At 69.0% G+C, this 57,671-nt stretch carries 51 protein-coding genes (2 of these 51 cut by a window edge); 7 read left to right on the top strand and 44 right to left on the bottom strand.

What is annotated here, in order from left to right:
- The 12 genes from FCG67_RS08965 to FCG67_RS08910 form a co-directional block, all read right to left on the bottom strand.
- Positions 1–425 carry the 5' portion of a FadR/GntR family transcriptional regulator gene (locus tag FCG67_RS08965; RefSeq protein WP_136908987.1) on the bottom strand. It extends 331 nt beyond the left edge of the window, so the window shows 425 of its 756 coding nt (coding positions 1–425); its start codon is at positions 423–425; its stop codon lies off the left edge, out of view.
- Between the two features lie 87 nt (positions 426–512).
- Positions 513–1,250, bottom strand: coding sequence for an ABC transporter ATP-binding protein (locus tag FCG67_RS08960; RefSeq protein ID WP_136908985.1), 738 nt, complete (start codon positions 1,248–1,250; stop codon positions 513–515).
- Positions 1,247–3,964: a branched-chain amino acid ABC transporter permease/ATP-binding protein gene (locus FCG67_RS08955; RefSeq protein WP_136908983.1), complete on the bottom strand. Its 2,718-nt coding sequence runs from the start codon at positions 3,962–3,964 to the stop codon at positions 1,247–1,249. The genes FCG67_RS08960 and FCG67_RS08955 overlap by 4 nt, the downstream gene beginning before the upstream one ends.
- Before the next feature lie 27 nt (positions 3,965–3,991).
- Positions 3,992–5,218 (bottom strand): ABC transporter substrate-binding protein, encoded by a 1,227-nt coding sequence (locus FCG67_RS08950; protein ID WP_169310472.1) that lies wholly within the window; start codon positions 5,216–5,218, stop codon positions 3,992–3,994.
- A 204-nt stretch (positions 5,219–5,422) separates the two neighbouring features.
- Positions 5,423–7,381, bottom strand: a complete 1,959-nt coding sequence (locus FCG67_RS08945) for an acetoacetate--CoA ligase (protein WP_136908979.1) — start codon at positions 7,379–7,381, stop codon at positions 5,423–5,425.
- Between the two features lie 15 nt (positions 7,382–7,396).
- A complete protein-coding gene (locus FCG67_RS08940) occupies positions 7,397–7,744 on the bottom strand; it encodes a carboxymuconolactone decarboxylase family protein (RefSeq protein WP_083742898.1) in 348 nt (115 codons plus the stop codon).
- Between the two features lie 59 nt (positions 7,745–7,803).
- Positions 7,804–9,000 (bottom strand): acetyl-CoA C-acetyltransferase, encoded by a 1,197-nt coding sequence (locus FCG67_RS08935; protein ID WP_136908977.1) that lies wholly within the window; start codon positions 8,998–9,000, stop codon positions 7,804–7,806.
- Between the two features lie 59 nt (positions 9,001–9,059).
- Positions 9,060–9,896, bottom strand: a complete 837-nt coding sequence (locus tag FCG67_RS08930) for an HpcH/HpaI aldolase/citrate lyase family protein (RefSeq protein ID WP_136908975.1) — start codon at positions 9,894–9,896, stop codon at positions 9,060–9,062.
- The gene (locus tag FCG67_RS08925; protein WP_246044946.1) at positions 9,893–10,378 is read right to left on the bottom strand and encodes a MaoC family dehydratase; all 486 of its coding nucleotides are present in this window, start codon (positions 10,376–10,378) and stop codon (positions 9,893–9,895) included. Before FCG67_RS08925 ends, FCG67_RS08930 begins: the two co-directional genes overlap by 4 nt.
- A 26-nt stretch (positions 10,379–10,404) precedes the next feature.
- A complete protein-coding gene (locus FCG67_RS08920) occupies positions 10,405–11,568 on the bottom strand; it encodes an acyl-CoA dehydrogenase family protein (RefSeq protein WP_097211033.1) in 1,164 nt (387 codons plus the stop codon).
- A complete protein-coding gene (locus tag FCG67_RS08915; RefSeq protein WP_136908971.1) occupies positions 11,565–13,610 on the bottom strand; it encodes an acetyl/propionyl/methylcrotonyl-CoA carboxylase subunit alpha in 2,046 nt (681 codons plus the stop codon). The genes FCG67_RS08920 and FCG67_RS08915 overlap by 4 nt, the downstream gene beginning before the upstream one ends.
- Positions 13,611–13,615: 5 nt before the next feature.
- A complete protein-coding gene (locus FCG67_RS08910; RefSeq protein ID WP_136908969.1) occupies positions 13,616–15,193 on the bottom strand; it encodes a carboxyl transferase domain-containing protein in 1,578 nt (525 codons plus the stop codon).
- A gap of 116 nt (positions 15,194–15,309) precedes the next feature.
- On the opposite strand from FCG67_RS08910, the gene FCG67_RS08905 reads away from it, so the two are divergent.
- Positions 15,310–15,909 carry an SACE_7040 family transcriptional regulator gene (locus tag FCG67_RS08905; protein WP_136908967.1) on the top strand — a complete coding sequence of 200 codons (600 nt, stop codon included), beginning with the start codon at positions 15,310–15,312 and terminating at the stop codon, positions 15,907–15,909.
- Between the two features lie 121 nt (positions 15,910–16,030).
- On the opposite strand, the gene FCG67_RS08900 is transcribed toward FCG67_RS08905, so the two are convergent.
- From FCG67_RS08900 to FCG67_RS08825, 16 genes are all read right to left on the bottom strand, one after another.
- The gene (locus tag FCG67_RS08900) at positions 16,031–16,702 is read right to left on the bottom strand and encodes a YoaK family protein (protein WP_136908965.1); all 672 of its coding nucleotides are present in this window, start codon (positions 16,700–16,702) and stop codon (positions 16,031–16,033) included.
- A 57-nt stretch (positions 16,703–16,759) separates the two neighbouring features.
- Entirely contained in the window at positions 16,760–17,023 is a 264-nt protein-coding gene (locus FCG67_RS08895; RefSeq protein WP_211243148.1) for a GlsB/YeaQ/YmgE family stress response membrane protein, read from the bottom strand.
- 186 nt (positions 17,024–17,209) lie between these two features.
- On the bottom strand, positions 17,210–18,319 hold the full coding sequence (locus tag FCG67_RS08890) for an NDMA-dependent alcohol dehydrogenase (RefSeq protein ID WP_136908963.1): 1,110 nt from the start codon (positions 18,317–18,319) through the stop codon (positions 17,210–17,212).
- A 22-nt stretch (positions 18,320–18,341) separates the two neighbouring features.
- Complete coding sequence (locus tag FCG67_RS08885) at positions 18,342–19,844, bottom strand: aldehyde dehydrogenase family protein (protein ID WP_136908961.1); 1,503 nt, start codon at positions 19,842–19,844, stop codon at positions 18,342–18,344.
- An 87-nt stretch (positions 19,845–19,931) separates the two neighbouring features.
- Complete coding sequence (locus FCG67_RS08880) at positions 19,932–21,599, bottom strand: sigma-54-dependent Fis family transcriptional regulator (protein ID WP_136908959.1); 1,668 nt, start codon at positions 21,597–21,599, stop codon at positions 19,932–19,934.
- A gap of 12 nt (positions 21,600–21,611) precedes the next feature.
- Entirely contained in the window at positions 21,612–23,249 is a 1,638-nt protein-coding gene (locus tag FCG67_RS08875) for an AMP-binding protein (protein WP_136908957.1), read from the bottom strand.
- Positions 23,250–23,408: 159 nt separating this feature from the next.
- Positions 23,409–24,743, bottom strand: coding sequence for an MFS transporter (locus FCG67_RS08870; RefSeq protein WP_136908955.1), 1,335 nt, complete (start codon positions 24,741–24,743; stop codon positions 23,409–23,411).
- A 128-nt stretch (positions 24,744–24,871) separates the two neighbouring features.
- Entirely contained in the window at positions 24,872–25,390 is a 519-nt protein-coding gene (locus FCG67_RS08865) for a hypothetical protein (RefSeq protein WP_136908954.1), read from the bottom strand.
- Between the two features lie 119 nt (positions 25,391–25,509).
- Complete coding sequence (locus FCG67_RS08860) at positions 25,510–26,364, bottom strand: alpha/beta fold hydrolase (protein WP_246044945.1); 855 nt, start codon at positions 26,362–26,364, stop codon at positions 25,510–25,512.
- A 62-nt stretch (positions 26,365–26,426) separates the two neighbouring features.
- Positions 26,427–28,022 carry a long-chain-fatty-acid--CoA ligase gene (locus FCG67_RS08855; RefSeq protein ID WP_136908952.1) on the bottom strand — a complete coding sequence of 532 codons (1,596 nt, stop codon included), beginning with the start codon at positions 28,020–28,022 and terminating at the stop codon, positions 26,427–26,429.
- Between the two features lie 43 nt (positions 28,023–28,065).
- A complete protein-coding gene (locus tag FCG67_RS08850) occupies positions 28,066–28,713 on the bottom strand; it encodes a 3-oxoacid CoA-transferase subunit B (RefSeq protein ID WP_136908950.1) in 648 nt (215 codons plus the stop codon).
- Positions 28,714–28,789: 76 nt separating this feature from the next.
- On the bottom strand, positions 28,790–29,554 hold the full coding sequence (locus FCG67_RS08845) for a CoA transferase subunit A (protein ID WP_136908948.1): 765 nt from the start codon (positions 29,552–29,554) through the stop codon (positions 28,790–28,792).
- Positions 29,551–30,132: an RBBP9/YdeN family alpha/beta hydrolase gene (locus FCG67_RS08840; protein WP_136908946.1), complete on the bottom strand. Its 582-nt coding sequence runs from the start codon at positions 30,130–30,132 to the stop codon at positions 29,551–29,553. The genes FCG67_RS08845 and FCG67_RS08840 overlap by 4 nt, the downstream gene beginning before the upstream one ends.
- Before the next feature lie 160 nt (positions 30,133–30,292).
- Positions 30,293–31,348: a beta-keto acid cleavage family enzyme gene (locus FCG67_RS08835; RefSeq protein WP_136908944.1), complete on the bottom strand. Its 1,056-nt coding sequence runs from the start codon at positions 31,346–31,348 to the stop codon at positions 30,293–30,295.
- Between the two features lie 58 nt (positions 31,349–31,406).
- Positions 31,407–32,255, bottom strand: a complete 849-nt coding sequence (locus FCG67_RS08830; protein ID WP_136909109.1) for a TauD/TfdA dioxygenase family protein — start codon at positions 32,253–32,255, stop codon at positions 31,407–31,409.
- Between the two features lie 80 nt (positions 32,256–32,335).
- Entirely contained in the window at positions 32,336–33,310 is a 975-nt protein-coding gene (locus tag FCG67_RS08825) for a quinone oxidoreductase family protein (protein WP_136908943.1), read from the bottom strand.
- A 245-nt stretch (positions 33,311–33,555) separates the two neighbouring features.
- Between FCG67_RS08825 and FCG67_RS08820 the strand changes: the two genes are divergently transcribed.
- The 3 genes from FCG67_RS08820 to FCG67_RS08810 all read left to right on the top strand — a co-directional run bounded on the left by FCG67_RS08820 (position 33,556) and on the right by FCG67_RS08810 (position 36,519).
- Positions 33,556–34,560: an AraC family transcriptional regulator gene (locus FCG67_RS08820; RefSeq protein ID WP_097211018.1), complete on the top strand. Its 1,005-nt coding sequence runs from the start codon at positions 33,556–33,558 to the stop codon at positions 34,558–34,560.
- A gap of 176 nt (positions 34,561–34,736) precedes the next feature.
- Positions 34,737–35,123 carry a carboxymuconolactone decarboxylase family protein gene (locus FCG67_RS08815; protein WP_077040783.1) on the top strand — a complete coding sequence of 129 codons (387 nt, stop codon included), beginning with the start codon at positions 34,737–34,739 and terminating at the stop codon, positions 35,121–35,123.
- Positions 35,124–35,172: 49 nt separating this feature from the next.
- The gene (locus FCG67_RS08810) at positions 35,173–36,519 is read left to right on the top strand and encodes an MFS transporter (protein WP_136908941.1); all 1,347 of its coding nucleotides are present in this window, start codon (positions 35,173–35,175) and stop codon (positions 36,517–36,519) included.
- A 52-nt stretch (positions 36,520–36,571) separates the two neighbouring features.
- Here FCG67_RS08810 and FCG67_RS08805 read toward each other — a convergent pair whose 3' ends face one another.
- The 10 genes from FCG67_RS08805 to mftE all read right to left on the bottom strand — a co-directional run bounded on the left by FCG67_RS08805 (position 36,572) and on the right by mftE (position 49,034).
- Positions 36,572–37,867 carry a haloacid dehalogenase-like hydrolase gene (locus FCG67_RS08805; RefSeq protein ID WP_425467811.1) on the bottom strand — a complete coding sequence of 432 codons (1,296 nt, stop codon included), beginning with the start codon at positions 37,865–37,867 and terminating at the stop codon, positions 36,572–36,574.
- A 111-nt stretch (positions 37,868–37,978) separates the two neighbouring features.
- Positions 37,979–38,776, bottom strand: coding sequence for an ethanolamine ammonia-lyase subunit EutC (gene eutC / locus FCG67_RS08800; RefSeq protein WP_136908939.1), 798 nt, complete (start codon positions 38,774–38,776; stop codon positions 37,979–37,981).
- Positions 38,773–40,185 (bottom strand): ethanolamine ammonia-lyase subunit EutB, encoded by a 1,413-nt coding sequence (locus FCG67_RS08795; RefSeq protein ID WP_136908937.1) that lies wholly within the window; start codon positions 40,183–40,185, stop codon positions 38,773–38,775. The genes eutC and FCG67_RS08795 overlap by 4 nt, the downstream gene beginning before the upstream one ends.
- Positions 40,182–41,615, bottom strand: a complete 1,434-nt coding sequence (eat, locus tag FCG67_RS08790) for an ethanolamine permease (protein ID WP_136908935.1) — start codon at positions 41,613–41,615, stop codon at positions 40,182–40,184. The genes FCG67_RS08795 and eat overlap by 4 nt, the downstream gene beginning before the upstream one ends.
- A gap of 110 nt (positions 41,616–41,725) precedes the next feature.
- Entirely contained in the window at positions 41,726–42,277 is a 552-nt protein-coding gene (locus FCG67_RS08785; protein WP_246044943.1) for a DUF779 domain-containing protein, read from the bottom strand.
- 154 nt (positions 42,278–42,431) lie between these two features.
- Positions 42,432–43,955 carry an aldehyde dehydrogenase gene (gene adh / locus FCG67_RS08780; RefSeq protein ID WP_027500587.1) on the bottom strand — a complete coding sequence of 508 codons (1,524 nt, stop codon included), beginning with the start codon at positions 43,953–43,955 and terminating at the stop codon, positions 42,432–42,434.
- Positions 43,956–44,071: 116 nt separating this feature from the next.
- Entirely contained in the window at positions 44,072–45,310 is a 1,239-nt protein-coding gene (locus tag FCG67_RS08775; RefSeq protein WP_246044958.1) for a sigma-54-dependent transcriptional regulator family protein, read from the bottom strand.
- Between the two features lie 114 nt (positions 45,311–45,424).
- Entirely contained in the window at positions 45,425–46,921 is a 1,497-nt protein-coding gene (gene mftG / locus FCG67_RS08770; RefSeq protein ID WP_136908932.1) for a mycofactocin dehydrogenase MftG, read from the bottom strand.
- Positions 46,922–46,924: 3 nt separating this feature from the next.
- Positions 46,925–48,322, bottom strand: a complete 1,398-nt coding sequence (gene mftF, locus FCG67_RS08765) for a mycofactocin biosynthesis glycosyltransferase MftF (protein WP_136908930.1) — start codon at positions 48,320–48,322, stop codon at positions 46,925–46,927.
- A gap of 25 nt (positions 48,323–48,347) precedes the next feature.
- Positions 48,348–49,034, bottom strand: a complete 687-nt coding sequence (mftE, locus tag FCG67_RS08760) for a mycofactocin biosynthesis peptidyl-dipeptidase MftE (RefSeq protein WP_425467806.1) — start codon at positions 49,032–49,034, stop codon at positions 48,348–48,350.
- Positions 49,035–49,118: 84 nt separating this feature from the next.
- Here mftE and FCG67_RS08755 point away from each other — a divergent pair, with 84 nt between their 5' ends.
- Positions 49,119–49,724: a hypothetical protein gene (locus FCG67_RS08755; protein WP_136908927.1), complete on the top strand. Its 606-nt coding sequence runs from the start codon at positions 49,119–49,121 to the stop codon at positions 49,722–49,724.
- 25 nt (positions 49,725–49,749) lie between these two features.
- Positions 49,750–50,313: a hypothetical protein gene (locus FCG67_RS08750; RefSeq protein WP_136908925.1), complete on the top strand. Its 564-nt coding sequence runs from the start codon at positions 49,750–49,752 to the stop codon at positions 50,311–50,313.
- Positions 50,314–50,319: 6 nt separating this feature from the next.
- On the opposite strand, the gene FCG67_RS08745 is transcribed toward FCG67_RS08750, so the two are convergent.
- Genes FCG67_RS08745 through mftA form a run of 6 tightly spaced genes read right to left on the bottom strand, consistent with a single transcriptional unit; the run spans position 50,320 to position 57,096 of the window.
- Entirely contained in the window at positions 50,320–52,272 is a 1,953-nt protein-coding gene (locus FCG67_RS08745) for a mycofactocin system FadH/OYE family oxidoreductase 2 (protein WP_136908923.1), read from the bottom strand.
- Positions 52,269–54,230, bottom strand: a complete 1,962-nt coding sequence (locus FCG67_RS08740) for a mycofactocin system FadH/OYE family oxidoreductase 1 (protein WP_136908921.1) — start codon at positions 54,228–54,230, stop codon at positions 52,269–52,271. Before FCG67_RS08740 ends, FCG67_RS08745 begins: the two co-directional genes overlap by 4 nt.
- A gap of 23 nt (positions 54,231–54,253) precedes the next feature.
- Positions 54,254–55,429: a pre-mycofactocin synthase MftD gene (mftD, locus tag FCG67_RS08735; RefSeq protein ID WP_077040772.1), complete on the bottom strand. Its 1,176-nt coding sequence runs from the start codon at positions 55,427–55,429 to the stop codon at positions 54,254–54,256.
- Between the two features lie 34 nt (positions 55,430–55,463).
- A complete protein-coding gene (gene mftC / locus FCG67_RS08730) occupies positions 55,464–56,681 on the bottom strand; it encodes a mycofactocin radical SAM maturase (RefSeq protein WP_097211004.1) in 1,218 nt (405 codons plus the stop codon).
- 41 nt (positions 56,682–56,722) lie between these two features.
- Positions 56,723–57,013, bottom strand: a complete 291-nt coding sequence (gene mftB / locus FCG67_RS08725; RefSeq protein ID WP_072750956.1) for a mycofactocin biosynthesis chaperone MftB — start codon at positions 57,011–57,013, stop codon at positions 56,723–56,725.
- The gene (mftA, locus tag FCG67_RS08720) at positions 56,998–57,096 is read right to left on the bottom strand and encodes a mycofactocin precursor MftA (protein WP_072750957.1); all 99 of its coding nucleotides are present in this window, start codon (positions 57,094–57,096) and stop codon (positions 56,998–57,000) included. Before mftA ends, mftB begins: the two co-directional genes overlap by 16 nt.
- A gap of 110 nt (positions 57,097–57,206) precedes the next feature.
- Here mftA and mftR point away from each other — a divergent pair, with 110 nt between their 5' ends.
- Positions 57,207–57,671: the 5' portion of a mycofactocin system transcriptional regulator gene (mftR, locus tag FCG67_RS08715; protein ID WP_246044942.1), read on the top strand. The gene runs 156 nt beyond the window's last position; 465 of the gene's 621 nt are visible here — the first part of the coding sequence; it begins with the start codon at positions 57,207–57,209; the stop codon falls past the right edge of the window.

Here is a 57,671-nt window from a genome sequence, read left to right as displayed (position 1 = left end):
TCGGCCCCGGCCTCGATCAGCTCCGCGAAGGTCGCGAGTGCCTCGCCGCGGTTGCCCTCGGCCAGCATTCCCACCGCGGACACCTCAAGCGATGCCCGCGCCCGGTACACGTCGATGAGCGGAGTGCCCTGGTACTGCAGCAGCAGGCCGGTGTACCGCGCGGCCACCGATGCATCGGGCGCCAAGACCCTCGCGCCACCGTGCGCGCCGCGCAGCACCGTGATGATCGATTCGGATTCGAGGATCCGGAATGCCTCGCGCAGGGTCGGCCGCGACACCCCGAACTGCTCCATGAGCACGGCCTCGTTTGGCAACGGGTCGCCCACGTTGAGTTCGCCGGTGATGATCCGTCGCCGCAGGTTGGCGGCAACCAACTCACCGGCCTTCGGCACCCGGACCACCGTCGACTTCGTTCCGGACGTCACTCGCACCCCTCGCTCCTGTTGGGTCACGCCCCGCGCTGACCAGGACGGATGACCGACCAAGGGTACAAGAGTTGACCGAATTGCTTGTTAACCGCTCTCCCCAGGCTCGCCGGACGAGAGGTAGGCCCGCTGAACCGCGTCGAGGTCCGCGCCGATCTCGGCGGCCGTCCCCTCCAGCATCACCTGACCGCGACGCATCACGTACACGCGATCAGCGACCCGCAGGACCTGGCGAACGTGCTGCTCGACCAGCAACACGCCGAGATTCTGGGTGTCCGCAGCCGCCCGCACCACATCGAGGAGCCGCGCCACGATCTGCGGCGCGAGGCCGAGGGACAGCTCGTCCGCCAGGAGCAGCTTCGGGTTCCTGGCCAGCGCCCTGGCCAGGGTGAGCATCTGCTGCTCGCCACCGGACAACAGGCCGGCCGGCCGCCCGAGCAGCGCGCGCAGTTCCGGGAAGATCGCGCACGCGGCATCGGCCTTGACGCCGGCCAGCCGCAGGTTGTCCGCGGCCGTGAGCCCCATGATCACCGACCGCTCCTCGGTGACATAGCTCAGGCCTCTCCTCGCCAGGGTGGCGAGCGATGCCTTCTTGTCGGAACCGAGAACGGACACGCGGCCCGAGATCGGCGCCAACTCGCCCGCCACCGTCAGCATCGTGGTGGACTTCCCGGCACCGTTGGCTCCGATCAGCGCCACCACCTCCCCCGAGCGCACGGTGATGTCGAGGCCGCGGCACACCACGGTCCCGCCGTAGCCAGCGGTCAGTCCCTGGCATTCGAGCACCGTCGTGGACGGCACCGCCTTCTCCTGGGTGATGGTCATCGCCCTGCCTCCGTCGTCTCGTCTTCTGTGCCCAGGTAAGCGTCGCGGACCGCCGAGCTGGCGGCGATCTCGTCCGGCGTGCCCGCCGCGATCACCTTGCCCGCCTCGAGTACCACGATCCGATCGCAGGTGGACATCACCAGGCCCATGTCGTGCTCGATGAGGAGCACCCCTGCCCCACGCTGCACGGCCAGGTGCCGGATGGCGACCGCGAGTTCTCGGCTCTCGGCGTCGTCCAGCCCGGCCGCGGGCTCGTCGAGCAGGATGACGGACGGAGCAGAGGCGACCGCCCTGGCAATGCCCACCAGTCGGCGCCTGCCGTAGGACAGCTCGCTCGGCAACACGTCGAGGTCCTTCTCCAGCTCGAAGTCCCGCACGACCGTGGACGCGCTTGGCGAGAGCGGGTGGCGGCCAGGGCTGACCAGGTCGGTGAGCCACGTGCGCCAAGTCGACTCGTCGGCGCCTGCGTGGATGTTCTCGCCGACCGTGACGTCCTCGAACAGTTCCAGCGACTGGAACGATCGACGGAGGCCGCCCTTGGAGCGCCGCGCGGTGGACCAGTCGGTGATGTCCTGGTCGCCGAGCGTGAGCTGTCCGGACGTGGGGCTGACGAATCCGGTGATCGCGTCGATCACGGTGGTCTTGCCTGCGCCGTTGGGTCCGATCAGACCCACCACCTGTCCGGGCGCGATGTCGAGATCGACGCCGTCAACGGCGGTCACGCCGCCGAACCTCACCGTCAGACCGCGCACCGCCAGCGGCGTCGGAGTGACCGAACCGGTCGGCGATTCCGCGGAGAGTTCCTGACCGCGGCCCTGGGTGCGGGTCACCAGCGCGCCCAGCCCGGGGACCTTCCGAATCCCGCGGGAGATCATGTCGGCGATGCCGTTCTGGTTGGTCAGCAGGGTGACGATGAGGATCACGCCGCCGAGGAGCGCGGCGATGGCCAAGCCGGACAGCAACCGACTGAAGAGGGCGCCGGGCGCCATCAGCGAGCCGATGAGGCTACCCGTGACGAACCCGAGGCCGCCGGTCACCGCCTGGACCACGGCGTTGATCGACGCGAACACATTGAACTCGAGGTAGGTGACGGCGGTGTTGCGCAGGCCGAGGAGGATGCCGGCCACCGCGGCCAGGCCGGACGCGAGCGCAAAGGCGTAGATCTTGACCCCGAACACGCTGATGCCGAGCGAGGCCGCGGCCCGCTCGTTGGTGCGCACGGCGATGAGCCGTCGCCCGGTGCGCGAGCGCCGCAGGTTCGCGACCATCAGACCGCACACGACCAACGCCACGAGGCACACCGTCGCCCATCGCTCAGGATGGACACTCGGCGTCACGTCGAGTCCGAACAGGCTCAGCTGGTGGATCTTCACCGAGCCCTCGAGCTTGTCGCCGGTGAAGGTCGGGTTGTTGAACACCATCTCCTGGATGGTGAACCCGAGCCCCAGGGTGACCACCGCGAGGTTCACACCCCGCGTGCGCAACGCCGGGAGCGCGAACACCACACCGATCGCGATCACGGCGAGCACGCTCACCAGTGCCGCGGGTATCAGCGACCAACCGGCCTCGCCGACGAGTCGCGCGGCGAACAGCGCGCCGAGGCCGCCGACGGTGTACTGGGCGAGCGAGAGTTGGCCGGCGTAACCGGTCAGCACCACGATCGAGAGCAGGAACACCGCTGCGGCCAGCGTCAAGGTCAGCGACCGCAGCCAATCGCCGCCGCTGAGGATGATGCCAACGGCCACCAGGATCCCGAGGACGACGAGTGGCCAACGGATCTCGCCGGAACCGAGCGTGGGCAGCCGCTCGGAGACATGGCTGCGCAACGGCAGCCCCTTCCCCCGCACCACCAGCACCACCAGGATCACCAAGAACGGCACCGCCCGGTTGATGCCGGTGAGGGTCTCCATCCCGAGCAGATCCCGCAGGTCCTCCTGGTAGAGGACGACCAGGCTCTCGCCGACGCCGAGCAGCAGACCGCCGAGCAGGGTGAGCGGGAAGGAGCGGAAGCCGCCGAGAAGGGCCGCGGCAAGCGCCGAGACCGTCACGATCACCACGAAGGCCGACGGGGTGAGCCCGGTCAAGGGCGCCACCAGGACTCCGGCGGCACCGGCGAGCGCGCCGCCGACCGTCCAGGTCAGCGCGGCAAGGCGCTGCGGGGACCAGCCGAGCGCGGCGGCGGCGCGCTCGTGCTCGGCTGCCGCGGTGATGGCCAGGCCCACCCGGGTGAACTTGGTCCACGCCCACAGCGCCGCCGTCGACGCCACCGCGATACCCAGCAGGATCATCCGATCCTGCTGCACCACAACACCTCCCCAGCGATACGCCTCGTCGGGCAGGAAGGTTCGCACCCGGATCGACGTACTGCCGTAGTACTGCTGCACCCCCGCCTGCAGGATCACCATCAGGCCGAGGGTGGCGGCCAGCCGGACGATCGGCGCGGCATTGGCGAGCCACCGCAACACCAGCAGCTGAAATGCCAGGCCGATCAGTCCGGCCACCACCACTGCCACCAGGAAAGCCGGCAGCAGACCCCAGTCGTGGTCACGCTTCAGGGTTTCCAGACATATGTAGGCCCCCACCATGGCGATCGCGCCCTGGGCGAAGTTCACCACCCCGGATCCGCGGTAAACCAGCACGATGCCCTGCGCCAGGAGCGCGTAGGCCGAGCCCGCTCCCAGGCCGAGAATCGCGAACTGCAAGAACTCAGTCATTCGTCAATCTCCATGGTGGGGCGTGAACTAGGCGGTGGGGGTGCGCAGGTCGTACTGCGTCGGATCGGTGACCAGCACGTCACCGTCGAACGACATCTTGTACATCATCGAGTTCGAGATCCGCGGGAAGATCCCGAACTGCTCCACCGCTCCCGGAGTCCAGGCCGGGATCAGGCCGGCCATGTCGATGTCCTTGGCGTTCTCGAATCCCTTCCAGATGTTCGCGGCGTCGATCTCGGTCCGGTTCTTTGCCACCTCGCCGAACGCGCGCACCGACAACCACGGGTTCACCGCATCGCCTGTGAGGTTCTGCAGCTCGAGCTCCTCCTTGCCGGACTTGTCCATGTCCGCCAGGAATTCCTTGAGACCGGGGAAGTCCTCGGTGCTCGACGAGGGCGCGGGGGTCGGGCTGGTGTACGTCGAGGTCGTGGCGAAGGTGCCGAGGTCCTGCAGGTCGGCCTGGGTGAAGCCCGCCGTCCCCAGCGCGAAGGTCAGCTTCGACCCGAGCTGCTCGAATGCCTGGGCGATCGGGTTGGCGTCGGACGCGCCGAGCGCCATGATCACGCCCTGTGCGTCATTGCGCTCGGCCGCGGCGATGAACTGGGTGTAGTCGGTCGCGCCTGCGCCAACCGCGACGTCGTTGACGATCTCGGCGCCCTTCGCCTGTACCGCCGGGGTCAGCAGCCCGACCAGCTGCGCGGTGACCGGGAGGTCGGGGCGCATCAGGGAGAGCTTGGTCTTACCCTGCGCGACCAGGATGTCGATCATCCCGTACAGGTTGAGCAGCGAGCCGGAGAACGGGGTGTAGATATTTGTGGCGATGAACTCCGACATGTTCACCGGGTTCAGCCCGACTCGGGCGATGCCGGCGTCGAACAGGATCTTCGACGTCGCCTCGGACGAGGCAGGCGTGAAGTCAGCGAGGGTCGCGACTGCCCCCTCGGAGACCATCTTGTTCGCGCAGTCGACCTCCTTGTTCGGATCGCCCATGGAGTCGCACTGCAGCAGCTCGAGCGGGCGTCCGTTCACGCCGCCACGCTCGTTGAATGCGTCGACCGACGCGACAGTGCTCGCGGCGTACGTGGCGGATCCGAGGCCAGGCGCCTCGATGGGCACGATCTGACCGACCTTGATCGGATCACCGGTCGCGGCGTTGTCGGCCGCGTCTGCGCCGCCGTCGCTGCTACAGCCCGCGGCGACCAGGCTGGCGGTCGCGAGAGCGGCGATCGCGGGGGCGATTCTCTTGAAGTTCACGGCGCGTCCTTTGCATGTGGGCAGCTTCCATCTCGGACGCCAGCGCCGGATCCACCCCGTTGAGCTGCGGTTACCCGCTCGCTCTCGGTCGCGAAACCCCGCTGCCGCCCGCCTTGGCTGCAGCGTATGGGAACGCGATGCAAAATATGGTGAACTTCACAAAAATTTAGTTACATGATGAGACGCAATTATCTCCCGCCCAGGTCAGCGCCTCTGCTGGAGATACCAGTCGATGAGCTCGGGGTCGTCGATCGCGCTCCGATCGAGGATTCGGTCCGCGTCGGCGCCCTGGAACATCCGCTTGATCGGCACCTCCAGCTTCTTTCCTGTGCGGGTGTGCGGGACACCGGGCGCCGCGATGATCTCGTCCGGCACATGCCGCGGGGATGCCTGCTCGCGGATCGTCGACTTGATCCGGTCCTCGAGCGCGCCGTCGAGCACCGCCCCGTCCGCGAGCACAACGAACAGCGGCATCCAATATCCGCCGTCCGGTTGCTCGGCCCCGATGACGAGCGCCTCGGCGATCTCCGGCAGGCGTTCGACGGCCTGGTAGATGTCCGCACTGCCCATCCGGATCCCGTTGCGGTTGAGCGTCGAGTCCGAGCGGCCGTGCATCAGCACGCTGCCCCGTTCGGTGATGGTGATCCAGTCGCCGTGCCGCCACACTCCGGGGAAGTCGTCGAAGTACGCGTCGTGGTAACGCTTTCCGTCGGGGTCGTTCCAGAATCGGATCGGCATGGACGGCATCGGCTTGGTGATGACCAGTTCCCCCACATCACCACGGATGGGCACGCCGCCCTCGTCGTAGGCCTCGAGTGCGACCCCGAGGAAGGGCGCAGACAGTTCGCCCGGCCAGACCGGGACGGTGCGCGCGCCACCGATGAAGGCGGAGACCACGTCCGTGCCACCGGTGATGGAAGCCACTGGCACACCGACGTTCTCGGCGATCCAGAGCGAGGAGGACGCCGGCAGTGTCGATCCGGTGATCCCCACCGTGCGCAGCGCACTCAGGTCGTGGTCGCGGCGCGGGACCACGCCCGCCTTCGCGCAGGCGAGCACGTAGCCCGGACTGGTGCCGAGCACGGTGGCCCGGTGCCGCGCGGTGAGCGCCCACAGCGAATCGACGTCCGGGTACCCGGGGTTGCCGTCGAAACAGACGATGGTGGCACCGACCAGCAGTCCGGCGATCTGGAAGTTCCACATCATCCAGCTCGGGCTGGTGTACCAGAAGAAGGTGTCCTCGGGCCCGATGTCCATCTGCAGGGCAACCGATTTCAGGTGTTCGAGGAGCACGCCGCCGTGCCCGTGCACGATCCCCTTCGGCAGGCCGGTGGTGCCCGAGGAGAACACCACCCAGAGCGGATGGTCGAAGTCGACGTCCACCGGTTCGAGCGGCGCCTCGCCCGCGGTCGCGGCCGCCCAGGACACGACGCCTTCGGGCTCACCGGACTCGGAGCCGGCGTCCGCACCGAGCCGACGCACCAGCACGGTCGTCGTCAGGCTCGGCATCCCGGCCCGCAGTTCCGCGATCGCGTCGCTACGGTCGTGCTGCTTGCCGCCGAAGCGGTAGCCGTCCGCGGTGATCAGCACCGACGGTTCGAGCTGGCCCAGCCGGTCCAAGGCGGCGGGGGCCGAGTAGTCCTGGCCGCAGGCCGCCCAGATCGCGCCGAGGCTCGCCGTCGCGAGGAAGGCCACGACGGTCTCCGGGATGTTCGGCAGGTAGCCGACCACCCGGTCGCCCGGGCCGACGCCGTTCGCCCGCAGGGTCGCGGCGAGCGCACCCGCCTGCCTGCGCAGCTCCGCCCAGGACATGGTGACGTCCTCGGAGGCCGTCTCACCGGAGTAGACGATGGCGGGCCGGTCCGAGCGCTCGTTGCGCAGCACCCGGTCCACGTAGTTGAGCCGGACCCCGGGGAACCACACCGCACCGGGCATCCGGTCCTTGGCGAGCACCTCGCCGACCGGCGTCGCGGACCTGAGCCCGAAGTAGTCCCAGACCGACCGCCAGAAATCGTCGAGATGCTCGACCGACCATCGCCACAGCGAGTGATAGTCGGGCACGGACACCGAGTACTCCCGCTCGACCCATGAGGCGAAATCGGTGATCCGGGCGTTCCGCACGTCATCGCGTGTCGGTTCCCACTGCGGCTGAAGCGATTCCATGCGGTTCGTCCTCTCTCAGTCAGTCTGTTTCGGCCCGAGGTCCTCGGTGAGGACCTCCTGCACCACGCGCATCGCGGCGAGCGCGGCCGGCGCGCCGCAGTACCCGCTGGTGTGGATGATCGCCTCGGTGATCTCCTCGCGGCTCAGGCCGTTCCGGAGTGCCCCGCGGACGTGCCCGCGCAGCTCCGATTCCGCGCGCAGCGCCGTCAGCATGCCCAGGTTCAGCAGGCTGCGGTCCCGCCGGCTCAGGCCGTCGCGGGTCCAGACCGAACCCCACACCGTCTCGGTGATGTGCCGCTGGATCGCCTCGCTGTCGGTGCCGAGGTCGCGGGTCAGCGCGCGGTCGACGAAGTCGTCGCCCATCACCTCACGCCGGACGGCGAGGCCGGCGTCGAACCGGCTGTCGCCTTCGTCCTGGCCTGTCACTTCTTGGGGACCCGGATGATCAGCGCATCACCCTGACCGCCGCCGCCGCACAGCGCGGCCGCGCCGACGCCACCGCCGCGGCGCTCCAGTTCCAGCGCCAGGTGCAGGGCGATCCGCGCGCCGGACATGCCGAGCGGATGTCCGACGGCGATCGCGCCGCCGTTCACGTTGACCTTGGCCGGGTCGAGGCCGAGCTCGCGCGTGGACGCGATGCCGACGGCCGCGAAGGCCTCGTTGATCTCGACGAGGTCGAGATCGGTCGGGGCGATGCCCTCCTTCGCGCAGGCCTTGGCGATCGCGCGCGCGGGCTGCGACTGCAGGGTGGAGTCGGGGCCTGCGACGACGCCGTGCGCGCCGATCTCGGCGATCCAACTCAGGCCCAGCTCCTGCGCCTTGGTCTTACTCATCACGACCACGGCGGCGGCGCCGTCGGAGATCGGCGAGGCCGAGCCCGCGGTGATGGTGCCGTCCTTGCTGAAGGCCGGGCGCAGCGTGCCCAGCGACTCGACGGTCGTGTCGGCGCGGATGCCCTCGTCCTCGGCGAAGACGATCGGATCGCCCTTGCGCTGCGGGATCTCCACCGGCACGACCTCGTTGTCGAACAGGCCGTTCTTCCAGGCGCGCGCGGCGTTCTGGTGCGAGGCCGCCGCGAACGCGTCCTGCTCCTCACGGGTGATGTGGGTGGCTTCCTGCTGGTTGACCTGCTCGGTCAGCAGCCCCATCGCCTGGTCGGTGAAGATGTCGTGCAGGCCGTCGTAGGCCATGTGGTCACGCATGGTCACGTCGCCGTACTTGAAGCCCTCACGGCTCTTCTCCAGCATGTGCGGTGCGCGGCTCATCGACTCCTGGCCACCGGCGACCACGATGTCGAACTCGCCCGCGCGGATCAGCTGGTCGGCCAGCGCGATCGCGTCGACGCCAGAGAGACACACCTTGTTGATCGACAGGGCGGGCACGTCCATCGGGATGCCCGCGGCCACGGCCGCCTGGCGCGCGGGCATCTGACCGGCGCCCGCGGTCAGCACCTGGCCCATGATCACGTACTCGACACTCTCGGGCGCGACGCCCGCCTTCTCCAGCGCGCCCTTGATGGCGATGCCACCGAGATCGGACCCGGAGAAGCCCTTTAGCGAACCGAGGAGCCGACCCATCGGGGTACGGGCTCCGGCGACGATGACAGTGGACTCGGACATCAGCTTGCTGTTCCCTTCACATTTCTCAGCACCTTCGGATTTCTCGGCGACTGAACTGTTCACAACGATTCACTCCGGCGGACGATCGCCTCCGCGTGCCGAAGCACCGGCGCGTCCACCATCTTCCCCTCGAAGGCGAAGACCCCGCGCTCCTCGGACACCGCGGCGAGCACCCTGCGCGCCCAGGCGAGATCCTCCGCGCTGGGTTCGTAGGCGGCCCGGATCACGGCGACCTGACTCGGATGGATGGCCACCTTGGCGTCGAACCCGACCGCGACCGCGTCCAGGGACTCCGTGCGCAGACCGTCCAGGTCCTTGATGTCGAGGTAGACCGAGTCCAGCGCGAACCGGCCGTGCGCCTTGGCAGCCAGCAGTGAGCCGGAGCGCACGTGCCTTGCCACATCGCGATAGGAGCCGTCGGTGTGGCGGCTGGCGTTCCCGCCGAGCGCCGCGACCAGGTCCTCCGCGCCCCACATCACCCCGATCGCGTTCGCGACCTGTGCGGACTCGGCAACCGTCAGGGCGCCGAGCGGGGACTCGATCAGGGCGATCACCTCGCGCGGGGCGAGTGAGCGCACCTGTTCCGCCGACTCGCACTTGGGCAGCATCACCCGCGGATAGCGGGTCTGCAGCAGCGCCTCCAGGTCGAGCGCCTGGTCCTCGGTGCCCGCCGCGTTGATCCGCACCACGGTGCGCTCGGGGTCGAGCGGGGTGTCGATCAGCGCGCGACGGGCGGCCGCCTTGTCCGCCGGGGCGACCCCGTCCTCGAGGTCGAGGATGACGACGTCCGCGGCGGCCGCGGCCTTCGCGTAGCGCTCCGGCCGATCCGCCGGGCAGAAGAGCCAGGCCGGGCCGGGCGGTGCCCACCCCGAGGAGTGACCGGAATTCGCCGTCATGACGGCCTCTTCCTGACCAGCGTCTTGCGCACCGCCGTCGCCACCACATCGCCGTGCTGATTCCGCGCGGTGTGCGCCAGGGTGATGATGCCCTCGCCCGGCCTGCTCTTCGACTCCCGCTTGTCGGTGATCACCGTCTCGGCGTACATGGTGTCGCCGTGGAAGAGCGGCTTGGGGAAGGAGATCTCGGAGAACCCGAGGTTCGCGACGATCGTCCCCTGGGTGAGCTGAGCAACCGACAGGCCGACCAGGGTGGACAGCGTGAACATCGAGTTCACCAGCCGCTGGTTGAACGGCGGCAACTGCTCGCTGAACGCGGCGTCCAGGTGCAGCGCCTGGGTGTTCATCGTCAGCGTGGTGAACAGGACGTTGTCCGCCTCGGTGACGGTGCGACCGGGGCGGTGCTCGTAGACGACGTCGGTCTCGAACTCCTCGAACCAGAGTCCGCGCTGGACGACCCTCTTGCGGTCCGGTGCTGTCACATCCCCCGTCGCTTCGCTCGCCCCGGTCACAGCCCGGCCTCGCGTGCGATCAGCATCAGCTGCACCTCGGTGGTGCCCTCACCGATCTCGAGGATCTTGCTGTCCCGGTAGTGCCGGGCGACCGGGTACTCGTTCATGAAGCCGTAGCCGCCGAAGATCTGGGTGGCGTCGCGGGCGTTGTCCATCGCGGCCTCGCTGGCGACCAGCTTGGCGATGGAGGCCTGCTTCTTGAAGGGCTTGCCCGCCAGCATGAGTGCGGCCGCGTCGTAGTACGCGGTGCGGGCGACGTGCGCGCGCACCTCCATCCGCGCGATCTTGAAGGCGATGGCCTGGTTGGCGCCGATCGGCTTGCCGAACGCCTCGCGCTCCTTGGCGTACTTGACCGACTCGTCCACGCAGCCCTGCGCCGCACCGACGCTCAGCGCCGCGATCGCGATCCGGCCCTCGTCGAGGATGCGCAGGAAGTTCGCGTAGCCACGCCCGCGCTCGCCCAGCAGGTTCTCTTGCGGCACCCGGACATCCTGGAAGGTCAGCGGGTGGGTGTCGGAGGCGTTCCAGCCGACCTTGTTGTACGCCGGCTCCGCGGTGAATCCGGGAGTGGAGGTCGGCACCAGGATGGTGGAGATCTCCTTCTTTCCGTTCTCCTTCTCACCGGTGACCGCGGTGACGGTGACCAGGCGGGTGATGTCGGTGCCGGAGTTGGTGATGAACTGCTTGTTGCCGTTGATGATCCAGTCGCCGCCGTCTTCCTTCGCGGTGGTCCTGGTGCCGCCCGCGTCGCTGCCCGCTCCCGGCTCGGTGAGGCCGAACGCGGCCAGCGCCTTGCCGCTCGTGAGCTGCGGCAGCCACTCCTGCTTCTGCGCCTCGTTTCCGAAGCGGTAGATCGGCATCGCGCCGAGCGAGACGCCCGCTTCCAGGGTGATGGCCACGGACTGGTCGACCTTGCCGAGCTCCTCGAGGGCGAGGCACAGCGCGAAGTAGTCGCCGCCCTGTCCGCCGTACTCCTCGGAGAACGGCAGGCCGAACAGGCCCAGCTCGGCCATTCCCGCGACGACCTCGTACGGGAAGGTGTGGTTCGCGTCGTGCTCGGCGGCGACCGGCGCGACGACGGTCTGTGCGAAGTCGCGGACCACCTTCGCGAGCTGCTGGTACTCGTCGGGCAGCGATCCGGAGGAGAGGTAATCGGTCATGACGCGGCGCCCTTCGTGGTCGTCTCTGCGAGTTCGGGTTGTCCTGAGTTATCTGATGTCTCGGGTGCGTGCGGGATCACGCGAGCGAGGATCTGGTCGACCTTCACCTGGTCGCCCGCCGCGACGAGCAGCTCGACGGTGCCGTCGATGGGAGAGGTCAGCGAGTGCTCCATCTTCATCGCCTCGACCACGACCACCGCGGTGCCCGCTGTGACGGTCGCGCCGTGCTCCACACCGACCGCGATGACAGCGCCCGGCATCGGGCTGGTGATCTCGGCCTCCCCCGCGTGCGCGTCACCCGTTCGGACGCTGACCTCCCGAACCTCGCGCAGGACCGCGGTCCCGTCGGTGCCCGAGAGCCAGATGTGACCGTCGTGGGCGGCCACCAGGTAGCTCGCCCGCAGTCCGTCCACCGCCACGGACAACGTGGAACCGTCCAATGATGCTGTCAGCCTTCGTGTTTCACCGTCCTCCATCGACACCAGCGCGTCGCCTGGCGTACCGACGATCCGCACGTGGTCGGTGCGGGCGGGCGAGGCGAGGCGGATGCTGGTCGGTGCCGGGGTACCGACGCGCCAGCCGGTCGGCCGCTCCCACAGGTCGGCCTCGGCGCCCTGCGGCCAGCGAGTCAGCCACCGGTACGCGCCTGCCGCGATGAACTGCGCGTCCGAGGCGTCGGCCGCGACGTAGTCCTCGAGCCTGCGGTCGAGCAGGCCGGTGTCGAGGCGGCCCGCGACGACGTCGGGGTCCGCGAGCAGGAACCGCGCGAAGTCGATGTTGGTGACCACGCCGAGCACCGCGGTGTCGGCGAGCGCCCGGTCGAGCTTGCGCAGCGCCCCGGCGCGGTCGGCGGCGTGCGCGATGACCTTCGAGAGCATCGGGTCGTAGTCGCTGCCGACCTCGGTGCCCGCCCGCAGGCCCGAATCGACCCGGATACCGGGACCGGACGGCTCCACGACGTCGAGGACAAGTCCGCCCGTTGGCAGGAAGCCGCGGGCGGGGTCCTCGGCGTAGACGCGGGCCTCGATGGCGTGGCCGGTCATGGTGATCTCGTCCTGGGAGATGCCGAGCTTCTCGCCTGCGGCCACCCGGACCTGCCACTCGACCAGGTCGAGCCCGGTGACCATCTCGGTGACCGGATGCTCCACCTGCAGGCGGGTGTTCATCTCCATGAAGAAGAACTCGTCGGGGCGGTCCGCGGAGACGATGAACTCCACGGTGCCTGCGCCGGTGTAGTCGACGCTCCGCGCGGTGTTGCAGGCCGCCTCGCCGATCCGGGCGCGGGTGGCCTCGTCGAGCAGCGGCGAGGGCGCCTCCTCGATGACCTTCTGGTGACGACGCTGCAGGCTGCACTCGCGCTCGCCGAGGTGCACTACGTTGCCGTGGGTGTCGGCGAGGATCTGCACCTCGATGTGCCGGGGGCGCAGTACGAACCGCTCCAGGAACAGGGTGTCGTCGCCGAAGGCGGATGCGGCCTCGCGGCGCGCGCTTGCCAGCGCGTCGGCGAGCTTGTCCGGCTCCTCGACCAGGCGCATGCCCTTGCCGCCGCCGCCGGCGGACGGCTTCACGAGCACCGGGTAGCCGATGTCCTCGGCCGCGGCGATCAGCTCGGCGTCGGTCAGTCCGGGCCGGGCGATGCCGGGCACCACCGGGACGTCGAACTCGGCCACCGCGTTCTTGGCGGTGATCTTGTCGCCCATCACCTCGATGGCCCGGACGGACGGCCCGAGGAAGGCGATGCCTGCGTCCTCGAGGGCGGCCGCGAAGGCCGCGTTCTCGGAGAGGAATCCGTAGCCGGGGTGCACCGCCTGGGCGCCCGTCCGCTTCGCCGCGTCGACCACCTTCGCGATGTCGAGGTAGCTCTCCCTCGCCGCCGCGGGGCCGAGCAGGACCGCGGTGTCGGCCTCGCGGACGTGTCGCGCGCCTGCGTCCGCCTCGCTGTACACGGCCACCGAGCGGATGCCCATGGCACGCAGGGTGCGGATGACGCGGACCGCGATCTCGCCGCGGTTGGCGACGAGAACGGTGGAAAATTCAGTCATCTCACTCACATCCTGAAGACGCCGTAGGAGACCGGCTCGAGCGGCGCCTGAGCGCACGACGAAAGTGCCAGTCCTAGAACAGTTCTGGTGTCCGCGGGGTCGATGATTCCATCGTCCCACAGTCGGGCGGTCGAATAGTAGGGGTTGCCCTGCGCCTCGTACTGCGCGCGGATCGGCGCCTTGAAGGACTCCTCATCCTCCGCCGACCAGGGCTTGCCCGAGGCGTCGAGCTGATCGCTGCGGACGGTGGCCAGCACCGAGGCCGCCTGCTCGCCGCCCATCACCGAGATCCGCGCGTTCGGCCACATCCAGAGGAACCGGGGCGAGTAGGCGCGGCCACACATCGAGTAGTTGCCTGCGCCGTAGGAGCCACCGATCACCACCGTGAGCTTGGGGACGCGCGCGCACGCAACCGCGGTCACCATCTTGGCGCCGTGCTTGGCGATGCCGCCCGCCTCGTAGTCGCGGCCGACCATGAACCCGGCGATGTTCTGCAGGAACAGCAGCGGCACGCTGCGCTTGTCGCACAGCTCGATGAAGTGGGCGCCCTTCATCGCGGACTCGGCGAAGAGCACGCCGTTGTTGGCGACGATGCCGACCGGGTGCCCGTGGATGTGGGCGAAGCCGGTGACCAGGGTCTTGCCGTACTCGGCCTTGAACTCCTGGAACTCGCCACCGTCCACGATCCGGGTGATCACCTCGTGCACGTCGTACGGGGTGCGCGGGTCCGTCGGGACGACGTCGTAGAGCTCCTCCTGCAGTGCGGTCGGCTCGACCGTCGGGATCACGTCCCACGGCCGGTCCGTGCGCGGGCCGAAGGTGGCGACGATCCGGCGCACGATGCGCAGCGCATCCTGATCGTCCTCGGCGAGGTGGTCGGTGACGCCGGAGACCTTCGAGTGCAGGTCACCGCCGCCCAGGTCCTCGGCCGTGACGACCTCACCGGTCGCGGCCTTCACCAGCGGCGGGCCGCCGAGGAAAATGGTGCCCTGGTTGCGCACGATGACGGCCTCGTCGCTCATCGCGGGAACATAGGCGCCGCCCGCGGTGCAGGAGCCCATCACCGCCGCGATCTGCGGGATGCCCTTGGCGCTCAGGTTGGCCTGGTTGAAGAAGATGCGCCCGAAGTGCTCGCGATCGGGGAAGACGTCGTCCTGACGGGGCAGGAAGGCACCGCCGGAGTCGACCAGGTAGAGGCACGGCAGATTGTTCTGCAGCGCGATCTCCTGCGCGCGCAGGTGCTTCTTCACGCTCATCGGGTAGTAGGTGCCGCCCTTGACGGTGGCGTCGTTCGCGACGATGACGCATTCGCGGCCGGAGACCCGGCCGATGCCTGCGATCACGCCTGCGCCGGGGCACTCGTCGTCGTACATGCCGTTCGCGGCCAGCGGCGAGAACTCGAGAAACGGGCTGCCCGGGTCCAGCAGGGTGTCCACCCGCTCGCGCGGCAACAGCTTTCCCCTGCTCACGTGGCGTTGTCGCGATTGCTCACTGCCGCCGAGCGCAGCGGTCGCGAGCCGCTCGCGCAGCTCGGTCACCAGGCGTACGTGCTCGCCCCGGTTGCGCTCCCCGTCGATGGTCATGTCGTCGCCCTGTCTGCTCAGATCGGTTCGCGGTCAGTTAATTGCCAATAACCGAATCTAAGATAACTATGATTAACTGAGTTGTCCAGACCCACAGGTTGAAGGGAGGTGCCGGCGTGACAATCGACGATTCGGCGCTGACCAAGCGCGGCCGCGCGAAAGCAGATCGCCGTCGGCAGCTCCTGCAGGCCGCCGCCCGCCTGATCGCCGAGCGAGGCTTCGCAGGGGTTCGCCTCGAGGACCTCGGATCCGCGGTCGGGATCAGCGGCCCCGCCGTCTACCGGCACTTCCCCAACAAGGAGGCGCTGCTGGTGGAGCTGCTGGTCGACATCAGCCGTCGCCTGCTCGAGGGCGGTACCGCCGTCGACGACGCGGCCTCGACCCCGGACGAGGCACTCGCCGGACTGATCGAGTTCCACCTCGACTTCGCGCTCGGCGAGCCCGACCTCATTCGCGTGCAGGACCGCGACCTGGAGTCGCTGCCCGCGGCCGAGCGCAGGCAGGTTCGGCAGTTCCAGCGCCGCTACGTCGAGGTGTGGGTCGAGGTCCTCCGGAAGGTGGACCCGGAGCTGGCGGAGTCGGATGCCCGGATCAAGGCGCACGCGACATTCGGTCTGATCAACTCCACCCCGCACAGCGTGAACCCGTCCGCGCCCGCCCACACCCGGGCGGTGCTGCGCGCGATGACAGCGGCGGCGCTCGCGCCTGGGGTCTAGGCCCGCACCCGCCCTCGACGCCCTCGCCGCAAGGACGCACACCCCTTCACAAGGTCGCACCCCCTTTGGGTCGCCAGACCCTGTGCGTTCTCGACAAGAGCTGTGCGCGGCCGGAGACGGCCTACGGCCCGATCGATGGGATGTCACGCGCCGCGCTGAGCCGATCCCGCGCGAACAGCACAGCGAGCAGCAGCGCCAACGCGACCGCGGCCCACAGGCCTGCCAGCCCTACCCCGCGGTGCACCGCCGCGCCCGCGGCCACCCCGAGCACCAGGCCGAGCCACAGCCCGGCGAACCGCACCCACTCCCACCGCGGCCCGCCGGTCAGCGCCGCGGCGATGCGTTGCCCCAGCTTGACCAGCGTGCCGGTCATGTAGGTGAGGCTGATCGACGACTCGCCGGTCCGCTCGAACACCGTGTTCTCGGCCCCCATCGCCAGCGCCAGCGCGGCGATCACGACCTGCCGCGGGCCGATGGCCGAGGCCGTCACCGCCGCGACCAGCAGGCCCGCGACGAGGCACATCACGACCGATCTGCGGCGCGCGTGGACAATCCGTCCCAACACCGAACCCAGCACCACACCGAGCACGAACAGCCCGATGACCGCGGCGCCGACCGCCGCGACGTGCCAGTGGCCGTCGACCGCGCCGACCGCCATGCGGGTGGAGTTCCCGCTCATGAACGAGACGAAGAACCCGCCAAGGGTGATGTACCCCATGGCATCGACGTACCCGGCAAGGGCCGCGAGCAGCACCGCGAAGACAAACGTCCGGCGACCGACATCGACTACCACCGGGTCTCTACCCGGATCGGACCGGCCGCCGACGCCACGGAGGCACGCCGGTCTCGGCTACTGCTTCCTCGTCAACGCGGTGTAACCGAGGGCCAGGACGGCCGCTGCCGCAATACTGATGATCCAGCGCCACCAATCGATGCCCGACGTGTCGCCGGTGTCGCTGATCATGTCCCAGATCCAGTACCCGATGAGTGCACCGGCGATGCCGAGCAGGACGGTGATGACCCATCCCATTGCCTGCTTGCCGGGGATCACCAGGCGTGCAAGCACGCCGATGACCGCGCCGAAGATGATGGTGCCGATGATGTCGCCGATCATTATGGGCTCCTCTCGTGCCACCTCAGTCGCGCGAGCGCGTGCTGGGTTGTCGATCTTGATAGTGACACGGTGACGTCGCGGGAGGAACCCTTACGGCCCCAGTCCGGCGGTGCCCCGCTCTCCTGTGGTCCGGAGAGCGGGGCAAATCGGAGACACGGCCGGTCGAGGGGAACCGGCGTCCACCGGTCACGCGTGCACGATCACCCCGCGGATGTTCTTGCCGTTGCGCAGGTCCTCGTAACCCTTGTTGACGTCCTCGAGGCGGTATTGCGTGGTGACCAGTTCGTCGAGCTTGAGCTGGCCCGCATCGTAGAGCCGCAGCAGCTTGACGATGTCGTACTGCGGGTTCATCGACCCGAACAGCGAGCCCTTGATGGTCTTCTGGTTCAGCGTCAGATCGCAGCCGGACACCTGCACGGTGAGCTTCGCCGGATCGGCCAGCCCGGTGATGACGACGGTGCCGCCCTTGCCGATCACCGCGGTCGCCGCGGACACGACCTCCTCGTCCACGGTGCCGACCAGGATCAGGGCGGCATCGGCGCCCTGGCCCCAGGTCAGCTCGTTCACCTTCTCGGCGGCGCTCGCCGCGTCGGCGAAGGCATGGGTGGCGCCGAACTTCAGCGCGGTCTCGCGCTTGAGGGCCACCGGATCCACGACGACCACGTACTTGCAGCCCGCGCTGACCGCGCCCTGCACGGCGTTGATGCCCAGGCCGCCGATGCCGTAGATGACGGCGGTGTCACCCGCATGCAGGTTGCCCGCATTGACCGCGGTTCCCCACCCCGAGGGGACCCCGCAGCCGACCAGCACCGCGGTCTCCAACGGCAGCCATTCGTCCACCCTGACCACCGAGTGCTGCGAGATGGTGGCCCGCTCGGCGAACGTGCCGAGCATGCACATGGCACCGAAATCTGTTCCCTTGGAATGGAACCGGAAGGTGCCGTCCGGCATCGAACCCTCCAGGATGGTGGCACCCATGTCGCAGAGGTTCTGCCTACCCGTCGAGCAGTAGCGGCAGGTGCCACAGTTCGGGATGAAGCTGCACACCACGTGGTCGCCGGGCTTGACCTTCGTGACGCCCGGCCCGACCTCCTCGATGATCCCCGATCCCTCGTGCCCACCGACGATCGGATAGCGCGGCGGCAGGTCACCGTCCGTCAGGTGCAGGTCCGAGTGGCACAGGCCCGCGGCGGTGTACTTGATCAACACCTCGCCGGGGCCGGGTCCGTCCAGATCGAGCTCCATCAACTCGAACGGCTTTCCTGGCTCCAGGAGCACGGCTGCGGTCGTCTTCATGGTTTCTCCTCGTAAGTTGTTGTCAGAGCGCGATGTTGACGGACTTGGTGATCGTGTAGGCGTCGAGTCCGGCCGCCCCCAGCTCGCGGCCCCAGCCGGACTGCTTGTATCCGCCGAAGGGCATCGCGGTGTCGAAGCCGTTGTACTGGTTGATCCACACGGAGCCGGCCTTGATCTGCCGGGCGGTGCGGTGCGCCTTGGAGATGTCGCGGGTCCAGATTCCCGCGGCCAGGCCGTAGATCGAGTCGTTCGCGGCAGCGGCAACGCCTGCCTCTGCGTTGAACGGCAACGCCGCGACCACGGGTCCGAAGATCTCCTCGCGGACGATGCTGAACTCCGGCTTGACGTCCACGAAGACGGTCGGCTCGACGAAGTAGCCGGTCTCGCCCCACCGCTTTCCGCCGGTCAGCGCCCGGGCGCCGTCCGCGAGCCCCTCGCGCAGGTAGCCGGTCACCTTGTCGAACTGCTCCTGCGAGACGAGCGGGCCCAGCTGGGTTGCCGGGTCGAGACCCGGTCCGATCTTCACCTGGCTCGCCGCGTCCGCGACCGCCTGGGTGAACTCGTCGAAGATCTTGTCCTCGACGAACAGCCGCGTCCCGGCAACGCAGCACTGACCGTGGTTGAACAGCCAGGCGTTGAGCGAACCCTCCACGGCGGCATCGAAATCGGCGTCCGCGAAGACGATATTGGGGCTCTTGCCGCCGAGCTCGAGCGAGACCTTCTTCAGGTTGCCCTTGGCGGCCTCGACGATCTTCTTCCCGACCTCGGTGGAGCCGGTGAACGCGATCTTGTCGACGTCGTCGTGCGCGGACAGCGCGGCGCCCGCGTCGCCGAATCCACTGATGATGTTCACGACGCCGGGCGGGAACCCGGCCTCCTGGAACACCTCACCGAGCAACAGCGCCGTCAGCGGCGTCTGCTCGGCGGGCTTGAGGATGACGGTGTTGCCTGCCGCGAGTGCGGGCGCCAGCTTCCACGAGGCCATCAGCAGCGGGAAGTTCCACGGCACGATCAGCCCGCACACGCCCACCGGCTCGCGCAGCGTGTAGGCGTGGAACTGGGCGCCAGGCGCAAAGGGCATCGATACGTTGACCGTGCTGCCCTCGATCTTGGTTGCCCAGCCGGCGTAGTAGCGGAACACGTCCGCGGCCCAGGCGACGTCGACCGCGGACGCGATACCCGCCGACTTCCCGTTGTCGAGCGCCTCGAGCTGACCGAACTCCTCGGCCCGCTCGCTGAGGATGTCACCGACGCGCCAGAGCAGTCGCTCGCGCTCGTTCGGCTTCATGCCCGGCCACGGGCCGTCGTCGAACGCCATCCGCGCGGCGCGAACCGCCCGGTCGACGTCCTCGGCCTGACCGTGCGCGACCTCGGTCAGCGCGTTCCCTGTCGCGGGGTCGTAGGTCGGGAAGGTGCGACCCGAGGCGGCCGGGGTCCATTCGCCGCCGATCAGCAGCTTCTTCGGGCCGCCGGTCAAGAACCCCTGCACCTCGGACTTGAGCGGGAAATCGGCGATCGCCGTCATCGGTTCCTCCTGCGAGAAAGTAGGTGTGTGATGCACGCCATACTTCGCCGGTTCCGATGCGGATAACTGTGCGACTTCCGGACAGCCCTAGGGCGTCACGTCGAGCGCACGGATTCTCGAATACAGTGTGCTGCGGCTGATTCCGAGCTTCGCGGCGGCATGAACCTTGTTTCCGCCGCATTCCTGCATGGCATCGATGATCGCCTGGCGTTCCGCACGCTCGCGGCCCGCGAGGCGGGAGACGCGCGAGCTGGTCCGGTACGCATCGGGCAGATCCGCGAGCCCGATCCTGGTGCTCGTGCGGTCGCGCGCCGTCCTGGTCAGCACCACCCGCAACTCGGTCAGGTTGCCCGGCCACTCACCCGCCACCAGCGCCTCGAGCGCGGTCGAGGTCAGGCTCAGCCCGGGCTCGATCTCGTCGAGCATCGCCTGGGCGATCTCCGGCAGTTCGCCGAGCCGCTGACGGAGCGGAGGCACCGCGATGCGTTCGGGGCACCGCGCGATCATCGCCGCCGCCGCCGGGGGAAGTTCCTCGATCGGGCTGCTCGTCAGCACCATCCGAGGTCCACCCTCGGCGACCAGGAGGTCCGTGACAACGGGAAGTATCGACGCGGGCAACAGGTGCGCGTGTTCGACGGCCAGCACACCGCCCGACGCCGATGCCTGCTCCAGCAGTGCCGACAACCATCGGCCCTGCCCGACTATCGGTATCCGCGAGGCATCCGCCCAGTGCACCGCGTCGGCGCCTGCGAGATCGCGCACGGCCGTGGTGCGGCCCGAACCGGATTCGCCGACGATCGCGACGGACTCGGTGGTCGCGCGCACCCGTCGCAACTCCGAGCGCGCCCGGTCCACGACACCCGCACGGTCGGCACGCCGACGGATCGGCACGTGCGGTCGGTGCACCTGCTCGACCAGAAACAGTGTGCCCCCGTTCGTTCCGGCGATCCGGTCGGCCTGCACCTTCGCCAGCTGGCCGGAGGCCAGTTCGAGGTTCACCGTGCGCGACTGGTCCGGCAGCAGGTCGGCCGCGAGCCCGCGCAGCGCGGCGTGATCGGCCACGTCGAGGAGATCGAGCGCGGTCCGGTTGCTCAGCAGGATGTCCTCGCCGATCGCGGCGACGGCGACATGGCGTTGCGGCGAGACCCGCTGGAACGCGTCCACCAACCGCTGCTCCGACGCCCGCGAACCCTCGAGCAGACGCCGCTCGATATCCGCCGCGGCGCGCTGCAGAAAGGGCGCGAACAGCGAGTTCGCCCGCGGGGCAATGCAGGTCATGTCCAGGATCCCCTCGACCCGGTGCGTCACCGGATGCAGGATCGGATGCCCGTAGCAGCTCAGCCCCTTCAGCCGCTCCAGGTAGTGCTCCTCGCCGTTGATGACGATCCCGCGCCGCACCTCGACCGGGGTACCGATCGCGTTGGTGCCCGCGGTGTCCTCACCGAACCGCGAGCCGATCACCGCGCCGAGCTTCTCCATCTTCCGCTCGACCTGATGGTTGTCGAACACCCGCGCCACGATCCGGCAGTCCCGGTCGGCGAGCAGGAGACACAGCCCGGTGCCCGCGATCTGGATCGCGACCTCGTCGAGGATCGGGCGCGCGGCCCGCAGCAGCCGGCTGGAGAGGTCCAGGTCGGTCGCCGGGTCGGCCTCGAACCCGTCCCCCGGGCCGACGCCACTCAACGCGGATCGCTTCCAGGACAGCGCTATCTCGGGCCGGACCGGTTCCCGCCCGCTCGTCTCGCCGGGGTTCATCGGCCGGCCCGCCTAGCCCCGCCCGATCAACTCGACGGACTGCTCGCGCATGTCGATCTTGCGGATCTTGCCGGTCACCGTCATCGGGAACTCGTCCACGACGTGGACGTACTTCGGGATCTTGTAGTGCGCCAGCTTCCCCGTGCAGAAGGCCCGCACCGAGTCCGCGTCCAGCTCCGGCGCGCCCTCCCGCATCCGGATCCACACCATCAATTCCTCGCCGTACTTCGCGTCCGGCACGCCGATCACCTGGGCGTCGAGAATGTCCGGATGCGAGTAGAGGAATTCCTCGATCTCGCGGGGATAGATGTTCTCGCCGCCGCGGATCACCATGTCCTTGATCCGGCCGGTGATGGCGACGTAGCCGTCGGCGTCCATCACCCCGATGTCGCCGGTGTGCATCCACCGTGCGGTGTCGATGGCCTCGGACGTCTTCTCCGGGTTCTCCCAGTACCCCAGCATCACCGAGTACCCGCGCGTGCACAGCTCGCCCGCCTCCCCCCGGGGCAGCGTCAGCCCCGTCGACGGGTCGACGATCTTCACCTCCAGGTGCGGGCCCACCCGGCCGACGGTGGACACCCGCTGCTCGATCGTGTCATCGGAGCGGGTCTGCAGCGAGACCGGCGAGGTCTCGGTCATGCCGTAACAGATGGACACCTCCGCCATCCCCATCTGCTCGATCACCTGCTTCATCACCTCGACCGGGCACGGCGAACCGGCCATGATCCCGGTGCGCAGGCTGGACAGGTCGTAGCTCGCGAAGTCCGGGTCGGCGAGCTCGGCGATGAACATCGTCGGCACCCCGTACAGGGAGGTGCACCGCTCGGCCTGCACGGCCTCGAGGGTGGCCTTCGGATCGAACGCGGGGCCGGGGATCACCATGGTCGCACCGTGGGTGGTGCATGCGAGGTTGCCCATCACCATGCCGAAGCAGTGGTAGAACGGCACCGGGATGCACACCCTGTCCGCCTCGGTGTAGTGACACAGCTCGCCGACGAAGAATCCGTTGTTGAGGATGTTGTGGTGACTGAGCGTCGCACCCTTCGGGAAGCCCGTTGTGCCCGAGGTGTATTGGATGTTGATCGGGTCGTCCGCGGATAGCTTGGACTGCGCCGTCGCCAGCCTCGACGGGTCGGCGGACTGGGCTGCGGTCCCGTCCGTGACCAGCGCCTGCCAATCCGTGCTGCCGAGCAGGATCACCGATCCCAGGTCGGCGCACTGCGGCCGGACCGTCTCGATCATCCCGGCGTAGTCGGAGGTCTTGAAGCTCGGCGCGGCCACCAACATCTTGATGCCCGCCTGCTCGAGCACGTACTGCAATTCGTGCGACCGGTAGGCGGGGTTGATGTTCACCAGGATCGCGCCGATCTTCGCGGTGGCGAACTGGATCAGCGTCCACTCCGGGCAGTTCGGGGCCCAGATGCCCACCCGGTCGCCCATGCCGACGCCTCGCTGCAGCAGGCCCGCCGCGACACCGTTCACGTCGGCGGCGAGCTCGGCGTAGGTCCATCGCCTGCCCGAGGGCCGGTCCACGAGCGCGTCACGGTCGCCGTGCGCCGCGACCGTCCGATCGAAGTTGTCCCCGATGGTGTCGCCCAGCATGGGGGCATCCCAGACTCCCGACGCGTAGCTGGGCAGTGCGGTGCTCATGTGATTCCTCTCCTGGGCGCCGGTGAGCGCCTCGGGGAGGGCCCGCCGGTGCGGGCCCTCCCGTGGTCGAACCTACTCGTGCGGATGTGACCTACGACATAGTCGGTGGTGCGGGGTGACCGTAACTGTCCAAGGTCCGGACACCCCGCCCTCGGGTGACTAGAGCGCGTGGTCCTTGGTCTCGACCAGGGCCTTGGTGCAGAAGAAGCTCAGCACCGACAGTCCGGCCAGCATCAGACCGATCGCGAAGCTGCCGTAAGTGGAGGCGAGCGGCGCGGCGATCAGCGGCGGAATGGCGCCACCGAGCACGCCCGCCAGGTTGTAGCCCAGGCCCGCGCCGGTGTAGCGGTACCGGGTCTGGAACATCTCGGGCAGCAGCGCACCGCAGGGGCCGTAGGCGACCCCGAAGATGGCGAGCGTGCCGAACATGCCGATCACGAACGCGACGGGCGATCCGGTATCCAGGATGGGGAACAGGGCAAGCGCCCAGACCAGCGCGGCGACGCAGGACGCCATGATCACCTTGCGGCGACCGATCCGGTCCGAGTAGAGCGCGGAGACGATGATCGCGATACCGAAGACGACGGCGGAGGCGATGCCGACCATCAGCACGAACGGACGGCTGAAGCCGAGCGTCTTGGTTCCGTAGCTGGTGAGGAAGGCCGTGCCGAGGTAGAAGAAGGCGAACAGCGTGGCCAGGGCGCCTGCGGAGAGCAGGATCTCCTTGCGCTGGTAGCGCCAGGCGTCGAGGAACGGCAGGGTCCTCGGCGCCGCATCCGGCCCGTCGAGTGCCCGCTGCGCCTGGTTGGCGCGGAACACCGGCGTCTCCTCGATGGCGAGGCGCATGTACAGGCCGATGCCGACCAGGACGATGGAGAACAGGAACGGCACGCGCCATCCCCAGGTGAGGAAGGCCTCGTTCGAGTCGCCGAGCACGGCACCGGTGATGAGGAAGGTGCTGCTGGAGAGGATGAAGGCGATGGCGGGGCCGAGCTGCGGGAACATCGCGTACAGGCCGCGTTTGCCCGGCGGCGCGTACTCGGCGGTCAACAGCGTCGCGCCTGCCCATTCGCCGCCGACCGCGAAGCCCTGCCCGAAACGGAGCAGCACGAGGATGATCGGGGCCGCGACGCCGATGGTGGAGGCGCTCGGCAGCAGACCGATGAGCAGGGTCGAGATGCCCATCAGGAGCAGCGTCGAGATCAGGGTCTTCTTGCGGCCGATCCGGTCGCCGTAGTGGCCGAACAGCATCGCGCCGACGGGCCGGGCGATGAACGCGACGGCAAATGTCGCGAACGAGGCGACCGTTCCGGCTGTCGATCCCAATGCCGGGAAGAACACCTTCGGGAACACCAGCGCCGCGGCCGTCCCGTAGATGAAGAAGTCGTAGAACTCGATGGTGGTGCCGATGCAACTCGCGATGGCCACCCGGCGCACGCTGGTGCGCGGGGGCGCGGCGACCACCGTTCCTTCTACTGGCGACACTGTCGTCATGTGTTCCTCTTCTCGAGCCAAGAGTGATGCCCGGTCGGGCGTCACTGACTGCGAGGAAAGGTAGTGACGTGGCTCACGTGACGACTACCCCCGAAAGGGGGGTGGCGTGAGCCACGCCACTTTTCGGGCTACTGCGCGGAGGCGCTGAGGATCTCGCGGCGCAGCTCGGACCACACCACCGCGTAGGTGTCCGAGAACGAATCGCCCGACTTCACCCGATCGAGGGAATCCGCGAGCAGCTCCTGGTAGCGGGCCAGCCGGGGCACATACGCGGAGACGTCGTCGAACACGTCCGACGCGCGGCGGTCCAGGTCGACGAGCGAATCGACGTCGCCCTCGGTCAGCTCGGCGAACTCCTCGTCGAGCGGCTCGAAGCGCTCGACGACCTCCGCGAACAGGTCCTCGTCGATGGAGACGCGCTCGGCGTCGAGCTGATCCTCGAGCTCGGTCACCCCCGCGTCGGTGAGCGAGACGCCTGCGTCACCGGAATCGGAGGCGCGGCCCGCCGCGACCAGCGCATCGAGCGCGGCCTGCGCCGAGGACTCGGTGACCCCGAGCTGCACGGCCAGCACCGGCGCCGACACCGAACCCTTCAGTCGCACCGACTGCAACAGAGCCAGCTCATCGACATTGCCTGCAAAGGCCATTGCGTATCTCCTTTTGGTGCCCGGAACCGGGCGTCGTCACCGCCCCGAGGGTCAGGGGCGAGCTACATCCTTTTGGATGACCGTCACCGGCGTCAACAGCTAGGCCGGGCCGTCGAGTTCTAAGCCAGTCCGTCGAGAAAGCCGCCGACCTCCATGGTGAACACGGCATTGTCGTCCCCGGCAACCATGTGACCCGCGGCCGAGACGTTGACAGCGGAGGCGTGCGGGATCAACCCGAGCAGCTCCTCGACCCCGTCGGTGCTGACGATGTCCGACTTGCCGCCGTGCACCAGCAAGGTGGGCACCTCGACGGCCCTCGCCGCCGCGACCATCCGACCGTGATGGTCGGAGGTGATGACGTCGCCCACTCCCCCCGGCCGGGCGAATGCGGGATCCCAGTGCCAGTACAGGCGACCGTTCGACCGTTCCCGGACGTTCCGGCGCAGCCCTTCGATGTTCGACGGCCTGGTCCGGTGCGGCTGGTAGGCGGCCACCGCGTCGGCGACCTCGTCGAGGCTGGCGAATCCGTCGGGATTGCCCCGCATGAAGTCGGCGATCCGCCTGACGCCCTCGGGTTCCACCTTGGGGGTGATGTCGACCAGGACCAGGCCGCGCATCAGTCCGGGGTTCTCACCCTCCGCGATCAACCCGGTCATCCCGCCGAGGGAGGCCCCGAAGAGCACCGGCATCTCGCCGAGCTGGTCGATGACGCCGCGCAGGTCGTCGACGAGGCCGTCGACCCGGTAGTCGCCGTCCGGCGCCCAGTCGCTGTCGCCGTGGCCGCGCGCGTCGAGGGTGTAGACGGTCCAGCCGTCGCGCGACAGGGTCGCCGCTGCCCGGTTCCAGGAGTGACGGGTCTGGCCGCCGCCGTGCAGCATCAGGACCGCACCGCGGCCGGCCAGACCGTCGTCCGATTTCCAGCGGTCGGCGGCGATGGCCCCCGCTCCCCCGCGGAACTCGATTGTCTCATTCACGCCTCACACCATAGGAAGCGCCCGGCACCGCCATGTGGGCGGTGCCGGTGGACGTGCCGGGGTCAGCGCGCGGGTTCGGACATCCCCGCGAGCTCGCGCTTGAGGATCTTGCCGGTGGCGGTCATGGGCAGGACGGCGGCGAACTCGATCGAGCGCGGGTACTTGTAGCTCGCCATCTGTTCCTTGCACCAGGTGATCAGTTCACCCTCGGTGATCTGCGCGTTCGGCTCGAGGATGACGAACGCCTTGATCTCCTCGCCGTGACTCTCGTGCGGCACGCCGATGACGGCGACGAGGGAGACGGCCTCGTGGGTCAGCAGGACCTCCTCGATCTCGCGCGGGTAGACGTTGAACCCGCCCCGCACGATGAGGTCCTTGGCGCGGTCGACGATGTAGTAGAAGCCGTCGGCGTCGCGGCGGGCGAGGTCGCCCGTCCGGAACCAACCGTTGTGCATCGCCTCGGCGGTGGCCTCGGGGCGCTCGAGATAGCCCGCCATGATGTTGTGCCCCCGCAGCGCGATCTCCCCGATCTCGTCGGCGCCCGACACGGTGTTCCAGTTGTCGTCGATCAACCGCGCCTCGACGCCCCAGACCGGCACGCCGATCGATCCGGGACGCGGGTCCCGCTCGGGGTCGCTGAAGAGGGCGAGCGGGGACGACTCGGACAGCCCGTACCCCTCGAGGATCTGCACGCCGAACCGCTCGGCGAACCGGGTCAGGATCTCCACCGGCAGCGCCGCACCGCCCGAGATGGCCCGGCGGATGGTGCCGGCGATCCGGTCGACGTCCACGGCGCAGGCGGTGCCGGCCTTGTTCGCCGTGTCGAGCGCGCCGAGCAGGGCCCAGTACATGGTCGGAACCCCGGCGAACACGGTGATGGCCTCGTCGACCATCAGGCGCAGGGCCGCGGCGGCTTCGAATCGGGGCAGCAGTACCAGGGTGGCACCGACCGACAGGCCCGCGTTCATGGTGACGGTCTGCCCGAAGGAGTGGAACAGCGGGAGGGTGACCAGGTAGTTGTCGTGCCGGACCGGGTTGCTGTCGAACAGCCGGTTCGCCGTCGCCGCGTTCATCACCATGTTGGAGTGGGTGAGTTCGGCGCCCTTGGGCTTGCCGGTGGTGCCGCTGGTGTACAGGATCACCGCGGCATCGCCCGCCTCACGGACCACCGACTCCGCCTCCGGCGACATGTCCTCCAGCGCGGCGGCAAGGGTGGTGACGCCGTCGACCGGTGCCACCGCTCCTGGGTCGGCGGTGATCAGGTACATCTGCCTGCACCCGTCAGTCGCGTCGAACCCGGCGCGGCCGAACTCGCCCATCGGCAGGTCCGCGGTGCCCTCGAAGCAGAAGTACGCCTTCGCGCCCGAATCGGCCAGGTGGTAGGCGATCTCGCGGCCCTTGAGCATCACGTTGAGCGGGACCACCACCGCACCGGCCTTGAGGATCCCGTAGTAGACGATCGGGAACTGCGGCAGGTTGGGGCAGGAGAGCGCCACCCGGTCCCCCGGCTCGATGCCCCGCGAGGACAACAGATTCGCCACCTGGTTCGCACGGGCGTCGAGCTCCGCGTAGGTCAGTCGCTCCCCGTCGAGGACCAGGGCCGCGCGGTCGGGGTACCTGCGGGCGGAGTCTTCCAGGAGCATGGACAGGTTCAGCACGCTGAACTCACTTTCGGTTGTCGTGATGGAGGTGGTCGGTGCCCTACGCGAGCGGCGCGTCGGTGGCCGCGCGCACGGACTCCTCCGTCACGCCGGGTGCGCATTCGCGCAACACCAGACCCGCATCGGTGACGTCGAGAACGGCGAGGTTGGTGATGATCCGGTGCACGACACCCTGACCGGTGAGCGGCAGCGTGCACTCGCGCACGATCTTCGATGCCCCCGACTTGTCGGTGTGTTCCATCAGCACGAGGACCCTGCGGGCACCGTGGACGAGGTCCATCGCGCCGCCCATGCCCTTGACCATCGCGCCGGGCACCATCCAGTTCGCCAGGTCGCCGGTCTCGGACACCTGCATCCCGCCGAGCACCGCGGTGTCGATGTGCCCACCACGGATCATCCCGAACGACAGCGCGGAATCGAAGAACGAGGCGCCTGGCGTCACAGTCACAGTTTCTTTGCCCGCGTTGATCAGGTCCGCGTCCACTCCGTCCTCGTCCGGATATGCCCCGGTACCGAGGATCCCGTTCTCGCTGTGCAGGACCACCTCGAGCCCGGGCGGGAGGTGGTTGGGGATCAGGGTCGGCAGCCCGATGCCGAGGTTGACGTACTCGCCCGCCGAGAGCTCCGCCGCGGCCCTGGCAGCCATCTGCTCGCGGGTCCAGCCGACCACTGTCAAGGTCGAGGTCATGAGGGAAGGTCCTTTCGGAGCATCGCAGCGAGGAACGAGCGAGGAGCGGCTGGAAGGGCCGTACCGGGTAACACGGTCATACCACTGCCGCCTTCCGCGCCGTCACCGTGCGCTTCTCGATCTGCTTGTCCTGCACGCCCGTTGCGACGATGCGGTCGACGAAGATCCCCGGCAGATGGACCTGCGCCGGATCCAGCACACCGGGCCGCACCAGGGTCTCCACCTGCGCGATGCACACCCGGCCAGCCATCGCGGCGAGCGGGTTGAAGTTGCGTGCCGCCATGTTGAACACCAGGTTGCCCTCGGTGTCCCCGATCGCCGCGTGCACCAATGCGAAATCGGTGGTGATCGATTCCTCGAGCACGTACCGCTTGCCCGCGTACTCGCGGACCTCCTTCGGCGGGGACGCCACGGCGATCGATCCGTCGCCGTCGTAGCGCCACGGCAGCCCACCCTCCGACACCGGGGTTCCGACCCCGGCCGGGGTGAAGAAGGCCGGAATGCCCGCACCACCGGCGCGGAGCCGCTCGGCCAGCGTGCCCTGCGGCGACAGCTCGACCTCCAGCTCCCCGGCCAGGTACTGCCGGGCGAACTCCTTGTTCTCGCCGACGTACGACGCGATGACCCGACGAATTCTCTTCTGCTCCAACAGCAGACCGAGCCCGTGGCCGTCTGTTCCGCAGTTGTTCGAGGCGACCTCCAGATCGGTCGCCGACCCGTCCGCGATCGCGGCGATCAGCGCGTCGGGGATCCCGCACAGACCGAACCCGCCCACCGCCAACGAGGCACCGCTGCCGATGTCGGCGACCGCATCCGCGGCCGAGACGAACACCCTGGTCACGAGGCGACCTGCTTCGTACCCGTCAGCTCCAGGAGGAGTTCCTCGGCCTCCGGCCAATACCCGTAGCCGGAAGCGGGATTGAGGTGTCCGACCTCGCCGAGGTCGACCAGCCGGCTGCCCCACGTCTCGGCCATACCCGCGATCCGTCGGTGGCTCGCGAGCGGGTCGTTGCTGCTGGCGGCGACGATGCTGGGGAACGGCAGCCGGCGCCGCGGGATGGGGTTCCAGCCATTGCGCTCGAGGTCCTCGATCACCGGGTAGCCCTCGGGCAGAGGCTGTTCCAGGTCGGCTGGGGTGGCCAGCAGAGCGCCCTGGATCGTCCGGGTCGGCTGCTGGGCCCAGTGCACCGTGATCATGACGCCCGCGCTGTGGGCGACGAGGACGACCGGCCCCGAGATCTCGCTCAGCACGGCGTCGAGCGCAGCGACACGCGCGCTCAGGCTGAGCTTGTCGTGCTCGAGCGGCGGCACCGTGCGCACTCGGTCGAGCTTGTCTGCGAGCAGGGTCTGCCAGTGGTCGGCGACGTGGTCGCGCAGACCGGGCACGATCACCACGGTCGGATCGGCGATGCTGTTCAAGTGGACTCCCGAAGCTGCTGTTTCACAATGAGATCGGGATCCGGATCGGATCCCTGGCGGGTCGGGGCGCGGCACAAGCAGGTGCCGCGTCCCGACCCGGCTCGGCGATCGCCGAGCCGTCGCTGCTGCGCCGGCTCGACGATCGGGTTGGGTGGTCGGATCAGGCGTGCTGGGTGAACCCGACCTGTCCGGGCTTGCGGTTCGGCGCGTAGCCGAGCTTGGCGAGGGTCTCGTCGGCGTCGGCGTAGGTCTCGCCGATCCGGTAGATGTCGCGAGCCTCCTTGGCGGTGGCGACCTCGCGGCCGAGCTCGTTGGCGACGCGCACCAGCTGCCGGACCTGCTCGGCGGAGGTGATCTTGACCTCGCCGCTTGGCGCCCACAGGTTGTCCTCGTTGCCGCAGCGCGGGTGCAGGCCCATCGCGATGGCCATCGTGTTCACCGGCAGCACGCTGCGCATCAGCGTCTCCAGCGTCAGGCAGGCGCCGTCCGGGACCCGGTTGATGAACTGCATCATGTTGTACGGGTTCGGGCCGTCGAAGCCGCCGCCGATCGCGACCCAGGTCAGGTTCAGCGGGCCGGTGTAGAAGCCGCGGCGGATCAGGCGCTCCACGGTCTCGAGCTGGGGGATGCTCGAGAGCTGGAAGTGCGGCTGGATGCCTGCGGCCTGCAGGCGGCGCAGGTGCTCCTCGACCCACTCGGGGCCGGCGGGGACGGTCATCTCGCGGTACGTGTGCGCCAGTTCGGCGTTCTCAAGGGAGGTGCCCTTGATGTCGCCTGGGGTCATCAGGTCCATGATGTTCATCTGGCTGGTGTTGATCGCGATGGTGACCTGGTCCGGCTTCGGGTCCAGCTCGGCGAGCATGTGGCGCACGTCGTCGGAGAGCCACTTCGCGTCCGCGCCGTCGCCCTCGGGGGCGAAGGAGATCGAGCCGCCCACCTGCAGGATCATCTCCGGGACCGCCTCGCGGAGGCGGCCGAGGAGCTCGTTGAACTTCGACAGGCGCTTGGAGCCCTTGCCGTCCTCCTCGCGGACGTGGATGTGCAGCACGGTGGCGCCGGCCTCGAAGCAGTCGACGGCCTGCTGGACGTGCTCGTCCATCGTCAGGGGCAGGTCCTCGGGGAAGTCCTCGACCGCCCACTCCGGGCCGTACGGCGCAACGGTGATGACCAGCTTGTCCTGGTTCTCCGGAAACAGCGCGTCGTCGTGAAAGTTCATGTCTTTTCTCCTGTCGATTGGGCTGGAAGAGCCTGGAGTGGAAGAGAGTTCGTAAGGGTCAGAAGGGACGATCGCCGACGATGCCCGCGCGTTCCATCTTTCGGACCGCGGGCCAGTAGTCCTGGACCGCGTAGTGCTGCGTCGACCGGTTGTCCCAGATCGCCACGCTGTTGCGCGTCCACCGCCACCGCACCTGGTACTCGGGGATGGAGGCCTGGCTCTGCAGGTAACGCAGCAGTTCACCGGCCCCCGGCGCGTAATCGATTCCCCAGCGCACGTTCTCGGCGGTGTGGAAGTTCGTCAGGTGGGTGGTGAACGAGTTGACGAACAGGATCTTCTCGCCCGTCTCGGGGTGTGTGCGCACCACCGGATGCTCGGCGTCCGGGAAGCGTTCCTTCAGTTCGAGTCGCTGCTCGATCGGCAGCCGCGCTCCGAAGGTCGCCTCGATGCTGTGCCGCGCCCGCAGGCCCTCGATCTGCTCCTTGACGTGCTCCGGCAGCCGCTCGTAGGCCAGCGCCATGTTCACCCACATGGTGTCGCCGCCCACCTCCGGTCCCTCGATGCACCGCAGCACGCAGCCCATCGGTGGGTTCTCCCGCCACGTCGCGTCGCAGTGGTAGGCGTTCTCGAACCGCTCCGGCGGGCTGTCGAGGTCCTTGTAGATCCGAACGAGTCCGGGGTGGTCCGGGTCGCTACCGAGTGCGGGGTGGTCCTCGAGCGGCCCGAACCGCTCGGCGAGGGCGACGTGCTCTGCCCGGCTCATGTTCTGGTCCCGGAAGAACAGCACCTTGTGCTCGAGCAGCAGCGACTTCAATTCCGCGAAGCGCTGGTCGTCGCGGGCGACCTCGGCGAGATCGACGTTGAGGATCTCCGCGCCGATGCTGCAGGTCAGCGGGCGGGCATCCATCGCCGCGGCGGCGATGTCGGTTCGACCGGTCACGCGGTCGATGGTTGTGGTCATGACGCTCTCCTCTACGTGATTCGGATTCAGACCGAGAAGACCGAGGAGCCGATGCTGATGCCGGCCTCCAGGTCGCGATGAGCCTTCTCGGCGTCCTCGAGCCCGTAACGCTGGTTGATCTCGATGGAGATGCGGCCGGCCGCAACATGACCGAAGAGTTCGCCCGCGAGCTCCGCCCGCTCGGCCGGATCGGCGATGTAATCGGCGAGCGCGGGCCGGGTCACGAACAGCGACCCCTTGACCGCGAGCTGCATGGCATCGATCGGCGGGATCGGGCCGGATGCGGTTCCGAAGGCCACCAGCAGGCCCCGCCTGGCCAGCGAGTCGATCGAGGTCTGGAACGTGGATGCCCCGATGCTGTCGTAGACAACAGGCACGCCCGCACCGCCGGTGAGCTCACGCACCCGCTCGGCGACGTTCTCCCGCGTGTAGACGATGACCTCTCCGCATCCGTGAGCGCGCGCGACCGCCGCCTTCTCGTCGGTCGAGACCGTGCCGATCACGTTGACGCCCAGCAACTTCGCCCACTGGCAGAAGATCAGTCCGACGCCGCCCGCGGCCGCGTGCAGCAGCACCGTGTCGCCGGCCTTCAGCGGATGGATCCGGCGCAGCAGGTACGCGGTGGTGAGGCCGCGCATGGTCATCGCGGCCGCGGTCTCGAACTCGATCCCGTCCGGAAGTGCGATGAGGTGTGCAGCGGGCATCACGCGCTCGGTGCTGTACGCACCGAGCGGGCTACCCGTGTACGTGACGCGGTCACCCTCCCGGAAGTCGGTGACACCGGTACCGACCGCCTCCACCACGCCCGCGCCCTCCACACCCATGCCTGCCGGCAGGGGCGCGGGATACATTCCCGTGCGGAAGTAGGTGTCGGCGAAGTTCAGGCCAACCGCTCCGTGGCGGATCCGCACCTCACCCGGTCCCGGGTCGCCGACCTCCATGGATTCCCACCGCAGAACCTCCGGGCCGCCGGTTTCGTAGAAGCGGATCGCCTTTGCCATTGCCTTCTCCTTGATCGTGGTTCCACCCCTGGGCGGGCATCTCGCTGCGCTGTGGCGCAGCGGTCGATGTGCCCTTCGCGGGGCCCGCAACCGGAGGCGATCGACGCATCCGGTGTGACTCAGCTGACACAACAGTAGCCATGCGATGGGGTTCACACTTATCCTGACGGGACATATTTGTTTCCCGTTCGGGACACCCCACCGCGGGGCGCCGAGCGGGACACCCGAGATGGAAGGCGACGCGAATGGCCAAGCCGCTCGCCCGGTATGCCTCACTGACCGGCTACATCGAACTGAGCCGCGCCCTGTCGCTCGACCCGGTGCAGCTGCTCAGGAGCGCTGGGCTCGACCCGGCTGGGCTGGACCTGCAAGACCGCTGGGTGCCCGCGGCCTCCGTCGCCCGTCTCCTCGAGTTGTCCGCGGCGACCTCGGGTCGCCAGGACTTCGCCCTGAAGCTGGCCGAGCGCCGTCGCCTGTCCACCCTCGGCCCACTGAGCGTCAGCATCCGGGACGAGCCGGACGCCCGAAGCGCGCTCCGGATGCTGATCCGGTACCAGCACACCTACAACGAGTCGCTGAACATCCGGCTGTCCGAGCGCGACGGCCTGGCCACGATCCGCATCAGCATCGATCCCGGCGAACCCGTACCGGTCCGGCAGTCCGTCGAACTGGCGGTCACGGTGACCCACCAGCTGCTGCGGCACCTACTGGGCGAGCGGTGGCATCCGGTGTCCGTCAGCTTCGAACACGACCGACCGGCCGACGACACGACGCACCGCCAGGTCTTCGATGCGCCGCTGCACTTCAACAGCGAGTTCACCGGAATCATCACCTACACAGGCGATCTGGACGAGCCGAACAGGCTGTCCGACCCACTGCTGCGCTCCTACGCGAAACAGTTCCTCGACACGCTCACCACGCCCGAGGAACCCACGCTCACCAATCGCGTACGCGAACTCGTCGAACTCCTGCTGCCGAGCGGACGCTGCTCGATCGAGCAGGTCGCGCGCAGCCTCGGCGTCGACCGTCGCACGGTGCATCGGCACCTCGCGAAGTCGGGACAGACCTTCACCTCGGTCGTCGACTCGACCCGGGCCGAACTCGCGAAACGCATGGTCGCCGGCCGCCGCTACTCGTTCACCGAGATCTCCGAGCTGCTCGCCTTCTCGACACCGAGCAGCTTCTCCCGGTGGTTCCATCAGCAGTTCGGCATGAGCCCCCGCGATTGGCGCAAACAAACCGAGGGTTAGGTCGGTTTCCAACGACAGGCGCCCCCCACCCCGGGGGCATGTCCCGAAATGCAAAGAATTCCGTCCCGCACGGGCAATTATTCGACTCACGAGCGACGTAACGTGATCCAGGCCACTATCGGGCCGGGCCAATAGCCCACATCACACCCGATTCGTTCTCCGTGAAACGAGCAGCCATGACCGCTGAGCCGATACCCACTCCGACGCTCGACCGAATGAAGCAGGCTGGAAGCTGGAATCCACTGTGGGACACCTTGTCCCAGTGGGATCCGGAGTGGACCGAGCAGTTCATGGCGATGAACGCCACGCCCGTGCGGCGTGGGGTGTTCACACCCGAGTTCGTCGAACTGCTGAGCATCGCCATCGATGCCGCCGCCACCCACATGTACGCGCCTGGAGTTCGTCGGCACATCCGAGCCGCACTCGAGCTCGGCGTGTCCAGGGAGGAGATCCTCACCGTCCTCGAGATGGTGAGCGTCCTCGGGATCCACGCCTGCAATCTCGGCGTGCCGATCCTCGCGGAGGAACTAGACGCGTACGAGTCCCGCCGCGCCGCCAGCTGAGCGCCGGCCCCACACCTTCCCCCTGCCAGCCGCACCCCCAGGAGCATCCATGGGACTGACATCCACCACGCCCGAACTCGAGATCGCAGCAAACGATCCGCCGAGTTCCGTGACAGCCACCGCACGCCACAGCCGGCGCTCGTACTACCCCTGGCTCGTCTTCGCCCTCACCTTCGCGTTGCTGTTGTCCGACTACATGTCTCGCCAGGTACTCAGTGCCGTCTTTCCTTTCCTGAAGACCGACTGGGACCTGTCGGACTCGCAGCTCGCGTCGCTCACCAGCATCGTCGCGCTGATGGTCGGCCTGCTGACACTGCCGCTCTCCCTCCTGGCGGACCGATGGGGCCGGGTCAAGAGCCTGGTGCTGATGGCCACGCTGTGGAGCATCGCGACGCTGTTGTGTGCGATCGCATCCAACTACGAGCAGATGCTGGCCGCTCGCTTCCTCGTCGGTGTCGGCGAAGCCGCCTACGGGAGCGTCGGGATCGCCGTCGTGCTCGGAGTCTTCGCGCCGCGAGTCCATTCCACTCTGAGCGGCGCCTTCATGGCCGGAGGCTCCTTCGGCTCGGTTGTCGGCGTGTCACTCGGCGGCGTCATCGCCGTGCATCTGAGCTGGCGTTGGTCCTTCGCCGCGATGGCGGTGCTCGGCCTCCTGCTCGTCGCCCTGTTCCGTGCCCTCGTCACCGAGCGCCGGTTGGCGGAGCACGCCGCCGACCAGAATGTCGCGACGGTCGCAGCGACGGGAACCACCATCCGGGTCCCGGTGTCGAGCCTGTTCACCAATTCCGCGGTGTGGTGCGCCTACCTGGGCGGCGGCCTGCAGATGTTCACCGCCGCGGTGCTGCTCGCCTGGACCCCGAGCTTCTTCAACCGGTACTACGGCATGGCTCCCGACAAGGCGGGCGCGATCGCATCGGTGTTCGTGTTGCTCATCGGTACCGGCATGATCGTGTGCGGCATCATCACCGACCGGGTCAGCAGGACCAACCCGGCCATGAAGTGGTCCAGCGCCGTCGCCTTCTGCCTGATCTCGTTCCTCGCGCTGGGAGTGGGACTTCGCCTGGACACCGGGGCCCCGCAGCTGGTCCTGCTGGGGATCGGTGCCTTCTTCGCCGCGGGATCCTCGGGTCCGTCCGCCGCCATGGTGGCGAGCCTGACCCACCCGTCGGTGCGGTCGTCCGCTCTCGGCACCCTCACCGTGGCCAACAACGTCCTCGGCCTGGCATTGGGTCCCTTCGTCATCGGCATCCTCGCCGATCGCCTGGGACTGCTCGAGGCCCTGCAGCTCTCGCCCCTGGTGTACGTGCTCGCGATAGTCGCGCTTGTCGCGGGCAAGCGCCTCTACCCCGCCGGGCTCCAGAAGCTCGCGGCACAGAGCGCCGCCGCAGCGGCCTGACCGCCGAGTGGGGTCGGTTCACCGAACCGACCCCACTCGCGGCGTTCACACGTCAGTAGACAGAGTCCTCCTGGTCCTCTATCACCGATCCGTCGACCCGGTGGACCGCTCCCTTGCCACCGTCGGCAGCGGTATATGCCTTGGTCGAGCAGGGGTAGGGCTCCTCCGCACGGTCCTTCGGATCGAGGAACATCGGATTGACCAGCCACCGGTCGTCGCTGTTGTCATAGGCATTGCACATGAGCTCGGCGTTGTTGCGATTGATCACCAGGCGCGCCCCGGTCGCGTCCCCGAGGAACGTCACGTCGGTCACCGAGTCGCCTGCCGCGAAGACCTGGCGCCGATCGGCGGGCAACTGATCGAACGCCGCTGGCCCGTTCACCCCGAACACGACCTCGTTGACCTGGCACCGTTTGCCGTCGATGTACGGGATGACCGAGTCCTCACCGTCGGCCACGCCGCCGCATCCCTCGAGGTGCCTCGTGAGGACACCGTTCTCGACGAACGGACGGACCCCCATCGCCCGTTCGGGCGTCAGGCCCAGTTCCTCAGACCACACCCGCACCACGGGCTCCGCCGACGCCGAGATGATGCGGACATCGAAGCCATTGGTGCGCAACACCTTCACCAGGTCGGCGATCTGGGGGTAGTACCTGACGTACCCGTCGACCTCGGTGGTCCCCACGGTCTGTTCGGCGCCCTCGGGGGCGGCGAGGTTCTCCGTTCGCGCCGCCCTGGCGTATTCGGTCACCTCGTCGACCGTGTGACCACCCATCAACTGAACCGCCCAGGCGTACGCGGGCTTCGTCCGCCGATGGTCGTACCCGGCGAAGGCCGGCTTCCCGGAGGTGGTCTCGTCGTCGAGCACGGCGACGATCTCGTCGGCGCAGTCGAGATCGGAAGCTGTCGGCAGCGGGAGACCGGGCGCCACCTCGGTGCCGCACGCTGCCCCGAGTGCCACGATCGCATCCGGGGTCAGGAATCGGCTCGTCGTCGCCCAATCCGCACCCTCGGGCTGAAGGATCTTGTCGTTCTTGATCATCCAGTAGGCGGTCGCGCTGCCGATGTCGTTCTTGACCACGGTGTTGTCCCAGTCGAACAGCGCGAGCGGGGCGCCCTTCGCGGCGTCTCCGTCGACGCCACAGGTGCCCTTCTCCGCGATCATGCGGTCCAGCACCTGCCGGTTCGCGCCGAACCATTCGAGCCCCGTGTCGAGGGCGGCGCAGCTGCTGGTGTCGGGCGCGGCAGCGGCGGCGCCGTCACCGCCGGACGAACAGGATGCGGTCAGCGCGATCACGCCGGCCAGGGCACCCACCCAGGCTGCGCGGGTATGGAAAGACTTCACCAGGAATCCTCTTTCTCGAAGGATGCGGGCGCGCGGAAGCACACCGGCACACGAACCACGCCGGTACACACAGCGGCGACGAAGGGAGAACCTCTCGGCCGGAGCCCGAGCAGGTCAGTCGAGGGTCAGGACCTCTCCGGAGGACAACGCGTCGGACCGCGAGGTGTCCTTGAGGTCCACGCCGGAGCGTCCGAGCTTGCGGGCACCGGACACCAAGCCCGACAACACCTTTGCGGCCTGGGCATAGCTGAGCCCCTCCGGCGGGTGGATGTTGGAGACGCAGTTTCGATCGGCATCGGTGCGGCCGGCTCGGGGCAGGTGCGTCAGGTAGATGCCGAGGCTGTCCGCCACCGACAATCCCGGCCGCTCCCCGATCAACACGATCAGGGTGCGCACCCCCATCGCCTCGGCGATGTGGTCGCCGAGCGCCACCCGCGCCTCCGTCGCGATCACCGGCGGCGCGAACGAGTACCTGTCCGAGAGTTCCTCGGCCAGCGCCCCCAGCAGCCCGGCCCCGTGATCCATCAGGGCACGGGGTGAAAGCCCGTCCCCGAGAACGAATCCCAGATCAGCACCGCTGTGCGGCACGCCCGCCAGATCGGCAGGCAGTCGTCCGAGATCGGGCCTGCGCAGGTACTCGGCACGGCTGCCTGCCCGGCTCGTCACCCGCACGGGGCTGCCGAGACCGAGCGCCTCGACCTGCCGGGTCAGCTCGTCGGCGTCCAACGGTAGGTGCACCGCATCGCGGGCCGCGGCGTGCGCGGCACGGAACTCGAGCACGCGGTCGGTGGGTAGCGAGTCCCCGGCCCGGCCGAGCCCGATCCGCGACTGGGTGCTGAGCCGCAGTTCCTCCCAGAAGTCCTGTGGATCCGTATCGGTCCGTGCCGTGCCCGCACGCTTCTCGAGGTTCACAGCGCCCCCGTCAGTGCGCGCAGCGGTGAGGCCGCCGCATCCACCGGGAGCACCCGGCCCGCCGCGTCGGTCATGCCGAGCCGGTGCAGCCAGGCCTCGAACTCCGGGGCGGGACGCAGCCCCAGCACCTGCCGGACGTACAGCGCGTCGTGGAAGCTCAGGCTCTGATAGCCGAGCATCACGTCGTCGGCCCCCGGGACCGCGATGACGAACGCCGTCCCCGCCGCACCCAGCAGGGTGAGCAGGGTGTCCATGTCGTCCTGGTCGGCCTCGGCGTGATTGGTGTAGCAGACGTCGACGCCCATCGGCAGCCCCAGCAGCTTCCCGCAGAAGTGGTCCTCCAGGCCGGCCCTGATGATCTGCTTGCCGTCGTACAGGTACTCCGGACCGATGAAACCGACCACCGTGTTGACCAGGAGCGGTTCGAGGTCGCGGGCCACCGCGTACGCGCGCGTCTCCAGCGTCTGCTGGTCCACGGGTCGGCCGCCGGTGCCGAGGTGGGCACCGGCACTCAGGGCCGAGCCCTGGCCGGTCTCGAGGTACATGACGTTGTTGCCGACGGTGCCCCTCCCGAGCGAGCGGCCCGCGGCGTTGGCCTCCCGCAGCAGGGGCACGGTGACACCGAAACTCGCGTTCGCGCCCTCGGTGCCCGCGATGGACTGGAACACCAGGTCCACCGGCACGCCCGCCTCGATCAGTTCCATCGTGGTGGTGACGTGGGAGAGCACGCAGGACTGGGTGGGGATCTCGAACCGCTGCCGGATCTCGTCGAGCAGGTGGAGCAGGTCGGAGGTGGCGTGCGGCGAGTCGGTTGCCGGATTGATCCCGATCACCGCATCTCCGCAGCCGAGCAGCAGCCCGTCCAGGGTGGCGGCCGCGATGCCGCGCGGGTCGTCGGTCGGATGGTTGGGTTGCAGCCGGGTGCTCAGCCTGCCGGGCAGCCCGACCGTGGTCCGGAACCCGGCGGTGACCACGGCCGCCCGCGCGACCGCGATGAGGTCCTGGTTCCGCATGATCTTGCTGACCGCCGCCACCATCTCCGGCGTCAGGCCCGGCGCCACCGCCCGCAGCGTGGCGGCCGCGCCGTCACCCGCGGCCACCTCGAGCAGCCAGTCACGCAGACCCCCGACCGTCAGGTGCGAGATCGCCTGGTACGCAGCGCGATCGTGCGAGTCGATGATCAGCCTGGTGACCTCGTCGGTCTCGTACGGCACCAGCAACTCGTGCAGGAACCGGTCGAGTGGGACATCGGCGAGTGCCCACTGCGCGGCCGCACGCTCGGCATCCGAGGCGGCCGCGCATCCGGCCAGCTCGTCGCCGCTGCGCAGCGGGGTCGCCTTCGCCATCAGCTCGACGAGCCCGTCGAAGGTGTGGGTGGTGCCGCCGATCTGCTGGCTGTAGAGCGTCATTCCAGTTCTTCTTCCGCCTTCGCGAGAATCGCGAACTCCTCATCGGGCGAGTTGGCCACCAGGTGGTGCCGGCTGTAGAAGCCGAAGTAGGCCATGAAGGCGCCGAACGCGACCACGGTCCACATCGCCGCCGTCGGATCGACCAGGAAGGTGGCGATCACCGCCGCGATGGCGATCACCAGCGCGAAGGATGTCGTGACGATGCCGCCCGGGGTGCGGTACGGACGCGCCATGCCCGGCTCGCGCTTACGGAGCACGATGTGGCTGACCATCATCAGCACGTAGCTGACCGCCGCACCCAGCACCGCCATGTTGAGCAACATCGCGCCCTCGCCGGTGAGCGAGAGGATGAAGCCGATGACGCCGGGGACGATCAACGCGAGGGTCGGGGCCTTGCGGGAGTTGGTCACCGAGAGCCTGGTCGGCAGGTACCCGGCGCGCGAGAGCGCGAAGGTCTGGCGGGAGTAGGCGTACATGATCGAGAAGAAGCTGGCGACCAGGCCCGCCAGGCCGATGTAGTTGACGGCCTTGGCCGCTCCGCCGTCGCCGAGCGCCTGCACCAGCGGGTTGCCCGAGGTCGACAGGGCCTCGGCTCCGAGCGCGCCGGTGGCGAGGAAGAGCACGGCCGCCCCGGTGACGATCAGGAGCAGCATGCTGATGATGATGCCCTTCGGCACGTTCTTCTCCGGCTCGCGGGCCTCCTCCGCGGCGAGCGGAACACCCTCCACCGCAAGGAAGAACCAGATGGCGAACGGCACCGCCGCCCAGATTCCGAACCAGCCGAAGGGCAGGAAGCTGGAACTGCCCGCCGCGCCTGGGTCGGCCGCGATATCGGTCAGGTTGCTCGCGTCGAACAGGCCCCAGGCGGACACCGCGAACACCACCAGCCCGACCAGTGCGATCGCGGTGATCACGAACATCGCCTTCAGCGCCTCGCCCGCACCGGTGAGGTGGATGCCGATGAAGATGGCATAGACCGCGAGATAGACCCACCAGCCGTCGGTGATCCCGAACAGGTTCAGCGACTCGACGTAGCCACCGATGAAGGTGGCGATCGCGGCGGGCGCGATCGCATACTCGATGAGAATCGCTGTGCCGGTTGCGAATCCACCCCACGGCCCGAGCGCTCGCCTGGCAAAGGTGTAGCCACCGCCCGCGGCGGGCAACGCGGAGGACATCTCGGCCATGCCGAGCACCATCGCCAGGTACATGCCTGCGATGACGACGCCCGCGATGAGCAGACCACCGAAGCCGCCCTCGGCCAGCCCGTTGTTCCACCCGGCGTAGTCACCGGAGATCACGTAGCTCACGCCGAGCCCAGCCAGCAGCAACCAGCCGGCGGAGCCCGACTTGAGTGTCCGCTTCGCGAGGTACTCGCTGTCCTCGTTGTGGAAGTCCTCGTGCGAGGGCTTCTTGGTGGTGATCGCCATGGCGACCTCCTTCTCCTAGTGAATGATCACACGGCACCGGCGGCGCCACCAGGGGTGGCGCGGCTGCGCATAGTGTTGAAGATCTACGTCATGGATTGATGTCCGCGGAGTTACGACTGATCGGTTCTCGGGCCGCCAGGGACGGGACAGGCGTCGACGGCCTCGGCGACCACCTGGGGTTCGGCGGGCGGCTCGGGCCGCCTGCCCTCGTCCCAGCTTTGCCCGGTGAGCGGATCGGCCTCGGCGAGCGCGCCGTTCTCCTCGGGTGTGAACGCGCGAGCCCGGCTCAGGAAGCGCACTCCCTCCGGCGTCTCGAGGCTGAACCCCGAGCCGCGCCCCGGGACCACGTCCAGCACCAGCTGGGTGTGCTGCCAGGCTGCGAACTGTGTGCCCGAGATCCACACGGGCACCGCGTCATCACCGTCGGGAACCGAGCTCGGCACCTCGCCGACACCGAGCCGCAGGTCGAGCAGCCCGACCAGGACGTCACGGTCGCCGACGATGAATTCGCCTGCGGGATAACACATCGGGGCCGAGCCGTCGCAGCATCCGCCGGACTGGTGCATCATCAGGGGTCCGTGAATCCCGCCCAGGCGGCGGAGCAGATCCATCGCCGCCGCGGTCGCGACGATGCGGCCGGGCACCGTCATCGGGTCGGCCATGGGGACCTCCGTCTCGGCGAGAAGTGGAGACACGGCGCCCGCCTCGGGGGGATGAGCGGGCGCCGTGTCATGGTCACGGCGCCCGCCGCAGGGGGGCATTGGCGGGCGCCGTGAGATCGGGGGCTCAGGCCGTGGGAAGCCCCGAGCCTGCGGGTCAGAAGAAGCCTTGCGCCTTCGGGGCGTAGCTGACGAGCAGGTTCTTGGTCTGCTGGTAGTGGTCGAGCATCATGTGGTGGTTCTCACGGCCGATGCCGGACTGCTTGTAGCCGCCGAACGCCGCGTGCGCAGGGTACTGGTGGTACGTGTTCGTCCACACGCGCCCTGCCTGGATGTCGCGGCCTGCGCGGTAGGCCACCCCGCCGTCGCGGGACCAGACCCCTGCACCGAGGCCGTACAGGGTGTCGTTGGCGATCTCGATGGCCTCGTCGTAGTCCTTGAAGGACGTCACCGACACCACAGGACCGAAGATCTCCTCCTGGAAGATCCGCATCTTGTTGTTGCCGGTGAACACCGTCGGCTGCACGTAGAAGCCGCCGGACAGGTCGCCACCGAGCTCGGCGCGCTCGCCACCGGTCACCAGCTGGGCGCCCTCGGCCTTGCCGATCTCGATGTAGGACAGGATCTTCTCCAACTGGTCGTTGCTGGCCTGCGCGCCGATCATGGTCTCGGTGTCGAGCGGGTCGCCCTGCCGCACCGCCTTGGTGCGGACGGCCGCCATCGCGAGGAACTCGTCGAAGATCTCGCCCTGGATGAGCGCGCGGGACGGGCAGGTGCACACCTCGCCCTGGTTGAGCGCGAACATGGTGAAGCCCTCGAGCGCCTTGTCCTGATAGTCGTCGTTGGCGGCGAGCACGTCGGAGAAGAAGATGTTCGGGCTCTTGCCGCCGAGCTCCAGGGTGACCGGGATCAGGTTCTGCGATGCGTACTGCATGATCAGCCGGCCGGTGGTGGTCTCGCCGGTGAAGGCGATCTTCTTGATCCGCGGGCTCGAGGCGAGCGGCTTGCCCGCCTCGGTGCCGAAGCCGTTGACGATGTTGAGCACACCCGCCGGCAGTAGGTCGCCGATGATGCCGATCAGGTGCAGGATCGACGCCGGGGTCTGCTCCGCGGGCTTGAGCACGATCGCGTTTCCGGCGGCCAGCGCGGGCGCCAGCTTCCACACGGCCATCAGGATGGGGAAGTTCCAGGGGATGATCTGGCCGACCACACCGAGCGGCTCGTGGAAGTGGTACGCGACGGTGTCGCTGTTGATCTCCGAGAGCGAGCCCTCCTGCGCCCGGATGGCACCCGCGAAGTAACGGAAGTGGTCGATGGCGAGCGGGATGTCGGCGTTCAGGGTCTCGCGGATCGGCTTGCCGTTGTCCCAGGACTCGGCGAGGGCGATGGACTCGAGATTCTGCTCCATCCGGTCCGCGATCTTGTTCAGGATGACCGCGCGCTCGGCGACCGAGGTCTTGCCCCAGGCCGGGGCGGCGGCATGCGCGGCGTCCAGGGCGAGCTCGATGTCCTCGGCGGTGCCACGGGCGATCTCGCAGAACGGCTGACCGGTGACCGGGGTCGGGTTCTCGAAGTACTGACCCTTGACGGGCGGCACCCATTGTCCACCGATCCAGTTGTCGTAGCGGGACTGGAAGGACATGACGGAATCGGGTGAACCCGGACGGGCGTACACGGTCATCGAAGGCTCCTCGTGGTGTGCTGTCTCTCCCCTGCCGGCGACGCGAGTGTCGCCCTGGGGTGTGATTCAGAACACTAGGATTGCGAGGGTTGCAACAACGTTGCGTCCGGTGGAACTCAGACTCCCAGCCGCCGGTCGAGCGTCTCGATCCTGGACTTGACCTGGTCATACATCGGCGAGCGGCGGTCCATCGAGGACAGGTAGGCGGCCCACGCGCCGGTGTCCTCGCGGCCCTCGACCGTGCTCGTCCACTTGGCGAGCAGGCCCTGGTCGCCCGCCCGCAGCAGCGCCGCACGTATGCGGCCGCGCAGGTCCGCCCTGATCTCCTCGACGCCGGGCGCGACCGAGCCGGGCAGGACCGGACCGCGATAGACCCGCAGAGCGGCCGCCGCGTCACCGCGATCGAGCGCGTGACGGACCTCCTGCACGTCCGAGCCGAGATCGGTCAGCAACCGATACGGACGGGAGCCGAGGCCCGCGGCACCGAACACCTTGCGGAGGCGCGACATCTCCGCCCGGATGGTCACCGAGTCCAGCTCCGACTCGTCGAGCAGCACCGCAAGGTGGTCGGAACTGAGCCCCTCGGGGTGTTCGGCCAGCAGCAGCAGGATCTCGGCGTGCCGCTGCGAGAGGCTCGTCCGGTCGCCGTCCCGCACGAGGGTGGGCCGCTCGGATCCGAGCACCTGGAGACGCGGTGAGGCGTTGCCGAGCAGGCGGGGCGAGTTCAGCAGGTGCAGGCGGAGCTCGGACTCGGCCGCAGCGACGGTGGCCCGGATCAACGAGAGCACCTCAGGCACCGCCACCCGCGGTCCGCCGGTGATGTCGATGGCGCCGAGGATCTGGCCGCTCATCGGGTCGTGCACCGGAGCCGCGGAGCAGCTCCAATCGTGGACCGTGCGGCTGAAATGCTCGGCCTCGAAGATCTGTACGCAGTGGTCGAGCGCGAGCGCGGTCCCAGGGGCATTGGTGCCGACGCGGTCCTCGCTCCAGTCGGCGCCCTCGACGAAGTTCATCGCGAGCGCCCGGTCCTTGGCCTGCGAGTCGCCCTCCACCCAGAGCAGGCGCCCCTCGGCGTCGCTGATCGCGACGAGCAGGCCGGTGTCGGCAGCGTCGTCGACCAGCAGCTTGCGGATGACGGGACGGATCAGCGCCATCGGGTGCGCGGAGCGGTACCGCTCCAGTTCGATGCCGTCGAGGTCGACGCCGTCGCCGACGGCATCGGGGTTCACGCCCTTGTTCCGGCTGCGCAACCACGAATCGAGCACCACCGACCGGACGGGGTCGTGCCCAGCGGCCGCGGGATCGACGGACCGTGCCGGGTCACCGTCGACGAACGACCTGTGGGCAGACGACATCAGCCGCGCCAGTTGCGCGACATCATCGCCCGGCCGTACGGCAATCCAGGGGTTGCCGTGCGTTGCTCTGGTCAATCGAGTTCCTCCGTGACGTCCCACCAACTGTAACGCCGGTCACACTCTGCCACTTCCCTGGGCGTCATGGGTGGGACTCGTGCCGCCCTCGATCAGGGCGGAGACCCGTTCGGCGATCATCACCGCGGTCGCGTGCGGGCCGCGCGAGGTCACCACCGGCATCACCGAGGTGTCGGCGACCAGGACCCCGTCCACGCCGATCACCCGGCAGCGGTCGTCGACGACGGCGTCGCGGTCCGCCTCCGACCCCATCCGGCAGGTTCCGGACAGATGCAGGGAGGTACCGAGGTTCTCGAACGGCTCGGTGGGCGACCCTGCCCGTGGTTCCGCGGCCACCCGCCCGAAGGCCGCCGAGGTCAGCAACCCGCGCGCCAGATCGAGGCCGGACCGCATCGCCGCCCGGTCGGCTGCCGACGTCAGGTACCGGTACCGGATGACCGGCGGGTCCGCCGGGTCGGAGGACCGCAGGGTGAGCTCGCCCCTGCTGTCCGGGCGCATCAGCGCCACCCCCAGCCGTGGGTCCGCGTCGAGCACGCCGGGAATGATCTCCGCGAAGGGCGCGGTGTACGGGCGGATCTCGATGCCGTCCGTCTCCAGCACTGCCTCCAGGACGGCGGTGTGCTCGTCCCTCGGCACGCGCAGGTGAGGCCGGTACGCGAGCGTCACCTCGGGGTGGTCACCGAAGTCGCGACCGACGCCGGGCCGGTCCGATACCACCGGCAGCCCGAGTGCCGAAAGATGTTGCGCCGGACCTATTCCGGAGTGCATCAACAGATGGGCGGTACCGATCGCGCCCGCGCACAGCACCACCTGACGGGCCCGTAGCAGGCGCCGCTCACCCGCGATCTCGACCTCGACTCCCACCGCCTGCACGCCGTCGAACACCACGCGGCGGGCGACGATGCCGGTCCGCACCCGCAGGTTCGGTCTGGCGAGGCTCGGTTCGAGGTATGCGGACGCCGTGCTGATCCGGCGCCCCGCGACCGCGTTGAGCGGCACCGGACCGGCACCGTCCGCGTTCGGCTCGTTGAGATCCGCGGCATACCCGAACCCCTCAGCCTCACAGGCATCGAGGAAGGCCGAGCTGACGGGATGCATGTCCTCGCGACCGATCCGGGTCACCGGCATCGGACCGTCGTCACCGTGCCAGCGAGGGTCCCCCGCCCGGTCCGTCTCGAGCTTCCGGAAGTACGGCAGCACTTGGGAATACGACCACATCTGCGGCCAGCTCCGAAAGTCGGATTCGGTGCCGCGGATGAAGTAGCCGCCGTTGACCGCCCCGGACCCGCCGAGCACCCGGCCGCGGGAGATGGTCGTGCTGCGGCCCGGCCGCAATTCGACCGGATAGGTCGCGGCGACATCGCTGCGCGGTCCGACCGGCAGCAGCCCGAGCGGCCCTGGGTCGCTCGAACCGGGTCCCGCCTCGATCAACAACACAGCACGATCGGGGTTCGCGCTCAGGCGCGCCGCCACGACGCACCCGCTGGACCCGCCGCCCACCACGATCACATCGGCCACCGGATCGGGGGCCGGCACCGGTCAGCCCCGCAGCCGAGGCTTCAGCGCGGCGAGGCTGCGCTCCGCGATCGCCCCACGCCACAGGCCGGTGCCGTAGGCGATGTCGTCCATCCGCTTGAACACTGTGTGCCGCACCGGCCCCAGCCCTCCGGGTTCGCGGTGCGTGTACCAATCCGCGAGGCCCTCGGCCGCGGCCACCGCCAGCAGGGCGCGACGGACTCGCGACGAGACCAATGCGGCCAGCAGCGTCACCGGCCAATAATGTCTGCACATCGCGGACGCGAGCTGCCAGACCCCGCCCGCGAAGCCCTGCGCGGTGAGGATGACCGAGATCCGGGTGGGTTGGTCGAGCTCCCGGAACGTCCGGCGCAGGCGGATGACGGTGACGAGCTGCGCGACCAGCGAGCCGGCGAGGCCGAGCCTGGTGCAGGTCGCGGCGAGCAGGACGGCCAGCAGCGTCAAGGGCGACATGGCAACGGGCGGCACCATCCCCTCGTGCCGGAGCGCGAGCGGAGCCGCACCCGTACCGTAAAAGAGCTTGCGGCCGAACCACTTCCGGAACGAGACGCGGTGATCATGGGCGACATTGGCGATCGGCTCGTAGCGCAGCCGCCAACCGGCCGCGTGTAGCCGCCAGCAGAGGTCGACGTCCTCGGCCACATGCATCTCCGCGTCGAAGCCACCGCACTCCTCGAGCGCGCGCCTGCGCACCAGCATCGCGGCACTGGGCACGTAGGACACCGGGCTCCCCGCCCGCACCGCGCCCTCCTTGCGTCCCAGATCGAGGGAGGATCGCGCGTGCTCGTAACGGCCGATCGCGCCCGCATCCGGCTCCAGGGCGACGATCCGCGGTGCGGTCATCGCGACCGCCGGGTCGCTGAAGTGGCCCAGCATCGCCTCGAGCCAGCCGAGCCGGGGCACCACGTCGGAATCCAGGAAGGCTACGTACTCCGTTGTCGCCGCGGCCATTCCGGTGTTGCGAGCGGCAGCAGGCCCGAGCGCGGTCGGGTGCCGGAGAACCCGCACGTCGACCCGCCCGTCGCAGCACGGCGGAGTCGTCACCGGATCATCGGACCCGTCGTCGACGACGATCACCGAGAGTCCACGCAGCGCGGGCAGCAGTCGGTTCAAGCCGGTGATGTTGTTGTGCAGCGGGATGACGACAGTGACGTCCTGATTCGACGGCGAGCTCATCGGCCGGGGGTTCGCCACCCCGGAATCGAGGAGGTGCCGGGCAACCTGTGCGGACTGGGTGTCGACGACCTTCAGGTATCCGTCACCGATCATCGCCGCCGCGGTCGGGGCGAGCTTGAGCATCCGGGTCGGGGAACCCCCGATCAGTACCCGTCCACCCGAGAAGGTGCGCACCTTGGGATCGATTCTCACCCCGAATCCGTCGGGCAGTCGAGCTTGGCGCATCAGGTGATCGTATTCGGATCTGCTCTCACCGCAACATGCCTTTGCCATCTGGTTGCCATCGCAACACCGCCGCAACACAACGCGCCACCATCTGCTCGAACATCCGTTCACCCTCGGCCGCACTCGCCCCTGTCGGATCGCCGAGCACCCCGTTCGCGCTGACGGACGCGATCCCGCCGGCCCGCAACCGGTCCATCAGCTCACCGATCGGTTCGGTGACGCCCGGTTGCGCCCTGTCCATCCGCACGTCACCTGGCGAAAGGTGCAGCAGCAGGGAGGTTTCAGTGCGCCCCGCGTGGGCATCGGCCCCCGGCACCGCGCAGGGCAGCCAGGCGACGTCCCTGCCCTCGTAGCGCAGCAACGCGACCGCCTTGGCGAGGGTGGGCGCGTTGCCACCGTGCCCGTTCACCAGCAACACGCGCGGGGACCAGCGACACGCCGAACGCCCGTACTCGACGACCACCGCCTCGAGCGCGGACGCGCCGAGCGAGACGGTTCCAGCGAATCCCTCGTGCTCACCGCTGGCCCCGTAGGCGATGGCGGGGGCGACCATCATGCCGGGCAGCGACCGCGCCACCGCGACCGCGATCCGGGTGTCGGTGTCCAGCGGCAGGTGCGGCCCGTGCTGCTCGACCGACCCGATCGGCACCGCGAGGGCTGGCGCGTCGGCGGCGATGTCGGGCCAGGTCGCGCCCGCGAGGTCCATTGGCATGCACCGATGCTATTCCGACGGGAGTCGCCTAGGGTCCGGCCACTACGATCGGTGTCACCACAGGACCCTCGACTGGAGGATGACGTGACGCTGGACCGAATGCCGCTCAAAGGATTTGGCGTCGTCAACTTCGAACTCATGTTGCTCCGCCGGATGCACGACCATCAGCAGGCGCTCGTCGGGGCCGCCCTCAAGAACCTCGGCAAGAGCGCCACCGACCTGCGCGCCGCGCACGCCCAGTGGCAGCGCGGCCTGCGGGGCGGCTTCCCCGGTGGCGCGGCGCGGTATCGACTCGCCCTCGGCAAACCCGCCGTGGTGAGCTCGCGCACGGTGCCCCTGGTCGGCGAGCTGGCCGTCGAGGCCTGGCCGATGCCACTGTGGCCCGGACTGCAGTTCCAGATCACCTTCGGGCCGGGCGGGGACGTCGTCGACGAGCGACTGACCAGGATGGCCGACTCGGCCGCGCCCGCCATAGCCTCGGTGGCGGACCTACGACCGTGGCTGCTGGTCATCGACGACGTGGAGTCGGCCTGCTCCCCTGTCCGTTACCGCATGTCCGGCGGCGCGGTCGCCAGCCATGCGGCCGCCGCCTTCACCACTCCGGACGGTGTGGCCTGCGAGGCGCAGTTCTCCTGGGGCCTGCTCCAGGCCGTCACGAACGCGGATCACGGGAACCCACAGGCGGACTGACCGGTCGAAGGGCAGGATGACCCCCATGGCCCAGGACGAGGCGACGACGACGATCATGCTGATCCGGCATGCGGAACGACCCGAGGGCGACGAACCCCCCTTCGGCGTGGACCGCGACGGCACCCGGTGCGACGAATCGCTCACCCCGGTCGGCTGGCAACGCGCCACCGCGCTCGCCGCGCTCCTCGCGCCCGACGACGGCGAGCCACCCACCGGGCTGGTGCGCCCGCGGGCCCTTTTCGCCTCGACGCCGCGCAAGAAGGACGGCAGCAAGCGCTCACTGCAGACGATCTCGCCGCTCGCCGACAAGCTCGGCCTCGCGGTGGACACCGACTTCGGTCGGTCCGACGTCAAGGCACTCGCCAAGCAGGTGTTGCGCACCCCCGGCCCGGTCCTGATCTCCTGGCAGCGCGAGTACCTCCCCGAGATCGTCGATGCGCTCGGCGAGGTCGATTCCACACCGCCAGACCCGTGGCCCGAGGACCGCTTCGACGTGATCTGGCTGCTCACCCCGAGCGGCGCGCGAGGCTGGGTGTTCAGCCAGCTGCCGCAACGCCTGCTGCCGGGCGACCGCGCCACCGGCATCTGACACTCGTCAGAGCGCGACGGCCACCCGGTGGCCCTCCCGCACCGCCGCGTCCGCTCGCCGCGGGGTCAGCGCGTCACCGATCCGGTGAACCTCGAACTCGCTCCCGGACAACTGCTTCCAGAGTCGGTCCTCGGGTTGCTGGTGCACCGCACACACCACCCAGTCGAACTCCGGCTCGGAGGTGATCCCGGTCGGATGGTGCAGCAGCGTGACCCGCACCCCCGCCCCCGGCGCCGCGGCGACCGCCATCGGCACCAGGTCCGTGAGCTGCGCTATGCCCTTGCGGTGCGCCCTGCGCTGCCAGCCCTCCATGTCCAGCGTGAGGCCCAGGTCCTGACCGACGATCATGCCGTTGGTCGCGACCGTCACCACACAGCCACGATCGGCCAGCGATTCGGCGACCGACGTCGCCTGGTGGAAACCCAGCTCGTCGATCACGAGCACCCGGCCGCCGGGTTCGACCCGGCCCTCGAGCACGTCCCGCACGTCCACCACCCGCGCCGACTCGCCCGCCCATCCCGGTCGTCGCGGCCGGGCCCCGGTCGCGATGATCACCGCGTCGGGCGCCAGGGACCGGAGCAGGTCCGCGTCCACCTCGACGCCGGTCCTGACCTCGACGCCGGACCGCGCGCATTCCGCCTCGAGATTCCGGACCAGCACGCCGAACTCGGCGCGCCCCGCCGCACCCGCCGCGGCGCGGACCTGGCCACCGGTGCGGGCGCCCCGCTCGAACAGCGTCACCCGGTGACCGCGCTGCGCGGCGGTGGCCGCGGCCTGCAGCCCCGCCGGTCCGCCGCCGACCACGCTCACCCGCAGGCCGCGTCGTCGGGGCATCGGCAGCGGCACCGATTCCCTTCCGGCCCTGGGGTTCTCGACGCAGCCGAGCCAGCGGCCCAGGCCGACCCGGCCGATGCACTCCTGGTTGCAGGAGAGGCAGGTCCGGATCTCACCGGATCGCCCGGCCGCGGCCTTGGCCACGAAGTCGGGGTCCGCGATCTGCCCGCGCACGACCCCGATCAGGTCGCAATGGCCCTCCTCGATCGCGAGATCCGCCTGCTCCGGATCCGTGAACCGGCCGACACCGATCACCGGCAGCGTCACCCGCCTGCGGATCGCGCTCGGGATGAACAGGGCGTACCCGCGCGGCACCGCCATCGAGCCCTCGATCAGGTGCAGGGTCTGCGTCGCCATGCCGATCGAGGTGTTGATGTAGTCGACCTGCCCACAGGCCTCCACCATCGCGGCGACCTCGACCGCCTCGTCGAGATGGATCCCGTTCTCGATCAGCTCCTCACCGGTCAACCGCACGCCGAGGACCGGTTCGGGCCCGAGCGCCGCGCGCACCGACGCCACGATCTCGAGCAGGAAGCGGGCACGATTCGCCAGGGTGCCCCCGTACCGATCGGTGCGCCGGTTGGTGTCGGGTGAGAGGAAGGCCCGCACGATCGATGCCTGCGAGCACTGGATTTCGACGCCGTCGAAGCCACCGCGCCTGCAGTGTTCCGCGGTCGCGGCGAAGCCGGCGACGAGCTCCGCGATCTCGGCCGGGTCGACCGCCTTCGGCACCTCGCGGAACAGCGGGTCCGCCACCGGGCTCGGCGCCAGAACCGGCTGCCGCGAGTACATCCCGGAGCCCTGCCCGCCATTGTGGTTGAGCTGGGCCAGGATCACCGAACCATGGGCGTGCACCGCGTCGGTGAGCTTCCGGTAGTGCGGGATCACCTCGGGCCGGTAGCCCTGGATCAGCTTCTCGTACGGCCAGTCCGACGGGTGGGTGCTGTGTTCCTCGGTGATGATGAGGCCCGCGCCGCCCTTGGCGCGCGCCTCGTAGTACGCGATGTGCTGTTCGGTGGGCAGCCCGCCGCGGGCACTGTTGGTCAGGTGCGCCGAGAACACAACCCGGTTACGTAGGGTCAGCCGCCCGAGGGGCAACGGGGTCAGCAGGTGCCGGTGGGTCATCGCCGCACATCCCGGGCAAAGGCCACCGCTGCCGCCGCCCGGCCCTCCCGGATCGCTTCGGCGGCGGTGCGCGGCGCCAGGCAGTCCCCGATCCGGACCGATGCGGGCGACTCCCGCACCAGGGACTCCTCGGGAAGCCTGTGTGTGCAGTCGATCAGGGTGGCGGCGGCCTGCAGCCGCCGCTCGCCGGTGTGGACGTTCTCCAACTGGACGCCGTCCGCGGCGATCGAGCGAACGGTCATGCTCAGGTGGCGCGCGATGCCTGCCCGCTGCAGCCGAGCATTGGCGGCGGAGAGGTCGCCGGTCCGGCCCAACTGAACTCCGACGACCTGGTCCGGTGTCGCGATGGACACCTCGCGGCCGCGGGCGGCGAGCCATTCGGCGACCGCGACGGCGACCTGGTCCCCCACCGGGTCGAACACCAGGATCGGACCGTCCCGCAACGGCTTTCCTGCCAGCACCTCCGGGGGGCTCACGATCTCGACGCTCGCGTGGCGGTCACCGGGCCACGGCCTCGGCAGGCTTCCGGTCGCCAGGATCACCACTCGGCCCGCGGATCTCGCCGCGTCGATCTCCCCGGCCGTGATCGCCCGGCCGGTCTCGACGTGGACGCCCAGCCGGCGACATTCGGTCTCCAGCCAGTCCACCATCGCCGCGAGCGGGTCGCGACCGGCACCGACCGCGGCCACTCGCAGCATGCCGCCGAGCCGGGAACCGCGCTCGGCGAGGGTGACCCGGTGGCCGCGCAACGCCAGCATTCGCGCGGCCTCGAGACCCGCGGGCCCGCCACCGACGACCAGGACGTCACCCGGATCCGGGGCAGGCAACGCCTCGTCGGGGTCGACGCTCTCGTGCCCGGCCGACGGATTCCCGACGCAGGTGATGATCGGATTGCGCGGGTCGCGGACCTGACAGGTCTGGTTGCAGAGCAGGCACGGCCGGGGCGGGGCCTCCGCCTGCTTCCGGGCCTCGCCGCCGCGGCGCGCCTTGACCACCAGGTCCGGTTCGGCGATCTGCGCGCGGGTCATCTCCACCACATCGGCGACGCCGTCCGCAAGCGCGCGCTCCGCCTGTCCGGCCTCGATCACGCTGCCCTGCAGCACGACCGGCACCGCGCCTGCCACCGCCGCACGGACAGACGAACACAGTTTCACGTTGAACACCGGCGCCGTGTGTGCGTCCGGCCGGTATGCCTCCACCGACATCGGACCGCCGCGGACGACGACCAGCAGGTCGAGCGATTCCGCCAACTCGCGGGCGTGCCGTGCGGCGATCTCGGGGGTGATCCCCGCCCAGGGCGCGAGTTCATCGCAGCTCAGCCGCAGCGACAGCACCCGGTCCGGACCGAGCTCGCCGCGGACCGCCTCGATCACCTCGCGGGTGAGCCTGAGCCGGTCGACGCCGTACCCGTCGTCGCGCAGGTTGGTCAGCCCGGAATGGAACTGCCGCAGCAGTGACCGCGGTCCCGCGTCGAGTTCGACCCCGTCCATCCCGGCATCCCGGGCCGAGACCGCGGCCGACCGGAATCCCGCTATCAGCGAGTCGATCTCAGCCCGTTCCATCTCCATGGGCAGCTCGCGGGTGACGGCGTCGGCCACGCGCGAGGGTCCCCACAGCGCCGACTGCGAGTACGCGCTCGAGCCCTGCAGCCCGGTGTGGCCGAGTCCGGCCAACACCAGCGTCCCGTGCGGCCGGCACGCGGCCGCGATGTCCCGCCAGCCGGGAGCGCTCTCCGCGGCCAGCGGCGCCCGCTCGTACGGCCAATCGTCGGCGTGCACCGAGGCGACCTCGGTGACGAGGATGCCCGCGCCACCGCGCGCCCGCCGCTCGTAGTACGCGACGTGGCGCCCGGACAGGGCACGGTCGCTGCCCAGGTTCGTCTCATGGGGTCCGAACAGCACCCTGGACCGGGCGGTGCGCCCGGCCAGAGTGAGTCCTTCGGTCAACCGCTGCGTCACGACCTGCGACGCCTACACCTGGCTCAGAGGCCGAGCGGGCGGGCGAATCCCGGCGGGATGACGATGTCCGCGGCGGTCAGGTCCTGCACGGACGAGTGCCCGAGACCCAGTAGCGCCGAATCGATTCCACCGCGGAGGATGTCGAGCACGTTCTCGACACCCGCCTGGCCGTTGGCCGACAGGCCCCACAGGTAGCCACGACCGATCATCACCGCGCGGGCACCGAGGGCGACCGCCTTGACGACATCGCTGCCGCGCCGGATGCCACCGTCGAGCAGGACCTCGATCTCACTTCCGACGGCCTCCGCGATCGCGGGCAGCGCCCGGATCGGCGCGGGGGTGCCGTCGAGGTTGTTGCCGCCGTGGTTCGACACCGAGATCGCGGTGACGCCCGCGTCGGCCGCGCGCTTGGCGTCGTCGACCCGCATGACGCCCTTGAGCATGAACGGACCGCCCCACTGCTCACGCAGCCATGCGACGTCCTCCCAGGACGGCAGCGGCGTGCCCATCCACTCGCCGTACGCGCCGAAGAAGGTCGGGGGCTGCTCGCCGGGCGCGGCGAGGTTGGGGGTGGTCAGGTCAGGCACCCGGCCGGTCTTCGCGAACTCCCACAACCACTTCGGCCGGGTGATGGCCTCGGGCGCGAACCGGACCATGGCCTTGAGGTCCATCTTCTCCGGGATCGCCGGGCTGCCCCAGTCGCGTCCGTGCGAGAACGACCAGTCCAGGGTCATGATCAGCCCGGTCGCCCCGGCCGCTCGCGCCCGCTCCATGCGCTGCAGCAGCACCTCCCGGCTGCCGACCCAGTACATCTGGAAGAAGGTCTGCGGGTTGGCCGCCGTCACCTCTTCGATCGACTTGCTCGCGAACGAGCTCAGCCCCATCGCGATGCCGCGAGCGGCGGCGGCCCTGGCGACGGCGACCTCGCCGTCGGGGTGCACGGCCTGCACGCCGGTCGGCGAGATCAGCACCGGCATCGAGATCGGCTGTCCCATCACGGTGGTCGACAGATCACGCTTGTCCGACAGCCCCGCGACGTGCGGGGCGAATCCGAGCTCACCGAAGGCAGAGGTGTTGTCGTCGAGGGTCAGGCCCTGCTCCGAACCGGCGATCAACGCGCCGTACACCGACTTCGGCAGCCGCTTCTTGGCCCGCCGCTGCGCCTCGGCAACGGTTTCGAACCAGGCATTCTTGGCCATCACTGAACCTTTTCTACTGAGTGAACAAGTCTCGTTAATTCATGCCCGCGAGCGGGTTCTCGTCGCAGACCTTGGCGGGCGGGCGCACCATCAGCTGCAGCGGGACGGGCGCCCGCGGGGTGCGACGGTTCCCGGTGCGGGAGTGGTCGACGCTCGACTTGGGGATCTCGCCGCGGGTGCCCGCGAGCGCGGCCTCGCCGTAGCCCTGCACGCACTCGGGGTCAGGACCGTCCATCGGCAGGCCGGTGAAGAACTTGGCCGCCATGCAGCCGCCGCGGCAGGAGTCGTAGTGGTCGCACTTGCTGCACGCGCCGCCGGTCTGCGGGGAACGCAGCTCGGTGAACAGCTCGGAGTGCTGCCACACGTGCTGGAAACCGCCGTCGGCCACGATGTTTCCCGCGAGGAACTGCTCGTGGATCGCGAAGGGGCACGCGTACACGTCGCCGACCGGGTCGATCAGGCACACCACCCGTCCGGCGCCACACAGGTTCAGGCCGGGGAGCGCGTCGCCGTAGGCGGACAGGTGGAAGAACGAGTCGCCGGTCAGGACCCCTTCACCGTTCGCGACGAGCCAGTTGTACAGCTCGCGCTGCTGCGGCTGCGTCGGGTGCAGCTCGTCCCAGACGTCGGCGCCACGGCCGGACGGGCGGAGCCGGGTGATCCTCAGCGTCGCGCCGTACTTGTCGGCGAGCGCCTTGAACTCGTCGAGCTGGCCGACGTTGTGGCGGGTGACGACGACGGAGATCTTGGCGTCCTTGAAGCCCGCCTCGGCGAGATTCTCGAGCGCCCGGACCGCCATCGCGAAGGAGCCGGGGCCGCGAACCGCGTCGTTCACCTCCGCGGTCGCGCCGTCGATGGAGATCTGCACATCGACGTAGTCGCTGGCCGCCAGCCGCGCGGCGACCTTCTTGTCGATCTTCACACCGTTCGTGGAGAACTTGACGCCGACCTGGTGCTCGGTGGCGTAGTCCACGAGCTCCCAGAAATCGGAGCGGACGGTGGGCTCGCCGCCGCCGATGTTCACGTAGAACACCTGCATCCGCTGCAGCTCGTCGATGATGGACTTGCACTGCTCGGTGCTCAGCTCGCGCGGATCGCGCCTGCCGGACGACGACAGGCAGTGCACGCAGGAGAGGTTGCAGGCGTAGGTGAGCTCCCAGGTGAGGCAGATGGGCGCGTCGAGTCCGAGTTCGAACTGGTCGACGAGCCGGCCGACCGGGGCGGGTGCGGGGCGATCGAGCATGGAGGTCATGGGCTGTGTCCTCGAGGAGTGGGGTGGCGGATCAGGCGAGCTCAGGCCGCGGACGCGCCGGGCACGATCATCTTCGAATCGGCCAGCGTGGCGAGTGCGCGGGCGTAGGTGTCCACCTGCGCCTCGTCGATACCCGCCGCGCGGATGGCGGTCCTGGCGTCGGGATGGTCGGGCAGGGCCCGCACGATCTCGACGATGGTGCGGTTCTTCAGGAACGAGAGCTTCCTGGTCCCAAAGTGGTAGAGCAACGCCCCGAAAGGTTCGGGGCGAAGCGCCACCTGCGGGTGAAGCTTCCACCCGGTGTCGAGATCCACGGTCAGTACACGCCGCACATGCCGTCGATCGAGACCTCTTCGACCAAGGCCTCCTCGACGAGCTCGGTCCCGGCAACGACGCTTTCGCGATGCTCAGACATCTACATACCTCCTGTGTCAGGGTTGGCGTCAGTCACGGCGATCAGTTCGCTGTGACTCGGCTCACCACACTAATGGCATCGAGTGCACAATGAAAGGTCCGGAGGGGAAATTGACGCAGGCCGGTAGCAAACCCGCAGGTCGCATAGGTCGTCGGCCGTCGACGACGCGCGATCGGATCAGCAATATCGGCATCGAACTGTTCGCCGAGCACGGTTTCGAGGAGACCAGCGTCGATCAGATCGCGGAGGCAGCCGGTATCGCCAGGCGCACCTTCTTCCGCTACTTCCCCTCCAAGAACGCGGTGCCGTGGGGCGACTTCGACCTACATCTGGCGAACATGCGCGAGCAGCTCGCGGAACTCCCCCGCGACATCCCGCTGGCGGAGGGACTCGCCTCGGCGCTGCTCGAGTTCAACAGCTTCTCGCCCACCGTGGCCGCGCTGCACCGCAAGCGGATGGAGATAATCCTGCAAGCCCCGGCGCTGCAGGCGTATTCGATGGTGATGTACGACGGCTGGCGCGGCGTGATCGCCGACTACGTGGCCGACCGGATGGGCTGCCGACCCGGCGATCAC

Source organism: Rhodococcus oryzae, assembly GCF_005049235.1.
GTDB classification, from domain to species: Bacteria; Actinomycetota; Actinomycetes; order Mycobacteriales; family Mycobacteriaceae; genus Rhodococcus_G; species Rhodococcus_G oryzae.
This window is presented reverse-complemented; position numbering and strand designations above follow the sequence as displayed.

Coding starts and splice junctions, on each gene's coding strand:
- FCG67_RS08960 (WP_136908985.1), bottom strand. CDS start 1,250: ATGACCATCACCCAGGAGAAGGCGGTGCCGTCCACGACGGTGCTCGAA.
- FCG67_RS08955 (WP_136908983.1), bottom strand. CDS start 3,964: ATGACTGAGTTCTTGCAGTTCGCGATTCTCGGCCTGGGAGCGGGCTCG.
- FCG67_RS08945 (WP_136908979.1), bottom strand. CDS start 7,381: ATGGAATCGCTTCAGCCGCAGTGGGAACCGACACGCGATGACGTGCGG.
- FCG67_RS08940 (WP_083742898.1), bottom strand. CDS start 7,744: ATGGGCGACGACTTCGTCGACCGCGCGCTGACCCGCGACCTCGGCACC.
- FCG67_RS08935 (WP_136908977.1), bottom strand. CDS start 9,000: ATGTCCGAGTCCACTGTCATCGTCGCCGGAGCCCGTACCCCGATGGGT.
- FCG67_RS08930 (WP_136908975.1), bottom strand. CDS start 9,896: ATGACGGCGAATTCCGGTCACTCCTCGGGGTGGGCACCGCCCGGCCCG.
- FCG67_RS08920 (WP_097211033.1), bottom strand. CDS start 11,568: ATGACCGATTACCTCTCCTCCGGATCGCTGCCCGACGAGTACCAGCAG.
- FCG67_RS08915 (WP_136908971.1), bottom strand. CDS start 13,610: ATGACTGAATTTTCCACCGTTCTCGTCGCCAACCGCGGCGAGATCGCG.
- FCG67_RS08910 (WP_136908969.1), bottom strand. CDS start 15,193: ATGACCATCGACGGGGAGCGCAACCGGGGCGAGCACGTACGCCTGGTG.
- FCG67_RS08895 (WP_211243148.1), bottom strand. CDS start 17,023: ATGATCGGCGACATCATCGGCACCATCATCTTCGGCGCGGTCATCGGC.
- FCG67_RS08890 (WP_136908963.1), bottom strand. CDS start 18,319: ATGAAGACGACCGCAGCCGTGCTCCTGGAGCCAGGAAAGCCGTTCGAG.
- FCG67_RS08885 (WP_136908961.1), bottom strand. CDS start 19,844: ATGACGGCGATCGCCGATTTCCCGCTCAAGTCCGAGGTGCAGGGGTTC.
- FCG67_RS08880 (WP_136908959.1), bottom strand. CDS start 21,599: ATGAACCCCGGCGAGACGAGCGGGCGGGAACCGGTCCGGCCCGAGATA.
- FCG67_RS08875 (WP_136908957.1), bottom strand. CDS start 23,249: ATGAGCACCGCACTGCCCAGCTACGCGTCGGGAGTCTGGGATGCCCCC.
- FCG67_RS08870 (WP_136908955.1), bottom strand. CDS start 24,743: ATGACGACAGTGTCGCCAGTAGAAGGAACGGTGGTCGCCGCGCCCCCG.
- FCG67_RS08865 (WP_136908954.1), bottom strand. CDS start 25,390: ATGGCCTTTGCAGGCAATGTCGATGAGCTGGCTCTGTTGCAGTCGGTG.
- FCG67_RS08850 (WP_136908950.1), bottom strand. CDS start 28,713: ATGACCTCGACCTTGACAGTGGTCGGCTGGACCCGCGAGCAGATGGCT.
- FCG67_RS08835 (WP_136908944.1), bottom strand. CDS start 31,348: ATGAACTTTCACGACGACGCGCTGTTTCCGGAGAACCAGGACAAGCTG.
- FCG67_RS08830 (WP_136909109.1), bottom strand. CDS start 32,255: ATGGATGCCCGCCCGCTGACCTGCAGCATCGGCGCGGAGATCCTCAAC.
- FCG67_RS08825 (WP_136908943.1), bottom strand. CDS start 33,310: ATGGCAAAGGCGATCCGCTTCTACGAAACCGGCGGCCCGGAGGTTCTG.
- FCG67_RS08820 (WP_097211018.1), top strand. CDS start 33,556: ATGGCCAAGCCGCTCGCCCGGTATGCCTCACTGACCGGCTACATCGAA.
- FCG67_RS08815 (WP_077040783.1), top strand. CDS start 34,737: ATGACCGCTGAGCCGATACCCACTCCGACGCTCGACCGAATGAAGCAG.
- FCG67_RS08810 (WP_136908941.1), top strand. CDS start 35,173: ATGGGACTGACATCCACCACGCCCGAACTCGAGATCGCAGCAAACGAT.
- FCG67_RS08795 (WP_136908937.1), bottom strand. CDS start 40,185: ATGACGCTCTACAGCCAGCAGATCGGCGGCACCACCCACACCTTCGAC.
- eat (WP_136908935.1), bottom strand. CDS start 41,615: ATGGCGATCACCACCAAGAAGCCCTCGCACGAGGACTTCCACAACGAG.
- FCG67_RS08785 (WP_246044943.1), bottom strand. CDS start 42,277: ATGGCCGACCCGATGACGGTGCCCGGCCGCATCGTCGCGACCGCGGCG.
- adh (WP_027500587.1), bottom strand. CDS start 43,955: ATGACCGTGTACGCCCGTCCGGGTTCACCCGATTCCGTCATGTCCTTC.
- FCG67_RS08775 (WP_246044958.1), bottom strand. CDS start 45,310: ATGTCGTCTGCCCACAGGTCGTTCGTCGACGGTGACCCGGCACGGTCC.
- mftF (WP_136908930.1), bottom strand. CDS start 48,322: ATGCGCCAAGCTCGACTGCCCGACGGATTCGGGGTGAGAATCGATCCC.
- mftE (WP_425467806.1), bottom strand. CDS start 49,034: ATGCCAATGGACCTCGCGGGCGCGACCTGGCCCGACATCGCCGCCGAC.
- FCG67_RS08750 (WP_136908925.1), top strand. CDS start 49,750: ATGGCCCAGGACGAGGCGACGACGACGATCATGCTGATCCGGCATGCG.
- FCG67_RS08745 (WP_136908923.1), bottom strand. CDS start 52,272: ATGACCCACCGGCACCTGCTGACCCCGTTGCCCCTCGGGCGGCTGACC.
- mftD (WP_077040772.1), bottom strand. CDS start 55,429: ATGGCCAAGAATGCCTGGTTCGAAACCGTTGCCGAGGCGCAGCGGCGG.
- mftC (WP_097211004.1), bottom strand. CDS start 56,681: ATGACCTCCATGCTCGATCGCCCCGCACCCGCCCCGGTCGGCCGGCTC.
- mftA (WP_072750957.1), bottom strand. CDS start 57,096: ATGTCTGAGCATCGCGAAAGCGTCGTTGCCGGGACCGAGCTCGTCGAG.